Source organism: Halomonas sp. 1513, assembly GCA_001971685.1.
Classification (GTDB): Bacteria; Pseudomonadota; Gammaproteobacteria; order Pseudomonadales; family Halomonadaceae; genus Franzmannia.
Window position 1 is genome coordinate 1,197,403 of the sequence record CP019326.1, and the last position, 57,671, is coordinate 1,255,073.

Consider the following 57,671-nt stretch of genomic DNA (forward strand, 5'->3'; position numbering starts at 1 on the left):
CGCTGGGAAGAGACCATCAAGCGCGTCGGTAATACCCCTCACCACTCCGTGGGCCTGGCCTTCGTCGGCGATGCCGGCGTCGATGAGCTGGGCCATGAGCACTTTCCCGTGATCGGCACCGCGGTGCGCATGCACAAGGTGCAGGGCGAGGACGACCAGATCCAGTTCATCGCCCAGGGCATGCGGCGCTTCAAGATCCAGCGCTGGCTGTCGAAGACGCCGCCGTATCTGGTCGAGGTCAGCTACCCCAAGGAGCCCATCGACGCCGAGGAGGACGAGGCGCGGGCCTACGCCATGGCGCTGATCAACGGCATCAAGGAGCTGCTGCCGATCAACCCGCTGTATGGCGAGGAGCTCAAGCACTACCTCAACCGCTTCAGCCCCCATGAGCCGGGGCCGCTGTCGGACTTCGCCGCGGCCATCACCTCGGCCAAGGGGCCGGAGCTGCAGGAGATCCTCGAGACCCTGCCGGTGATGGCGCGTATGCAGAAGGTGCTGCCGCTGCTGCACAAGGAGATCGAGGTCGCCCAGCTGCAGAGCGAGATCAGCGAGCAGGTCAACGCCCAGATGCAGGAGCGTCAGCGCGAGTTCTTCCTGCGCGAGCAGCTCAAGGTGATCCAGCGCGAGCTGGGCATCTCCAAGGATGACCGCGAGAACGACGTCGACACCTTCCGCAAGCGGCTGGTCGAGCTGCACGTGCCGGAGCGGGTACAGTCGCGCATCGACGACGAGCTCGACAAGCTCTCGGTCCTCGAGACCGGCTCGCCGGAGTACGGCACCACCCGCAACTACCTCGACTGGTTGACCTCGCTGCCGTGGGGCATCACCAGCCAGGACCAGCTCGACCTGGGCCATGCTCGGCAGGTGCTCGACCGCGATCATGACGGCCTGGCCGACGTCAAGGAGCGCATCGTCGAGTTCCTCGCCGAAGGCACCTTCAAGGGCGACGTGGGCGGCTCGATCCTGCTGCTGGTCGGCCCGCCCGGGGTCGGCAAGACCTCGGTGGGCCGCTCCATCGCCGAGGCGCTGGGCCGCGAGTTCTACCGCTTCTCGGTGGGCGGCATGCGCGACGAGGCCGAGATCAAGGGCCACCGCCGCACTTACGTCGGCGCCATGCCCGGCAAGCTGGTGCAGGCGATCAAGGAGGTCGAGGTCGAGAACCCGGTGATCATGCTCGACGAGATCGACAAGATGGGACAGTCGTTCCAGGGCGACCCGGCGTCGGCGCTGCTCGAGGTGCTCGACCCGGAGCAGAACGTCGACTTCCTCGACCACTACCTCGACGTGCGCATGGACCTCTCCAAGGTGCTGTTCGTGTGCACCGCCAATACGCTGGACTCGATCCCGCCAGCGCTGCTCGACCGCATGGAGCAGATTCGCCTGTCCGGCTATATCGCCGAGGAGAAGCTGGCCATCGCCAAGCACCACCTGTGGCCCAAGCTGCTCAAGCGCGACAAGATCGCCAAGAAGCGCATCAACCTCACCGAGGCGGCGCTCAAGCAGGTGATCGAGGGCTATGCCCGCGAGGCGGGGGTGCGCCAGCTCGAGAAGCAGCTGCACCGCATCGTGCGCAAGGCGGCGGTCAAGCTGCTCGAGAACGGCCAGCAGTCGGTCAAGGTATCGGTGAACAACCTCGAGGAGTTCCTCGGCGCGCCGCTGTTCCGCAAGGAGAAGGTGCTCGAAGGCGAAGGGGTGGTCACCGGTCTGGCCTGGACCTCCATGGGCGGCGCCACGCTGCCCATCGAAGCCGGCAAGGTGCACGCTCTTGACCGCGGCTTCAAGCTCACCGGCCAGCTCGGCGAGGTGATGAAGGAGTCGGCCAATATCGCCTACAGCTACGTGCAGGGCCATCTTGCGCAGTACGGCGCCGACGGCGACTTCTTCAACGATGCCTTCATCCACCTGCATGTGCCGGAGGGCGCCACGCCCAAGGATGGCCCCTCGGCGGGGATCAGCATCGCCACGGCGCTGCTGTCGCTGGCGCGTCACCAGGCCATCGATCGTCAGCTGGCGATGACCGGCGAACTGACCCTCACCGGCCAGGTGCTGCCGGTGGGCGGCATCCGCGAGAAGATCATCGCCGCCCGGCGCAGCGATATCTTCGAGGTCATCCTGCCCGACGCCAACCGCCGCGATTACAATGAGCTGCCCGACTTTCTCAAGGCGGGCATGACGGTGCACTTCGCAAGCCGTTACCAGGACGTGGCCAAGGTGGTATTCGGCTGAACGGGCGCGCTGCGCCCATCCCCAGATGACGAGATCGCATGGCAAAATTCGCAGAAATCGGCCGGGCTGCCATTCCCGGCCAGGGCACGGAGCTCAGGCTGCTGCAGCGTAACGACGAGTTCTCGATTCGTATCGTCGGCCAGCCCGGCGACCTGATGAACAGTCGCCTGCACGGCTCCGAAGACGCGCTGGCCGAGCTGGCCTGTGCAGACGTCGCCACCCGACCGGGCGCGCGCGTGCTGGTCGGCGGCCTGGGCATGGGCTTTACCCTCGCCGCGGCACTGGCCACGCTGGGCAGTGACGCCGAGGTGGTGGTCGCCGAGCTGGTGCACGAGGTGGTCGACTGGAACCGAGGGCCGCTTGGCCAGGCGGCGGGGCGCCCCCTGGACGATCCGCGTACCCGGGTCCACGTCGGCGACGTGGCGGAACTGATGCGCGACTCCCCCGAGGGCTTCGATGCCATCATGCTGGATATCGACAACGGCCCCGAGGGCATGACCCGCAAGGATAACGACCTCGTCTACTCGCCGCGCGGCCTGGAGAGCGCCCAGCGCGCGCTGCGCCAGGACGGCGTGCTGGCGGTGTGGTCGGCGGGGCGCGATGCCGGTTTCAGCGAGCGCCTCAAGCGGGTCGGCTTCAGCGTCAGCGAGCATCAGGTGCGGGCGCATCGGCCGGGGAAGGGGGCGCGCCATGTCATCTGGCTTGGTAGCTAGTCCTCTGACCTTCGCTCGGCGATGTTTCAGATCATAGCCGTGGCTGCTAGGGAGTTTAAGCGGCAGTGGCGCGCCCCCGGCGCGCATGACAAAATTGCCGTACCACTTCCTATTAAGACCGCCGGTCGCCCGCACAGTGAGGGCGGCCGCAGGCGGCATCGACGCTAGAGGACAGCATGCCCGAGTATCGTTCGCGTACCACCACCGCCGGCCGCAACATGGCCGGCGCCCGCGCCCTGTGGCGCGCCACCGGCATGAAGGATGACGATTTCCACAAGCCGATCATCGCCGTGGCCAACTCCTTTACCCAGTTCGTGCCCGGTCACGTGCACCTCAAGGACATGGGTCAGCTGGTGGCTCGCGAGATCGAGAAGGCCGGCGGGGTGGCCAAGGAGTTCAACACCATCGCCGTGGACGACGGCATCGCCATGGGCCACGACGGCATGCTCTACTCGCTGCCCAGCCGCGACCTGATCGCCGACAGCGTCGAGTACATGGTCAACGCCCACTGCGCCGATGCGCTGGTGTGCATCTCCAACTGCGACAAGATCACCCCGGGGATGCTCAACGCCGCGATGCGCCTCAACATTCCGGTGATCTTCGTCTCCGGCGGCCCCATGGAGGCCGGCAAGACCAAGCTGCTCGACCACGGCATCGACCTGATCGACGCCATGATCTACGCCGCCGACGACAAGTACAGCGACGAGGAGATCGACGAGATCGAGCGCAGCGCCTGCCCCACCTGCGGCAGCTGCTCGGGCATGTTCACCGCCAACTCGATGAACTGCCTGATGGAGGCGCTGGGCCTGGCGCTGCCCGGCAACGGCACCGTGCTGGCCACCCATGCCGACCGCCGCCGGCTGTTCGAGGAGGCGGGCAGCCGCATCGTCGAACTCGCCAAGCGCGTCTACGAGGGTGACGAGGCGCACCTGCTACCGCGCGCCATCGCCTCCAAGGCGGCGTTCAAGAACGCCATGACCCTGGACATCGCCATGGGCGGCTCGACCAACACCATCCTGCACCTGCTGGCCGCCGCCCAGGAGGCCGAGGTCGACTTCACCATGACCGACATCGACCGCCTGTCGCGGGAGGTGCCGCAGCTCTGCAAGCTGGCGCCCAACACCCAGCAGTACCATATCGAGGACTGCCATCGCGCCGGCGGGATCATGGCGATCCTCGGTGAGCTGGATCGCGCCGGGGTGCTGGATACCCGCGTTCCCACCGTGTATGGCGACACCCTCAAGGCAGCGCTGGATGAGTGGGACATCATGCGCAATCCGAGCGCCGCGGTAGTGGAGTTCTTCAAGGCCGGCCCCGGCGGTGTGCCGACCCAGACCGCCTTCTCGCAAGCCGCGCGCTGGCCGAGCCTCGACGGCGACCGCGTCAGCGGCTGTATCCGCGATCTCGAGCACGCCTTCTCCCGCGAGGGCGGCCTGGCGGTGCTGTTCGGCAATATCGCCGTGGACGGCTGCGTGGTGAAGACCGCCGGCGTCGACGACTCGATCCTGGTGTTCGAGGGGCCGGCTCACGTGGTCGAGTCCCAGGACCAGGCGGTGGAGCACGTGCTGGGCGGGCTGGTGAAGCCCGGCGAGGTGGTGGTGGTGCGCTACGAGGGACCGCGCGGCGGCCCCGGCATGCAGGAGATGCTCTACCCGACCTCATACCTCAAGTCCAAGGGGCTCGGCAAGGAGTGTGCGCTGATGACCGATGGCCGCTTCTCCGGCGGCAGCTCGGGCCTGTCGATCGGCCACGTCTCGCCGGAAGCCGCAGCGGGTGGCGCCATCGGCCTGATCGAGAGCGGCGATATCATCCATATCGATATCCCCAAGCGGGCGATCAACGTCAAGCTCAGCGATGCCGAGCTGGCGGCCCGCCGCGAGGCCGAGGAGGCCCGTGGCAAGGACGCCTGGAAGCCGCGCATCCAGCGCGACCGCAAGGTCTCGGCGGCGCTCAAGGCGTATGCGCTGCTGGCCACCTCGGCGGACAAGGGCGCGGTGCGCGATCTTTCCAAGTTGGATTGAGTTAGCGGCAGGGCTATCGCAGATCAGCCAGCACCGCTCGAACTGATCCGTCGACAGGCCTGCGAGGAGGCGCTGTAAACCCGTCCCTGGGCGCTACCTTGCGCCCTGCTTCGCTCTCGCATCCTGCTTCGCTTGCAGGACCGGTGCTGGCCATCCATGGCCAGCCCGTTTGGAGCAGTGCTCCTCACCCATGGCGCAAACCTCCTCTTCGGCCTGTCCCCGGCGTCCTTCGCTCTGGGGCAACGAAGATCGCCCGGAGAGCCGGGGTTATCTAAGCGGAAACCGCGAGCCCCCGCCTGGAAGCGGGGGCTCGAATTGTAGGCAGTGGCGCATCACGCCGCTTCGTTCAGCCTAACCGGTGGCTCGGCCAGCGCTTGCAGCTGGCACTCCAACGCATACCATGTCTCCAGTAGCGCTAGACTCTCTTCTGAACAACACATGCGTTTGCCTCCTTGGGTGGGTGACGGGATTGCAAACAGCCCCCTGAGTATGGACCCCTACACCAAGGTCGAGATGACCTTTCTTTGACCGTTTTTTGATATGCATCACGCCATATCGTCATAAGCCACCGACAAGGAGTGCTCATGTCGCACGATGTCAACGTCGCCGTGGTCGGCTACGGTTTCGCCAGCCAGACCTTCCATGTGCCGCTGATTCTCGCTACCCCCGGCCTGCAGTTGACCGCGGTGTCGTCCAGCGATGCCGCCAAGGTCGCGGCGGCACTGCCCGAGGTGGCCGTGGCGGCCACGCCCCAGGCGCTGTTTGCCCGCGACGACGTCGATCTGGTGGTGATTCCGACCCCCAACGAGACCCATTTCACGCTGGCCAAGGCGGCCCTGGCGGCGGGCAAGCACGTGGTGCTCGATAAGCCGTTCACGGTGACCCTGGCCGAAGCCAAGCAGCTCAAGAGCCTGGCCGACGACGCCGGGCGGCGCCTGTCGGTATTCCACAATCGCCGCTGGGACAGCGATTTCATGACCCTCAAGGCGCTGCTGGCCAGCGGTGAGCTGGGCCGGGTGGTGAGCCTCGAGTCGCGCTTCGACCGCTTTCGCCCGGCGGTGCGCGACCGCTGGCGCGAGAAGCCGCGCCCCGGCGGTGGCATCTGGTACGACCTGGGCCCACACCTGCTCGACCAGGCCTGCGAGCTGTTCGGCATGCCCCGTGCCATCCAGCTCAACCTGGCCAGGCAGCGCGACGAGGCCAGCGTCGAGGACGACTTCCTGTGTCTGCTCGACTACCCGAGCTGTCGGGTCAGCCTGGCCGCCAGCGCCCTGGTCGCCGCCGAGACGCCGCGCTTTCGTGTTCACGGTACTCAGGGCAGCTACGTCAAGTACGGCCTCGATCCCCAGGAAGCGCGGCTCAAGGCCGGCGAGACGCCGGCACCGGCATGGGGCGTGGATCTTCGTGACGGCTCTCTCAGCCTCGCCGAAGGCAGCGAGGGGCAAGTCCGCGAAGCGTCTCATGCCACGCTGCCTGGCGACTACCTGGCCTACTACCGCGGCGTGGTCGCGGCCTTGAGCGGCAGCGGCGAGATGCCGGTCAGCGTCGAGGATGCGCTGCGCTCCATGCGCCTGCTAGAGGCGGGGCTCGACAGCCATCGCCAGGGCCGCTGGGTTAGCCTCTGAGGGACTACCACAGGTCCAGCCCCTCGCGTCGCTCGCGCAGCAGGTCGCGGGCGATGTATAGCGCGGCGATGGCGCGCGCTTCATGGAAGTCGTCGCGGGCCAGCAGCGCCGGCAGCTCGTCGATGGCGTGGGTCTCGACGATCAGCGGCTCCGGCTCGTCGCCGGGCAGGCGCTTGGGGTAGAGGTCGGTGGCCAGCATCACCTGCATGCGGTGGCGCATGTAGTTGGGCGCCAGCGACAGCTCGGCCAGCGGCTCGATGCTATTGGCGCCGAAGCCGCACTCCTCCATCAGCTCGCGGTTGGCGGCGCCGACGATGTCCTCGCCGGGGTCGACCAGCCCCTTGGGCAGGGTCAGCACATAGTCCTCGAAGCCCGCGGCGTATTCGCGGATCAGCAGCACATGCTCCGGGTCGGGCATGGCCACGATCATCACCGCGCCGTGGTCGCTGCCCATCAGCCGCTCGAAGGTGCGCTCTTCACCGTTGGAGAATCTGAGCTCCAGCTGCTCGACGTTGAACAGTCGGCTGCGCGCGACCTCCTGGCGCGACAGGATCTGGGGCTTTTGCAGATAGGGTGCTGGCATGGTGACTCCTGGCAGGCCGCGTGGCGGGCCGTGTCTCGGCCCATCGGTTCGCGTACAATACCACTCTCGATTCACCACTGCGGAGCCCTGAGCATGATCGACTGGCGGGCCATCGACACCGTGCTGCTGGACATGGACGGTACGCTGCTGGATTTACACTTCGACAGCCACTTCTGGCTCGAGCACCTGCCGCGGCGCTATGCCGAGCTGCATCGCCTCGACGCCGCCGCCCAGGACGCGCTCAAGGCGCGCATCATCGGCGAGCAGGGCACCCTCAACTGGTACAGCCTGAGCTACTGGAGTGACGAGCTGAACGTCGATATCGTCGCCCTCAAGCGCGAGGTGCAGCACCTGATCGGGCTGCGCAGCGACGCCCTGGACTTTCTCAAGTGGCTCAAGCGCGCCCACCCGCGGGTGGTGCTGGCGACCAACGCCGACCGCGCCAGCCTGGGGCTCAAGCTGCCGCTGACCGGGCTCGAGGCATACCTCGATGCGATCGTCTCCTCGGCGGACCTGGGGGTGGCCAAGGAGGCCCAGGAGTTCTGGTTCGAGCTGCAGGAGGTCGAACCCTTCGATCCCGCCCGCACCCTGTTCATCGACGACAACCCCCACGTGCTGGAGAGCGCCCGCGAGTACGGCATTCGCCACCTGCTGGGCATCAAGCAGCCCGACAGCAGCCGGCCAGAGAAGGCCCTCGAGGAGTTCATCGCCCTGGATCGCTTTGCCACCATACTGCCCGATGAGCGACCACCGCATTGAAGGATGGAGAGCGCCATGGATAACGTCCGACTCGACAAGTGGCTGTGGGCCGCGCGTTTCTTCAAGACCCGGCAGCTGGCCAAGAAGGCCATCGAGGGCGGCAAGGTGCACTACAACGGCGCCCGCGCCAAGACCAGCAAGAACGTCGAGACCGGCGCCCTGGTGCGGGTGCCCCAGGGCTGGGACATCCTCGAGGTCGAGGTGGTGGCGCTCTCCGGCCAGCGCCGCGGCGCCCCCGAGGCCCGCGAGCTGTATCGCGAGACCGCCGACAGCGTGGCGCGCCGCGAGCGCGAAGCCGAAGCGCGGCGGCTCACCAACCAGGCCATGCAGCATCCCCTCAAGCGCCCCGACAAGAAGCAGCGCCGCGAGATCACCCGTTTTCAGCGCCGTCAGGGCGACGACTGACCGTTCTACTGTTCAACCGAGAGTCCCATGACCGACCAGATTCAGCGTTTTCTCTTCGATGGTACCAATGTGCGCGGCGAGATCGTGCAGCTCGACCGCGTCTACCAGGAGGTGCTCGACCGTCACGCCTACCCGCTGGCGGTGAGCCGCCAGCTCGGCGAGCTGCTGGCCGCGGTGGCGCTGCTCACCGAGACTGTCAAGCTCGACGGTACCCTGAGCATCGAGGTGCGCGGCGACGGCCCCCTCGAACTGCTGATGGCCGAGTCCAACCCCGGCGGTGAAATGCGCGCCATTGCGCGCCTCGGCGAAGGCCAGGCGCTGCCCGCCGACGACGCAGCGTTCAAGGAGCTGCTGGGCGCCGGACGCATCGTGATCACCCTCGACCCCCGCGAGGGCAAGCGCTACCAGGGCATCGTCGAGCTCTCCGCCGACAGCCTGAGCGGCTGCCTCGAGGCCTATTTCAGCCAGTCGGAGCAGCTGCCGACCCGGCTATGGCTGGCCGCCGACGGCGCGCGGGCCGCCGGCCTGCTGCTCCAGCAACTGCCTGACGACGCCAACCATCACGACCCGGATGCCTGGGAGCGCAGCGTGCACCTCGCCGCGACCCTGCAGCACAGCGAGCTGCTCGAGCTCGACGCCGAGACGCTGCTGTTCAGGCTCTATCACGAGGAGCAGGCGCGGGTGTTTCCGCCCAAGCCGCTGCGCTTCGGCTGCAACTGCTCGCGGGAACGCATCGCCCAGGCGCTCTACAGCTTGGGTGCCGAGGAGCTGCGCCAGATCCTCGAGGAGCAGCAGGCCATCGACACCCAGTGCCACTTCTGCCATACCCGCTATCACTTCGGTGCTGCCGAGATCGAGGCCTTGATCGAGGCGCCGGATGCTCCCCCTCCCACGCTGCACTGACGGCCGCCACCCCGACGGTTGGCAAGGCGCCAAACGCGCGGCATGTAGTAGTAAAACTACAAGAAATGCCGCGAAATGCGCCGTTTGCTACAAGAATTGTTTTTGCCATAATGGCCGCCCCTTTGACGCGATCGCCCGCCGCCCCACCAGAAACGAGCCCACTCGTTCACCGGCGGGCCATCAGGCACTCAGTGCGTCGTCAGACGCCCGGCTAACGAGAGAGAATCGGCCGCAAGGCCCAGGACACCAACATGACCACGACCCAAGCCGCACCCGCCGCCGCGCACCAACCATCCGACACGCCCATGCGTTACACCAACCTCAGCCACGCTGAGCTAACCGAGCGAGCGGTCAAGCGCGGAGAAGGGCGGCTTGCCGCCAACGGCGCCCTGGTGGTGAACACCGGCAAGCGCACCGGGCGCTCCACCGCAGATCGCTTCATCGTCGACGAGCCCTCGACCCGCGGCCAGATCGAGTGGGGCAGCGTCAACCGGCCGTTCAACGCCGAGGCGTTCGAGGCGCTGTGGCAACGCGTCGATGCCTACCTCGCCGAGCGCGATCACTTCGTCTCCGAGCTGCACGTCGGCGCCGACCCCCAGCACTACCTGCCGATTCGCACCGTCACCGAGACCGCCTGGCACAACCTGTTCGGGCGTACCATGTTCGTGCGCCCGGCGGCCTACAACCCGGCCCGCAAGGACGAGTGGACGATTCTCAATGCCGCCGATTTCGTCTGCGATCCGGCCCGCGACGCCACCCATTCCGAGTCCACGGTAATCATCGACTTCGCCGGTCGGCGGGTGCTGATCGCCGGCATGCGCTACGCCGGCGAGATGAAGAAGGCGATGTTCTCGGTACAGAACTTCCTGCTGCCGGACTCCGACGTGCTGCCCATGCACTGCTCGGCCAACGTCGGTGAAGATGGCGAGACCACGCTGTTCTTCGGCCTCTCCGGCACCGGCAAGACCACGCTCTCCGCCGACCCGGGCCGCTACCTGATCGGCGACGACGAGCACGGCTGGGGCGAGGGCACGGTGTTCAACATGGAGGGCGGCTGCTACGCCAAGTGCATCGACCTCTCGGAGAAGAACGAGCCGGTGATCTGGCAGGCCATCAAGTTTGGCGCGGTGCTCGAGAACGTGGTCCTCGACGACCGCCGCGAGCCCAACTACGCCGACGATAGCCTGACCCAGAACTCGCGGGCCGCCTATCCGCTGGAGCACGTCGCCAAGCGGGTCGCCGAGAATCGCGCCGGCGAGCCCAGCGCGATCATCTTCCTTACCTGCGACATGTCCGGCGTGCTGCCGCCGGTGTCAGTGCTGTCCAAGGAGGCCGCCGCTTACCACTTCCTGTCGGGCTATACCGCCAAGGTGGGGTCCACCGAGATGGGCTCGTCCTCGGGCCTCGAGGCGACCTTCTCGACCTGCTTCGGTGCGCCGTTCTTCCCGCGCCCGGCCCGCGAGTACGCCGACCTGCTGATCAAGCGCGTCGAGGCCTACGACTCGCAGGTCTACCTGGTCAACACCGGCTGGACCGGCGGCGCCTACGGTCAGGGCGGCACGCGTTTCTCGATTCCCACCACCCGCGCCATCATCAGTGCGATCCAGTCCGGCGTGCTGCGCGAGGCCGAGACGCGCACCGTTGAAGGCCTCAACCTCGCCGTGCCGGTAGCGGTGCCCGGCGTCGACTCGAGCCTGCTCGATCCGCGCCAGACCTGGGCCGACCAGACCGCTTACCAGCGCCAGATGCAGGACCTGGTAGCCAAGTTCGTCGACAACTTCAAGAAGTTCGCCGGCGTCGATGCGGCCATCGTTGCTGCCGGGCCGCGTCTCGACTGACGGCTGCTGAACCCCTCGCAACGCCGAGGGTCTGAACGAGGGGAAGCGCCAAACGCTTCCCCTCGTTGCGTAGGGTAGGTGCCGACGAGGTCTCACCGCACGGGAGGGGAGGGTAGAATGAAGCGACGTCAGTTTATGGGACTGCTGGGGGTAGGCGGCCTGGCCGGACTGCTGCCCGGCGTGGCGCTGGGGCGCCCCAAGCTCGATCTCGAGCCGGCGCCCGGCCTTGAACCGCTGGAGCTCAGTGACGACGAGTGGCGCGAGCGGCTGACCCCCGAGCAGTACGAGATCCTGCGCGACCACGGTACCGAGCGGGCCTTCTCGAGCCCGCTGGACAAGGAGTGGGGCGACGGCGAGTATCGCTGCGCGGGCTGCGATCTGCTGCTCTTCACCAGCGACATGAAGTATGACTCCAAAACCGGCTGGCCGAGCTTCTTCGAGCACGTCGAGGGGCATCTGCTGACCCAGGTCGACTACTTCCTGTTCTTCCCGCGTACCGAGTACCACTGCGCGCGCTGCAAGGGCCATCAGGGCCATGTGTTCGACGACGGCCCCGATCCCACCGGGCTGCGCTGGTGCAACAACGGCCTGGCGCTGCGCTTCGTGCCGGCGTGATCAGACCCGCGGAAACCGCTCAGGACCAGCGCCGGGCATTGTCCGCCTCGGCGCGCTCGAAGGCCGGGCGCAGGCGTACCACGATAACCAGTACCGCCAGCAGCGCGGCCCCGGCCAGCAGGAAGGTCAGGGTGAAGCCGACCAGCTCGGCGATCACCCCGAGCACCAGCGGTGCCAGCACCTGGGCGCCGCGGTTGCCCATCAGGCGCATGCCCAGCGCGCTGGAGCGCTGCTCGGGGTGAACGTGCTCGGCGAGGATCACCATCGACAGCGGCTGCGAGATCCCCGAGCCCATGCCGACCAGGATCGCCAGCACGGCCAGTGCCGCCACGCTGCCGGTCATGCCGGTCCACATCAGCCCCATGGCCACCGCCGCCAGCGAGGCGATCATGGTCCTGGCGCGACCGCCCAGCGCCTGGATGACCTGCGGCATGACGGGGCGAATCACCATCGCCGCCAGCGCCCGCAGGCTGACCAGCACGCCGATCAGCGTCGCCGAGAAGGTCAGTTCCTCGAGGTAGACCGGCAGGAAGGCGGCATGCGCGCCGAGCGCGAAGAGTACCGCCACGGTCACTGCGATCGACATCTGTACGCCGATATTGTCGCGCAGCAGTGAGGCCTGGGCACGATAGCCGAGCAGCGAGCGCGGCGTGGCGTGTCCGCGGCGGGCGTTGCCGACGAAGAAGCAGGAACTCACCAGGCTGATCGCCGGGATGGCACCGATGGTGGCGAACACCCAGGCCATCGACAGGCTGTCGATCATGTAGCCGGCGAGCAGCGGGCCGATCAACTGGCCACCCGACAGACACATGGTGTACCAGCCGAAGTAGCGCTCCAGAGCACGCCCGCGGCCCAGCCCGGCGACCACCGACTGGGCAGCGATCACCATTACCACGTGGGCCAGGCCGATGGTGATCTGGGTGGCCACCAGCCCGCTGAAGGTGGGAGCGGCCAGGCTCAACCAGGGGCCGATCATCATGCCGATGGCGCCGATGAAGAACACCTTCTGCGGCCCGACCCGGGTGACGATGCCGCCCAGCGGAATCGCCAATACCAGCGGCAGCAGATACGGCGCCGAAAGGATCACCCCCACCAGCGACGGGCTGGCGCCCAGCTCTAGCGCCCGCAGCGGCACCGCCAGCAGCAGCATGGTCTGGGACACGAACACGCTGGTCAGGCCGATGCAGACCATCACCAGGTTGCGAATCGCGCTGCGGTCCGGCGGGCTATCGTCCATGACTCTCCTTGCGTGGCCTTTGGCGGCGGCTCAGGCCTTGAACAGCACCGGGGCCAGCTGCTGCTTGTCGATCATCACGTCGACCACCGCCGGGCCGTCGGCGGCGAAGGCGCGCTGCATGGCGGCTTCCAGGTCGCCGGGCCGGGTTACCTGCTCGCCGTGGGCGCCGAAGGCGCGGGCCAGGACGCCGAAATCGGGATTCTGGTAGTCGACGGCGAAATGCCGACCGTCGTAGTGGGCATCCTGGAAGGCGCGCTCGTTGCCGAGCCCCTGGTCGTTGATCACCACGGCGACCAGCTTGATCTTCTCGCGCACCGCGGTTTCGAGTTCGCCGATGTTGCACATGAAGCCCATGTCGCCCTGCACCGCCAGCACCGGTACCTCGGGACGGGCCAGCGCAGCACCCAGTGCGGTGGGGAAGCCGGCACCCACCGCCGCCCAGTTGTCGATGAACATGTAGGTGTCCGGGGCGTAGCTGACGAAGTGCTGGCGCACGTGCTTGCCGGCGTTACCGGCGTCGACCACCATGATACCGCCTTTGGGCAGGGTACGCCTGAGCACGTCGGCAACGAACGGCGGCTGGATCGGCTCGGCATGAGGGTCGATCAACGCCTGGCGCTCCTCTTCCCAGCGCGCCACTTCGGCGGCCACGTCGACCCAGTTCCACTGCTGGCCGTCGAGGCGTGCGCTAAGGCCGGCCAGAAAGCTCGGCGTGCTGCCTACCGCGGCGACATCCACCGGAAAGACCGTGCCGATGGGGTCGACGCTGGCCGCCTGATGGATGAGGGTAGCCTCCTCGCGAATCAGGCCATGCTTGAAGGTGGTCGAGAACAGATCCATACGCGCGCCCACCGCGATCACCACGTCGGCCTGCTTGACCACCCGATTGGCGCTGTTCCAGCCGTTGCGCCCCAGCGGTCCGGCCGCCAAGGGGTGCGAGGTGGGGAAGGCGTCGGGGCTGAACTGCAGCGGTGCGACCGGGATGCTGTGCTGCTCGGCAAAGGCGATCAGTGCGGCGCTGGCGCGCTCGCGAAGCACGCCGCTGCCGGCCAGGATCACCGGGCGCTCGGCCTTGGCCAACAGCGCTGCGGCCTGGTCGAGGCAGCTGCCGGCCACTTCGGGCAATACGCTGGCGCGGTACTGCTGCGGAGACTGCGCCTCGGCCTCGACCTCGGCGCGGTAGATGGCGGTTGAAGCCTCCAGATGAACCGGACCCGGTGGTTCGGCAAGCGCCGTGCGAAACGCCTTGCGCAGCGCTTCCTGGGCCTTGTTGGGGCCAGTAATGGAGTAAGCCCACTTGGTGATCGGCTTGAAGAAGGTGATCTGGTCCATTTCCTGGCTGGCGTCTTTTTCGCGCAGCCACTCCTCCTGCAGGCCGTTGATGCCGATCAGCGGCACGTTACCGCGATAGGCGGCACCAAAGGGCGTGGCCATGTTGGTGACGCCGGGCCCCTCGGTGGCGGTGACCACCGCCGGGCGCTGGCCGGCGCGAGCGTAACCGTAGGCCATGAAAGCCGCGCCCTGCTCGTGACGAGTGAGGATGAAGCGCATCTCGGGCGTTTCGCGGATCACGTCGAGTAGCGCCAGGTTCTGGGTGCCGGGAATACCGAATACGTGGGTGACGCCTTCGCGGCGTAGGCCGTCGATCAAGGTTTGTGCAACGCTGGGCATGGTGAATCTCCTAGTGCTTGTTGTTGGTTGGTGGGCTAGACGCTGGCGCTGCGGCCGCCGTCGACGTTGAGGCTGGCACCGGTGACGTAGCCGGCACGCGGTGAGGCCAGGAACACGATGGCATTGGCCACGTCCTTGGCGTCACCTAGCCGGCCCAGAGGAATGGCCTGGCCCTGGCGCGCCGAGTATGCCTCCCAACTGAGCTCCGGCGCCTCGCGCTGCCAGCGGCGTTCGACCTGGGCCGAGCGCACACGGCCCAGGCATACGGTATTGACGCGAATGCCCTGCTCGCCGAGCTCGTTGGCCAGCGACTTGGTCAGGGCAATGCCGGCGGCGCGGGTCGCCGAGGTGGGCAGGGTCTTGGCTGGCGCGGCTTTGCCCGACACCGTGGTGATGTTGATGATCGCCGCCGCGGGAGAGGTGGCTAGGTGGGGCACAGCGGCACGAATGCCGCGCACCGCGCCCATCAGCTTTAGCTCGATATCGGCCTGCCAGGTGGCATCGTCAGCCTCCAGGAAGGGGCCTGAAGCGCTGCTGCCGGCGTTGTTGACCAGGATGTCCAGGCCGCCGAAGGCCGCGACCGTCTTGGCGACCGCCTCCGACGGGCCACTGGCGCTGGCGATGTCGGCAACGATGGTCAGTGGCTGCTGCCCGGTGTGCGCGGCGATGCGGGCTGCGGCTTCCTGCAACGGCGCCTCGCGGCGTGCCACCAGCGCTACACGCGCACCCTCCTCGGCGAGCAGTAGCGCCGTTTCGAATCCGATGCCCTGGCTGGCGCCGGTCACTAGTGCCACCTTGTCCGTGAGTGCCATGTCCATGCGGTGTGCTCCTGTAATGGGAAGCCGCGCGTAGCGGCGGCGGGGTAAACAGATGTCGACGTTGGCGTATGCAAGTGTCTACTCTTTAATACACATAGGCGTGTGTTGCCTGCCAGCATAGCGCGCTTTTTCTGACTATTGCATATCACTGAGCCCAATTGCATACTCAGGTACACAATAACAGCAAGTGGCGGAGGCGGCAGCCTGATGGCCGTCCACCGTCGGTCGGAAACTCACACGGGAGTTCACAATATGAATAACGCCAGACACCATACCTCACGCTTTGCTCGCCATACCCTCAGCCTGGCAGTGGCTGCCGGCCTCACCGTTGGCGTCGCGGCCAACAGCCACGCCGAACTGAGCGGTTTCTACGAGGGTGAGACCCTCGAGATTCTGACTCCCTGGGCGCCGGGTGGCGGGGCTGACACCTGGGGACGCTATATTGCCGGCACTATTGGTCCCTTCCTTGGGGATGACGTCAGCGTTCAGGTGGTCAATCGGCCCGGCGCGGGTGGCGTCCAGGGCACCAACGAGTTCGAGTTGCGCACGGCAAGCGACGGTATGACCGTGATGTTGCAGAGCGCCGGCCAGGTGTTTCCGTTCATGTATGGCTCCAGTGCGGTGCGCTACGATTTTCGCGACTATGAGCCGATCGTTGCCATGGCCCAGGGTGGGGTGATCTATGCCAGTGCCGATCTGGGCATCGATGAACCGCTCGAGCTATGGGACGTCGACGAGCTGATCTATGGTGAGGTGTCGCCCCAGGCGATCGGCTCCATGGCGCTTGCCGCGTTCGCACTGCTCGATCTGCCCCACGATGCCATCTTCGGCTACGAGAGCCGCGGGCCGACCCGCTTGGCGCTGGAGCAGGGCGAGACCAACCTCGACTTCCAGACCACCAGTGCCTACACCTCCAACGTCGAGCCGCTGGTCGAGGAGGGTACCGCCGTGCCGCTGTTCAGCCTCGGCATCATCGACACCGACGGCGAGCTGGTGCGCGACCCGGCCTTCCCCGACATGCCGACGGTGGCCGAGGTATACGAGGAGCGTCACGGCGAGGCGCCTTCCGGCGTGGCCTGGGACGCCTATCGCGCGGTGCTTTCCGCGGGCAGCATCAAGATGCTGTGGGCCAAGGCCGACGCCCCGGAAGACTCCATCAACGACCTGCGCTACGCCTTCGAGCAGGCGCGCCAGGATGAGGACTTTATCGCCGATTCCGAAGCGGCCAATGGCCCCTACGAGTGGCTGGTGGGCGACGACGCCTACACCGCCATGAGCGCCACCCTGGAGATTTCCGATGAGGCGCTCGACTATCTGCGCGACACCTTCAAGGAGCGCTACGACGCCGACCTTTGAGGTGACTTGAGCAATGTCAGGGGAGGGCTGCAGGGCCCTCCCCGCGTCGTATCGGATTCGCTGCCACGCTTACTGCAGCGCTCTCCATCATCCTTTGCAGATAGATAGGAGCACGACGCCGTGTTAGCCGCCGCGTTCGATGCCCTGGCGCTGGTCCTCGATCCATCCCGTCTGGTGTTCATGCTGTTAGGCATCAGCGTGGGGTTGGTGGTAGGCATTCTCCCCGGACTGGGGGGCGTCGTGGGCATGTCTCTGTTGTTGCCATTCGTCTATGGCATGGATCCGCACGCTGCCACGGCGATGCTGATCGGCATGGCGGCGGTGATTGCCACTGCCGATACCTTCCCGAGTATCCTGATCGGGGTGCCCGGCTCGGCGGGGTCCCAGGCCACCATCCTCGATGGCTACCCCATGGCCCAGCAGGGCAAGGCAGGCCGCGCCCTGAGCGCGGCCTTCAGCGCCTCGCTGATTGGCGGCCTGGTCGGTGCGCTGGTGCTGTTTGCCATCTTGCCGATTGCCCGCCCTCTGGTGCTGGCCTTCCAATCCCCCCACCTGTTCATGCTCACCGTACTCGGCCTGTGCGTCGTCGGCCTGCTGGCCGGCAAGTATCCGTTCCGAGGTATTCTCGCCACCCTGATCGGCATCATGATCGCCATGCTCGGCTCGGCCCCCTCCACGGTGACCTTCCGCTTCGTTGGCGACAGCGTCTATCTGATGGACGGCATTCCGCTGGCGATCCTCGCCATGGGCCTGTTCGCGGTGCCGGAGATCATTGATCTGCTGGCCGACAACCGCGCTGTCTCCAAGGTCAAGGAGGTCTCCAGCGGTTGGAAGGACGGCGTGCGCGACACCTTCCGCAACCGCTGGCTGGTGCTGCGCTCGGCAGCGCTCGGGGTCGCCGTGGGGGCGATTCCCGGCCTGGGCGGTTCGGTGGTCGACTGGCTCTCCTATGGCCAGGCGGTGCAGAGCGCCAAGGACAAGAGCGGCTTCGGCAAGGGCGATGTGCGCGGGGTGATCGCGCCCGAGAGTTCCAACAATGCCAAGGAGGGGGGCTCGCTGATCCCCACCATGCTATTCGGCATACCCGGCAGCGGGACCACTGCAGTACTGCTGGGTGGCCTGATACTGCTGGGCATTCAGCCGGGCCCCTCGATGCTGACCTCGGATCTCTCGATCACTTTGACCATCGTCTGGACCCTGGCCCTGGCCAACGTGGTGGGTGCCTTCGCCTGCTTCCTGCTGTCGCGCCCCATCGCGCGCCTGAGCACCATTCCGGCTGCCAAGTTCGCGCCCTTCCTACTGATCGTGATGATGGTCGGCGCCTATCAGAACACCAACCAGTGGGGCGACCTGATCGCCTTCATCGTCATCGGCCTGTTCGGCTGGCTGCTCAAGACCTATGACTGGCCGCGTGCACCGGTGCTGATCGGTTTCGTGCTGGCACCGAGCATCGAGCGCTACCTGACCATTTCGGCCTCGCGCTATGGCTGGTCGTGGCTGACCGACCCCATCGTCATCATCATCGGCGTACTCGCGGTAGGCGTGGTGGTGGCGGGGGTGCGCGCCAAACGCAAGGGCCTGGGAGAGAACTGATGTCACAGCGACTACGTGAAGAGATGCTGTTTATCAGCATACTGGCCGGCGTGATGGTGGTGGCCCTCTACATGGCTGCAGGCTACCCCTTCAATGCGCGGCTGATGCCCCAGGTGGTGGCGATCGCCGTGCTGGCGCTGCTAAGCGTCGAAGCCGTGCTCACTGTGCGCCGCTTTCGTGGCGCGCAGGCCAGCGACACTGCTGCACCAGAGGGGCAGCATGTCGGCGATACCGGTAACGAACCGCTGTGGGGGGCCAAATTCCGCCGTACCGCTCCCTATCTGGCCTGGCTGGCAGCGCTCTACGTGGGTATCTACCTGATTGGCCTGATGGCCTCGGCGGCACTCTTTACCGTCGCCTTCTGCCGGCTGGTCGGCAAGATGAGCTGGCTGGCCTCCCTGATCGGCGTGGCGCTATTGATGGCGGCGCTCTTCGGCCTGACCGAGGCCTTCAATATGCGCTGGCCGGTAGGCTATTTCTTCGACCCATTTCGCTGAGAGCAACCCCCTCTTAGCACCCGAGAACCAGGAGGTCCCTGCGTGCCAACCACCTACCAACTGTATATCGGCGGCGCCTGGCGGGATGCCGCCGATGGCGCTACCTTCCCGGCCATCAACCCGGTCGACCAGCAACCCTGGGCGCACCTTCCCCAGGCCAGCAGCGCAGACGTCGACGCGGCGGTAGCGGCGGCCCGCGAAGCCTTCGACAGCGGCTGGAAACACACCAACGGCTTGACCCGCGCCACGCTGATGCAGCGCCTGGCCGAGCTGCTCGAGGCCGACGCCGAGCGCATGGCCCAGCTCGAGACCACCGACAACGGCAAGGTGATTCGCGAGACCCGCGTGCAGATGCGCTTCGCGGCGCGCAACTACCGCTACTTCGCCGGCTGGGCCGACAAGCTTCACGGCGAGAGCATCCCGCTGGACCGCCCCGAGCTGGTCGACTTCACCACCCGTGAGCCGCGCGGTGTCGCGGCCTTGATCACCTCCTGGAATTCGCCGATGGCGATACTCGCCAACAAGCTGGCACCGGCGCTGGCGGCGGGCTGCACGGTAGTGATCAAGCCGTCTGAAATGGCCAGCGTGACCACCCTGGCCTTCGCCGAGCTGTGCGAGCGGGCCGGCTTCCCCGCCGGGGTGGTCAACGTGGTGACCGGCGACGGCAGCGTCGGCGCGGCGCTCACCGGTCACCCCGGCATCGACCTGATCAGCTTCACGGGGGGCACCGCCACCGGCAAGGCGATCTCGCGGGTGGCGGCCGAGCACCTGACGCCGGTGACCCTGGAATTGGGCGGCAAGTCGGCCAATATCGTGTTCGCCGATGCCGACCTCGAACAGGCCGTGACCGGCGCTGTAGCGGGGATATTCGCCGCCGCCGGCCAGACCTGCATCGCCGGCTCGCGGCTGCTGGTGCAGCGCGAGATCTACGATCGGGTGGTGGCCCAGGTGTGCGAGCGCGCCCGGGCGATTCGCGTCGGTGATCCCCGCGACGAGGCCACCGAGATGGGGCCCGTGGCGACCCAGGCCCAGCATCAGCGGGTGCAAGCCTTTATCCAGCGAGCCCGCGACCAGGGCGCCAGCTTGGCGGTGGGCGGTGGTGTGCCGCAGGGCGAGGCCTATGCGCGCGGCTACTTCATCGAGCCCACGGTGTTCACCGAGGTGGCGCCGGACGCCGAGCTGGCTCAGGAGGAGGTGTTTGGGCCGGTGCTGGCGATCATTCCGTTCGACACCGAGGACGAGGCCATTGGCATCGCCAACGGCACCGCCTATGGCCTGGTCGCCGGCCTGTGGACCCAGAACCTGGCGCGGGCGCACCGTGTGGCAAGGCGTCTCGAGGTGGGCGGGGTGTGGGTCAATACCTATCGAACCAGCGCCGCCCAGGCGCCGTTCGGTGGCGTCAAGGCCAGCGGTATTGGCCGCGAGCGGGGCCTGCATGCGCTGGACGAATATCTCGAGATCAAGAACCTGATGATCGACCTGTCGAGCGAGGCCCGTGACCCCTTCGCGATCCGCACCTGACGGCTGCGTCTAGTCGTCGTAGCTCTCGAAGAGCGCCTCGAGGCGGACCTTGTAGGCCTCGCGGATGTGGGTGCGGGCGAGGCGCTCGGCGGCTTCCGGGTCGCGGGCCTCGAGCGCGTCGATGATCGCGCGATGCTCGCTGCGCGCGGTCTCGGCACGGCCTGGCTTGGCCAGGGTGCTGCGGCCGAGCAGCATCATCGACTCCTGTAGCGAATTCAGCATTTTCAGCAGGTAGCGGTTGTGACCGCAGCGATACAGGGTGCTGTGGAACAGCTTGTTGTTCTTTACCAGGTCAGCGGTGTCGCTCAAGCGTGCGTCGCGCTCGCTGATCTCGCGCAGGAAGGCGATTTCCACCTCTGAGGCGTGCTGCGCAGCGAGCCCCGCGGCGGTGCCTTCCAGCACCTCGCGCATGGCATACAGCTCGCTGATCATGCCGTGATCGAGCTCGGTGATGATGGTGCCACGGGCCGGGTCGTTGGCGACGAGACCCTCGAGCTGCAGACGGTTGAGTGCTTCGCGCACCGGCGTGCGGCTGAGGCCGATGCGTTCGGCCAGTTCCACTTCGCGAATGCGCGTGCCGGGTGGCAGGCTGCCGTCCTTGATGGCGTCGATGATATAGCGATACGCCTGTTCGCTGCGCGGCTCGCCGCGCTGGTTGGCCGCCGTCGTGGCGCTCTTGCGTGGCTTGCGCTCTGCCATGGCTTGGGAGCCTCGAATTGCATGAATGATGTCGGGTCATGGTATGCCAGAGAACACCACTTGTCATTTTGAACACTAGTGGATACATTTGTATTTATTAAGACGAGGGGATCAGGATGTTGTCATCGACCGGAGAGCGACTCAGCGAGGCCGACCTGACGCGGCATGACGTGCTGGTAATCGGCGGCGGCAACGCTGCGCTATGCGCCGCGCTGTCGGCTCGCGAGCAGGGCGCCAGCGTGTTGCTGTTGGAGAGTGCGCCGCACAAGTGGCGGGGCGGCAACAGCATTCATACCCGCAACCTGCGCTGCATGCATCGCGAGCCCACCGATGTGCTCAGCGATGCCTACCTCGAGGATGAGTTCTTCGACGACGTGTGGCGGGTCACCGGCGGCATCACCAACGAGGCCCTGGCGCGCCACGTGATTCGCGCCTCGGAAACCTGCACCGACTGGATGAAAAGCTACGGCGTGCGCTTCCAGCCGTCGCTGGGCGGCACCCTGCACCTGGGGCGCACCAACGCCTTCTTCCTGGGCGGCGGCAAGGCGCTGGTCAACACCTACTACCAGGCCGCCGAGCGCCTGGGGGTGACGATTCTCTACGAGGCCGAAGCCGAGCAGCTGGTGTTCGACGGCAAGCGTTTCGACCACGCGCTGGTCAACTACAACGGTTCGCCGCGCAAGGTCAGTGCCAAGGCGGTGGTGATCGCCTCGGGGGGCTTCGAGTCAAACCAGGCGTGGCTGGAAGAGGCCTGGGGGGAGGTGTCGCGCAACTTCCTGATCCGCGGCACCCGCTTCAACCAGGGCAAGATGCTGCGCGCGCTGATCGATAACGGCGCCAAGATCATCGGCGATCCGACCCAGGGCCATGCAGTGGCCATCGACGCCCGAGCACCCAAGTATGACGGCGGTATCGTCACCCGCGTCGACTGCGTATCGCTGGGCATCGTGGTCAACCGCGACGGCGAGCGCTTCTACGACGAGGGCGAGGACTTCTGGCCCAAGCGCTACGCCATCTGGGGGCGGCTGATCGCCAAGCAGCCGGGGCAGGTGGGCTACTCGATCACCGATGCCAAGGCCCAGGGGCGATTCATGCCCTCGGTGTTTCCCCCCGAGCAGGCCGATACCCTCGAGGAACTGGCAGCCAAACTCGAGCTGCCGGTCGACGCGGTGCGCAATACCGTGGATGAGTTCAATGCCGCGGTGCAGCCCGGCCACTTCGACCACAGCGTGCTCGACGACTGCCACACTCGGGGCATCACGCCCGAGAAGACCCACTGGGCGCAGCGTATCGACGAGCCGCCGTTCTACGGCTATCCGCTGCGCACCGGCATCACCTTCACCTACCTGGGCGCCGAGGTCGACGCCAAGGCGCGCATGTACATGGACAGCGGTGAGCTGGCCGACAACGTCTTCCTGGCCGGCGAGATCATGGCCGGCAACATTCTCGGGCAGGGCTACGTCGCCGGCTTCGGCATGACCATCGGCACCGTGTTCGGCCGCATCGCAGGCACAGAGGCAGGCAGCTATGCAAAAGATTGAGGCACTGATCGAGGAAACCCGCAACAACATGACGATCTGCAATGCCTGCCGGTATTGCGAGGGGTTCTGCCCGGTGTTCCCGGCCATGGAGCGGCGCCGCGCCTTCACCCCCGAGGATCTCAAGTACCTGGCCAACCTCTGTCACAACTGCGGCGAGTGCTACTACGCCTGCCAGTACGCGCCGCCCCATGAATTCGCCGTCAACGTACCGCAGTCGATGGCCAAGCTGCGCGCCGAATCCTACCGTGATTACGCCTGGCCGGGGCCGCTGGCGAAGCTGTTCGACCGCAACGGCCTGCTCGCCGCCCTGGCGCTGGCGGTGGGGGTGACCCTGCTGCTGCTGATTGCGGTCGGTCTCAACGGCGGGCTGGCGGCCCTGGTCACCACCCAGCACGGCGGTGATTTCTACGCGCTGATGCCGCACAACGTGATGGTGGTGACCTTCGGCTCGGTATCGCTCTTCGTGCTGCTGGCGCTGGTGATGGGGATGCTGCGCTTCTGGCGCGAGAGCGGCGAGGGCGTGGCCGGGCTGCGCGATGGCGAAAGCTGGCGGCAGGCGCTCAAGGAGACCTTCTCGCTCAAGCACCTGCACGGCCAGGGCGAGGTAGGCTGCACCTATCCCGACGCCTACCACTCTCACTGGCGGCGGCGCTTCCACCACTTCACGTTCTACGGTTTCATGCTCAGCTTCGCCGCCACCGTCACCGGCACCATCTATCACTACGTGTTCGGCTGGCAGGCACCCTACGACTTCACCAGCCTGCCCAAGCTGTTCGGCACCCTGGGCGGCATCGGCCTGCTGATCGGCCCGGCGGGGCTGCTGTACCTCAAGCTGGTCCGCGACCCGGACACCGCCGACGTCCGCCAGATGGGCATGGACGTGGCCTTCATCGCGCTGCTGTGGCTGACCGGCTTCACCGGCCTGGCGCTGATGCTACTGCGCGAGACGTCGGCCATGGGGGTGATGCTGGTGGTGCACCTGGGGGTGGTCATGGCGCTATTCATCACCATGCCCTACGGCAAGTTCGTGCACGGCTTCTATCGCCTGCTGGCGGTGTATCGTAACGCCCTGGAGCGCAACCGCGCCGGCCGCTGAGGCCCCGGCAGTGCGGCAGCACTCCCGGTTGCCGGTCAGTGAGGGGGCCAGGTACGAGCAGTGCGGCGTATCGGCGATAGCCCTGCAGCAACGCCGATACGGCTGCCGCGTGGCAGGCGCTTGTGATACCTTGGCGCGATCTTTTGTCGTTGCTACATCAAGGATGTCATGGACGCATACGCCGCTATTATCGCCCGCCTCGCCGACGAACTCGGCGTCCGCCCCCAGCAGGTTTCGGCCACGGTAGAGCTGCTCGACGGTGGGGCTACCGTGCCCTTCATCTCGCGCTACCGCAAGGAGGTCACCGGCGGCCTCGACGACACCCAGCTGCGTCAGCTCGACGAGCGCCTGGTCTATCTGCGCGAGCTCGAGGAGCGCCGCGCCGCGGTGCTCGCCGCCATCGACGAGCAGGGCAAGCTGGATGACGGCCTCAAGCGCCAGATCGAGGCAGCCGAGACCAAGCAGCGCCTCGAAGATCTCTACCTGCCCTACAAGAAGAAGCGCCGTACCAAGGCCCAGATCGCCCGCGAGGCGGGCCTCGAGCCGCTGGCCGACGCCCTGCTCGCCGACCCGAGCCTGGACCCGGAGTCCGAGGCCAGTCGCTACCTGCGTCCCGCCGAGGGCGAAACGCCGGCGGTCGAGGATGCCAAGGCGGCGCTGGACGGCGCCAAGCAGATCCTCATGGAGCGCTTCGCCGAAGAGGCCGAGCTGGTCGGCAAACTGCGCGAGCGGCTGTGGGCCGAGGGCCAGTTGAGTGCGCGGGTGATCGCCGGCCAGGAACAGCAGGGCGCCAAGTTCTCCGACTACTTCGAGCACGACGAAGCCCTGGCCAAGACCCCCTCGCACCGCGCCCTGGCGATGTTCCGCGGCCGCAACGAAGGCGTGCTGAGCCTGGCCATCAAGCTGCCCGGTGAAGACGAGGCGCCGCTGCATCCGGCCCAGGTGGCCATCGCCAAGCACCTGGGCATTCGCGATCAGGGGCGCGCCGCCGACAAGTGGCTCGCCGAGGTGGTGCGCTGGACCTGGCGGGTCAAGCTCTACACCCACCTAGAGACCGAGCTGATGGGGCGCCTGCGCGAGCGCGCCGAGCTCGAGGCGATCGAGGTCTTCGCCGCCAACCTCAAGGACCTGCTGCTGGCGGCGCCGGCCGGGCCCAAGGCGACCCTGGCCATCGACCCCGGCCTGCGTACCGGCTGCAAGGTCGCGGTGGTGGACGCCACCGGCCAGTTCCTCGAGCACGCCACCATCTATCCCCACGCGCCGCAGAAGCGCTGGGACGAGGCGCTGGCGGTGCTCGGCAAGCTGGTCGAGCGCCACGGCGTGGCGCTGATCGCGGTGGGCAACGGCACCGCCAGCCGCGAGACCGACAAGCTGGCCGGCGAGCTGATCAAGCGCCTGGCGCCGCGCCCGCTGGCCAAGGTCATGGTCAGCGAGGCCGGGGCCTCGGTCTATTCGGCCTCGGAGTACGCCGCCCGTGAATTTCCCGACCTCGACGTCACCATTCGCGGTGCGGTCTCCATCGCCCGGCGCCTGCAGGACCCGCTCGGCGAGCTGGTCAAGATCGAGCCCAAGTCGATCGGCGTCGGCCAGTATCAGCACGACGTCTCCCAGGTGCAGCTGTCGCGCAGCCTGGAGGCGGTGATCGAGGACTGCGTCAACGCCGTGGGCGTCGACCTCAACATGGCCTCCGTGGCGCTGCTGTCGCGGGTCTCCGGGCTCAACCTGGGGCTGGCCGAGAACATCGTCGCGCGGCGTAACAGCGAGGGCGCCTTCAGCAGCCGCCGCGCGCTGCTCGAGGTCAGCCGGCTGGGGCCCAAGACCTTCGAGCAGTGTGCCGGCTTCCTGCGCATCAGGGACGGCGACAACCCGTTGGATGCCAGCGCCGTGCACCCCGAGGCGTATCCGCTGGTCGAGCGCATTGCCGAGCGCAGCGGGCGGCCGCTGGCCGGCCTGATCGGCGACAGCGCCACGCTCACGTCGCTGAAGCCGGCGGACTTCGCCGATGAGCGCTTCGGCGTGCCCACCGTCAGCGACATCCTCAAGGAGCTCGACAAGCCGGGCCGCGATCCGCGTCCCGAGTTCAAGGCCGCCGAGTTCCGCGAGGGGGTCGAGACGCTCAAGGACCTCGAGGTCGGCATGCTGCTCGAGGGCACGGTGACCAACGTCACCCACTTTGGCGCCTTCGTCGATGTCGGCGTGCATCAGGATGGCCTGGTGCATATCTCGGCGCTGTCGAACAAATTCGTCGACGACCCGCGCTCGGTGGTCAAGGCCGGGGATATCGTCAAGGTCAAGGTGATGAGCGTCGATCTGGAGCGCGCGCGGATCGGCCTCTCGATGCGCCTCGACGACCGGCCGGAGGAGCAGCAGAACCGTGGTAGAGGGCGTCAGCCGGCCACCGACAAGCCTGCGCGCAAGCGCGAATCGCGCTCCCCCCAGCAGGGCAAGGGCCAGGCCGAGGGCGAGGTCGGCGCGCTGGGTGCCGCGCTGCTGCAGGCGCGTCGCAAGGGCAAGTAGTGCCCGACTGGCAAAACACCTTTCACGCCTCGCGCCTTGAAAGGTCTCGACCAGGCACCATAATGTGTCACTTATGCGAGCGTCGCGGGCTTCCCGACGCTCGCCCCGTTTCATCAGCGAAGAGGGGCCGGGCCCCATCCTTCCATGCCATGGGGTGTTTACCTTGTCCGAGCAACTCGCTTCCGTCATCGCCCGGCTCAAGGCGCCGGCCCGTGAGGGCCAGATCGGTCGCCTGCGCCGCGGCATCGAGAAAGAGGGACTGCGCGTCGATGCCGGTGGCCGCATTGCCGACACGCCGCACCCCCATGCGCTGGGCTCGAAGCTTACCCACCCGCATATCACCACCGACTACTCCGAGGCACTGCTCGAGTACATCACGCCGGTGTATTGCCGGCCGGTTGATGCGCTGGGCTTTCTCGGTGACCTGCATCGCTTCAGCTATCGCCACCTCGGCGATGAGCTGATCTGGCCGGCCAGCATGCCGGCGCGGCTTGACGGCAATGACAGCGTGCCGATCGCCGACTACGGCAGCTCCAACGTCGGCACCATGAAGCACGTCTACCGCAAGGGGCTCGATGTGCGCTACGGGCGCATCATGCAGGCCATCGCCGGGGTCCACTACAACGTGTCGCTGCCCGACGACCTGTGGCCGCTGCTGCGCGAGATCGATCCGCTGTCGTCGGACACCGCGGCCTCGTCGGACGCCGACTACCGTTCGAGCCGCTACTTCGGGCTGATACGCCACTTCCGCCGCAACAGCTGGCTGCTGATGTACCTGTTCGGCGCCTCGCCGGCCATCGACCGCAGCTTTCTGGACGGCAAGCCGGGCCCCGATTGGCTCGAGGCCCACGGCCGCGATACCCTGCTGGCGCCCTACGCCACCACCCTGCGCATGTCGGGACTCGGCTACCAGAACAAGGTCCAGGAGCAGCTCAAGATCTGCTTCAACTCGCTGTCGAACTATGTCGGCACCCTGCGCCATGCGATCTCCACGCCCTGGGCGCCGTACCAGTCGCTGGGCGTCAGGCAGGGCAATCAGTGGCAGCAGCTCAACGCCAACATCCTGCAGATCGAGAACGAGTACTACAGCGACATCCGCCCCAAGCGCGTGGCGCGTCATGACGAGACGCCCAGCCAGGCGCTGGAGGCGCGCGGGGTGGAGTACATCGAGGTGCGCTGCCTGGATCTCAACCCGTTCCTGCCACTCGGGGTCGATGCCGCCCAGATGCACTTCCTGGACACCTTCCTGATGTGGTGCCTGCTGGCGGACAGCCCGTGGATCCCCGACGACGAGTGCGACCACCTCGACGACAACCGCCGGCTGGTGGTGGAGCGTGGCCGCGACCCGGCGATGCGCTTGAGCATCGACGGCGAGCTGCGCTCGGTGGCCGAGCGCGGGGCCGAGATCTTCGCCGAGCTCGAGGCCGTCGCCGAGCTGCTCGACATCCACGAGGCCGGCAGCCCGCACGGCGAGGCGGTACGCGGGCTGGCGCCGCTGCTCGACGATCCTGACCTGACGCCTTCGGGGCGCGTCATGTCGCGTCTCCAGGCGCGCGGCGAAAGCTTCGCCGAGGTGATGCTGGCGCTGGCCCGGGAGCAGGCCGACCAGTTCCGCCAGGAGCCGATGGACGCCGCCCGCCGGGCGCTGTTCGATGAACTCATCGACACCTCGCACCGCCAGCAGGCGGAGATCGAGACCGCCGATCGCGAAAGCTTCAGTGCCTTCCTCGACGGTTATTTCACCCGTGCACGTGAACCTCGGGCGGCCCGCGCCGTCTGAGTTCGCCACCATGACACCATTCGGGGATCTCGTGTGACCTCAACTCTCAAGGCGCTGTCGGCGCGGCAATGGAGCCTTGTCGGGCTCGCGTTCTGTACCCTGATGATGGCCGTGGCGCTGCTGCTCGAGCACGGCGCTGGGCTCGAGCCCTGCCCGCTGTGCATCTTCCAGCGCGTTGCGGTCCTGGCGGCGGCGGCGGTACTGCTGGTGGCGGCGCTGCACAACCCGCGCGGCGCCGGCATGATCGTGTATGGCGGCCTGGGGCTGGTGGCGGTGGCCGGCGGCATCGGCGTGGCCTGGCGCCACCTGTGGCTGCAGTCGCTGCCGGCGGACCAGGTGCCGAGCTGCGGCCCGGGGCTCGACTACATGATGGACATCCTGCCGTGGCGCGACGTGCTGGCCAGGGTGCTGTCGGGCTCCGGCGAGTGCGCCGAGATCGACTTCCTGTTCCTCGGCATCTCGCTGCCGGGGTGGACGCTGATCGGCTTCGTGGTGCTGGCCAGCGTACCGCTGGCGCTGCTGGTGCGAGGCATTCAGACGCTGCGCCGGGGCTGAAATATGCTACCGTTCCGGCAACCCGGATACGCTTTTCGTCAACCCGATACAAGGAACCTGGCATGCGCCTTCTGACTCTTCCCCTGATGCTGATCATCGCCCTGCTGGTGGCGGCCTGCTCGACTACCGCCATGCAGCAGGAGCGTGCCACCGAGCTGCGCCCCGGCCAGACCTACCACGGCCAATTGGCCTCCGGTTCAAGGCTGTTCCGCTTTACCCTCGACCGTCCCACCAGCGTCGTGCTGAGTGCCACCACGCCGGTCATGCGCAGCCTGCCCGGTGGCTACAACGGCCGGCTGCTGGACGCCGATGGCCAGCTGATCGCGGAAGATCGCGAGAGCGGCGAGCGCTTCAACTTCCGCATCGCCGAGCAGCTCGAGGCGGGCACCTACTATCTGGAAATGCGCCAGCCCCAGGCCTGCAGCTCGCGCCTCTGCCCCAACGAGAACATGTCGTTCACGCTGTCGTTCCGCGTCGATCGCGGCTGAGGCAAATCCTACCCGATGGAGGATTGACACGACTCGCCAGTCGCGCGAGTCTGTCAGTCCGCCCTGTTGGCGGGTCAGGATGTGCAAGGGAGGCGCCCATGCTGGAAGATTGCAAGACGGCCCTGGAACGCTGGGGTGGCGTGCATCGCCTGATCGACCGTTGGCTCGATCAGCGCCGCGAACTGCTGGTCAGCTTCGTCGAGCTGCAGGAAGCCTGTGATATCGAGCTCGAGGCGGTGACCAAGGCGCAGATAGACACCTTCAGCGAACTGCTGATGGACTACATCAGCGCCGGGCACTTCGAGATCTACCCGCAGCTGCGCGAGGAGTCCTCGGCCTTCAATGACGACGAGGCGCTGATAATCGCCGACCGCCTGCTCGAGCGTCTCGACATGTCCACTGAGCTGGTGCTCTCCTTCGACAATGACTATTCGTCGCCGATCAAGTGTCAGCACAATCTGGGGCGCCTGCCGGCCTGGCTCGACCGCCTCGCCAAGGGCCTGACCGAGCGCTTCGCCCTCGAAGACCAGCTGATCGGTCGCCTGCATGCGGCCCATTCGCCGCCGCCCGGCGCCCAAGCCAGTCTGCGCGCCACCTCCTGACCCTGCCCGACTAACGCGGCGCCCCTCAGCGCCGCGATGACATTTTACCCCCCAATACCAGCATGCACGGCGTCAGCAGCAGCGTCAGTCCGGTGGCGAAGGTCAGGCCGCCGGCGATGGCGCTGGACAGCTGTGTCCACCATTGCGTCGAGGGCGCGCCAATGCCGAGGCTTGGCGCAAACAGATTGACGTTGATGCCGAGCACCATCGGCAGCAGCCCCAGCACCGTGGTGATCGCCGTCAGCAGCACCGGTCGCAGGCGCAGCCCGCCGGCCTCCAGCGCCGCTTCGGGACTGCTCAGGCCATCCCGGCGCAGCTGGTTGTAGGTGTCGATCAGCACGATGTTGTTGTTCACCACGATCCCCGCCAGGGCGATGATGCCCATGCCCACCATGACGATGCCGAACGGCTGGCCGTTGACCAGCAGGCCGATCAATACCCCGGCGGTGGAGAACACGATCGCCGAGAGCACCAGCGCCGCCTGGTAGAGGCTGTTGAACTGGGTCACCAGGATCAGCGTCATCAGGAAGATCGCAACCCCGAAGGCGGTGATCAGGAACTGCGCGGTCTCCTGCTGATCCTCCTGCTCGCCGGCGATATTCACCAGCACGCCGTCGGGCAGCGACTGCATGGCGTCACCCAGTGCGCGCAGCCGCTCCGCGGGCTGGGCGCCGGCCTCCACGTCGGCCTCGAGGGTGATGGCGCGGCGGCCGTCGATGCGCTGCAGGCTGCCGACCTTGGGCGCCGGCGTCAGCTCGACGAAGTGGCTCATCGGCACCTGGCCGCGTTCGGTGTTGATGGTCATGGCCTGGAGCTGGTCCAGCGAGCGATGCGCCTCGGGCAGGCGCACGCGGATGTCGACCTCGTCGGTGACCTCGGCTGGCCGGTAGCTGGCCACCTGCAGGCCGGTGGTAACCAGCTGGACCGCGCTGCCCACCGCCGCCACGTCGGCGCCGAAGCGGGCGGCCGCTTCGCGGTCGACCTCGATTCGCCACTCCACCCCGGGCAGGCTGCGGTTGTCCTCGATGTCGCGGAAGCCGCCCAGCTCGCCCATGGCAGCGCGCAGCTCGTCGACCGCGCGGTCGGTGAGCGCCGGATCCTGGGCGCTGATTTCGAGCACGATCGGCTTGCCGCCTGCCGGTCCTTGCTCCTGCTCGCGAAACTCGAAGATCACCCCGGGCAGGTCTGCGGTGCGCTCGCGCATCTCGGCAAGAATCTGGCTCGCCGGGCGACGCTGCTGCCAGTCGATGAACTGAAAGCTGAGCTGGCCGATCACGTCGGGACCTAGTTGGTCATTGGCGACGGCGAAGGAGCGCGCGTAGAGGGCCTGAACCTCACTCATGCCGGCCAGGCGCTGTTCGGCGCGGCGCACCACGGCATCCCTCTCGAGTGCCGAGAGGTCGCCGCGGGCGCGCACCAGCACCTGGGCGCTGTCGGGCTCGACGCTGGGGAAGAACTCGACGCCGTGATTGAAGCGCGCATAGCCGGTATACACCAGCGCCATGATGCCCAGCGCCGCGAGCAGCGTGGTGCCGGGCCTGGCCAGCAGCCAGCCCAGCGCGCGTCGATAGAGGCGTCCGCCACGGCTGATGCGCGGTTCGCGGCGTTCGTCGGCGGCCCGCGGCTGGCGGCGGCTGACCACGCTGCCCAGCGTCGGCAGGAAGATCAGCGCCATGGCCAGCGACGCCAGCAGGCACAGGATCACCGTGGCCGGCAGGTATTTCATGAATTCGCCGACCACGCCGGGCCAGAACAGTAGCGGCAAGAACACCGCCAGGGTGGTCGCGGTGGAGGCGATCACCGGCCAGGCCATGCGCGAGGCCGCCCCGGCCCATGACTCGCTGGGTGTCTGGCCGGCGCTGAGGTGACGATCGGCCAGCTCGCTGACCACGATGGCACCGTCGACCAGCATCCCGGCGACCAGAATCAGCGCGAACAGCACCACGATATTGAGGGTGTAGCCCACCGACCAGATCAGCAGGATGCCGGTCAGGAAGGCGCCGGGAATGGTCAGGCCCACCATCAGCGCGGCACGCAGTCCCATCACCGCGAGGATCACGATCAGCACCAGCACTACCGCGGTGAGCACGTTGTTGAGCAGCTCCGAGAGCATGTCGTCGACGGTCTCGGATTCGTCCATGATGGTGGTGACTTCGAGGCCATCGGGCAGCAGCGGACCCGCTTCGTCGAACAGCTCGCGCACGGCGTTGACGGTAGCGATGATATTGGCCCCGGCGCGCTTGGATATCTCCAGCACCAGCGCCGGCTGGTCGTTGATGCGTGCGAAGCCCTCGGGGTCCTTGAAGGTGGGGCGGATGTGCGCCACATCGCCGAAGGTGACCACCCGATCCTCCTCGACCTTGACCGGCATGCCCATCACGTCCTCGAGGCGCTCGATCACCCCGGGGACCTTGAGCGCCATGCGTCCGGCGCCGGTGTCCAGGCTGCCGGCGGCGACTAGGCGATTGTTGCGCGAGACCATGTTGAACAGGCTGTCGAAGTCGACGCCGTAGCTGTCGAGCACCAGCGGGTCGACGACGATCTCCAGCAGGTCCTCGCGCTCGCCGCCGATGTCCACCTCGAGTACCTCGGGAATGCCCTCGATCTGCTCCTTGAGCTGGCGCGCCACCGCCAGCCGCTGGGTCTCTTCCAGCGGCCCGGAGAGGCCGATCGAGAGCACCGGGAACAGCGCCACGTTGACCTCCATCACGCGCGGCTCGTCGGCCTCGTCGGGCAGCGAGCTGCGCGCGATGTCGACCCGCTCGCGAACGTCGGCCAGGGCCTGGTTGGCATCGAAGCCGGCGTCGAACTCCAGCGTCACCGAGGCGTGCCCCTCGCTGGACTGAGAGGTCATCTTGCGTACCCCGGCGATCGAGCGCAGCTCCTGCTCCATGGGCCTGACCAGCAGCCGCTCGCCGTCCTCGGGGCTGACCCCCTCCAGGCTCAGCGACACATAGATCATGGGAATCGCGACGTCGGGATTGGCCTCCTTGGGAATCGCCTGGTAGGCCGCGCTGCCGGCCAGCAGCAGAAATGCCAGCAACAACAGAGTGGTGCGCGACCGCTGCAGGGCCGCTTCGATCAGGGTTCGCATCTCAGTGCACCGCGCCGCCGCTGTTCGGCGTCTCAGGCAAATCGTCGCCGTCGAGCAGGGCATCGTCCTCGGCGGGGACAGGCTCGACCCGCTGTCCGGCCGAGACGAAGCCACCGCCCAGGGTGATCAGGGTGACGCTATCGGGCAGGCCGGTGACCCAGGCCTCGCGGCTGTCGGCGGCCAGCAGGCGCACCGCGTGGATCGTCACGCGCTCCTCGTCATCGATGGCGTAGACGCCGAGCTGCCCCGCGTCGTCGAGTACCAGCAGCGCCGGGGAGAGCCGGTGGGCAGGCTGTTCGGCGCGGGTGATGATCAGGCTGGCGCTGGCCCCGGCCAGGCGCCGGCGGTCGGGGTTGTCGAGACGCGCCTCGACCGCGAAACTGCGGGTGCCCTGGTCGGCGCGGCTGGCCACATAGCTGAGCTCGCCCTCGAGGGTGCTGCCGTCTAGCAGGCGCACGCTGACCGGCAGTCCGGGCTCGAGGTCGAGGGCGTCGCGCTGGGCGATATGGGCGCTGGCGCGCAGCCGGCTGTCGTCGACCAGCCGCGCGTAGACCTCACCCACCTGCAGGGTGGCGCCGGGATCGATATCGAGCTGGTCGAGGGTGCCGGCGAAGGGCGCCGTGGGGCGGGTGTGTGAGAGCATCTGGCGCAGCTGCTCGACCTCGGCCACCGCGCCGGCGACCGCACCGGCCAGGCGCAGCTGTTCGGTGCGCGAGACCAGGTCGCGCTGGCGCAGCTGGTCGGCGCCGTCGAGCTCGGCGCGGGCCAGCTCGAGATCGGCCTCGGCGCGGGCCAGCTGGGCAGGCAGGTCTTCGCGGTCGAGCTCGAGCAGCGTCTGGCCGGCCTCGACTCGCTCGCCCTGGGCCACCGGCAGCGCCTCGACCTGGCCCTCGCGGCGCGCGCGCAGCTCGATGTCCTGCCAGGCGGCAAGCTGGCCCTGGGCGGTCAGCCGGGGCGCGAAAGGCTGGGCCTCGCTGCGTTGTACTTCGACCCGAGACAGCGTGACATCGCTGGCCGGCTCGGCCTCCGGCGCCTGGGCGCTGAAGCGCTGCAGGTCGCCGAACAGCATCCACAGCAGCAGCGCCACGCCGCAGGCCAGTGCCAGCAGAAACGAGGGGGAGGGGCGACGCACGACCATGGGCCTTCCTTGGTGAGTCGAAGAGGGCGGAGACGCTAATCAAGCGCAGCCTAGCATAGCGCAAATTGACCGCGAGAAACGACATGCCCCGGCCGGGGCCGGGGCATGTAGAGCAGTGCGCAGCGCGGGCAGGCTTACATCAGCGAGCTGGCCGCCGGACGCTCGAGGTCGGTGAGCGGAATTTCGCCGCTCAGCAGGTCGCGCTCGAAGGCTTCCTTGTCGACGTTGAAGCCGAGGAATTCCTGGGCCAGGTACATGTCCTTCTCGGCGTTGCCCAGGCAGCTGGTGCCGCCGGGCGACGGCGTCATGTTGAACACGATGCCGGTACCCGGATTGATCTTGGCCTCGCCCATCACCAGCTTCTTCTGCTCCTTGTCGATCAGCTGCGGGCGCACGCCGCCGAAGCCCTTGGCGAAGCTGACCTCCTTGACGGTGAGGCTGGGCACGATCTTCTGCACGTCCTTGAGGAACAGCCGCTCGCGCAGCACCGGCACCTCGAACAGGAAGTTCTTGAAGATGTAGCGGCGAATGTCGCGCACCTTCATCAGGTCCCACAGCGCCTTGATCACGTTGCGGTCGAGGCGCAGCACCTTGACGAACTCGAAGAAGGTCTTGCCGTTGTAGCGCTCCAGCATCGGCAGCATCAGCGCGGTGGGGCCGAAGCGGGTCTTGTCCTCGACCAGCACGTCCGGGTCGCCGTGCACTGCGGCGAAGGGCAGGTTCTCGTTCTGCACGGTGTAGACCTTACCGTTGAGCACCTTGGGCGTGAAGTAGAAGGAGCCGGCCATAGGCAGGCACGACTTGTCCAGGCCGTAGCCCATCTTGTGGGCAAATAGCAGCGAGTGGCCGCCGGCGCTGACCACCACGTAGCGCGCTTTGAGGGTGCCCTTGTTGGGCGTCTTGACCTTGAACAGATCGCCGTCCTGCTGGATGTCCTCCACCGCGGTGGAAAGGTGGACATCGTAGGCCATGCCCTTGGCGTCGGCGCTCTTGCGACCCTCCTCGACGAACGCTTCGGAGAGGGTGGTGTAGTTCACCGCGCTGTATTCGTCGGTAGAGCCCATCGCCACGATCGGCTGCTCGGAGGGGCGTCCCTCGACCAGTTTGGGCTCCAGCTCGGCGATATCGTCGCGCTCGAGCAGGCGCATCTGCGGAAACAGCTCCTTGAACTTGGTGAAGCGGTTACGCAGGAAGTCGCACTCGGTATCGCCGACGCCGAGGACCATCTTGGGATACTTGTAGATGATCTTGTCGCGCATTTCCGGCGCCAGCTTGGTCGCGAAGTTGACCACCATGCCCGCGGTGCGCTTGGTCACCTTGGCCTTGTCGAGGGTGTAGTTGGTCTCGATGTCGCCGCAGTGGATAGTTTGGCTGTTGTTGCGGCCGTGTGAGTTGACGATCGCCACGTGATCGTACTTCTCGACCAGGCCGATGGCCTTGAGGTCGGTGTAGCGAGCCAGTTCATACATAAGGGCGGTGCCGGATACGCCGCCTCCCACGATCAGGACATCATAGGTCGGTGTGGACATGGGGGCTCTCGCTTGCATGGTGCGGAACGAATCCCTCGGCGGTGACCGAAGGCCCTGGCCGGCGGCAATGATCGATCACCGCAGGCTCGACGTCATTCAGATGGCTGCATTATAGACGCTTTGTCGACAAATTAAATCCATGCCAAAGCTCGACTTTATGCTCAGTCGATTGGCCATAAGGTATCTCTTTGGTCAGGGCGGCTTGGAAATAGGCTGATAAATCATTGGCTTACAAAGAAATGCGCCGCACCATGCAAATGGTGCGGCGCAATATCATACGTTGGTCGTAGTCTTGGCGGTGGCGTGCGGCTCTGTTCAGCGCAGGCTCATGATCCGCCAATTCCGCGCCTGCGCAACCTCGCGCAGGGTGTCGTCGGGATCGACGGCCACCGGATGATCGACCTGCTCCAGCAGCGGCAGATCATTGTGCGAATCGCTGTAGAACCAGGCGCCGTCCAGTGTCAGCTCCTTGTCGGCGAGCCATGCCTCGAGGCGCTCGACCTTGCCTTCCCGGTAGCTGGGGGTGCCCGAGACGCGGCCGGTATAGCGGCCGTCGACGATTTCCGGCTCCACGGCGATCAGGTGGTCGACGCCGAGGCGCTCGGCGATCGGGCCGGTGATGAAACGATTGGTGGCGGTGATGATCAGCAGGGTGTCGCCGCGGGTGCGGTGGCGCGCCAATAGCTCTTCGCCCTTGGCGAGGATGTTCGGCTCGATCTTGCTGGCCATGAACTGCTGGTGCCAGGCGGCAAGCTGCTCCGGGGTGTTGTCGGCCAAAGGCTTCAGGGCGACCTCGAGGAAGGCGTGGATATCCAGGGTGCCGGCATCGTAGTCGCGCATGAAGCGCTCATTAGCCTCGCGGTAGCTCACCGGGTCGACGGCGCCTTGCTCGAGCAGAAATTCGCCCCAGGCGTGATCGCTGTCGATGCCAAGCAGGGTATTGTCGAGATCGAAGATAGCCAGACTCAAGGCGCGCTCCTAGGGTGTGGGAGAAAAACAGCCGCCGATTATTGCAGAGTTGGCTGCCTGGCAACAATGCCGAGGCCGCAAGCGTATTGATGGGGTTTCCGGCTTTGTGGAAGAATGGCTGCAATAGTGGATTGATAAGGTGACGTCCGTGATCGACGCTGACGGCTTCCGCCCCAACGTTGGCATCATCATTGCCAACCGCGAGGGCCAGCTGCTTTGGGCGCGTCGGGTAGGACAGAATGCGTGGCAGTTTCCCCAGGGAGGCATCAAGTCTGACGAGACACCACAGCAGGCGCTGTATCGCGAGCTGGAAGAAGAGATCGGCTTGACGTCTGCCGATGTCGACGTGCTGGCCTGTACCCGGGGGTGGCTGCGCTATCGTCTGCCACGACGCATGATAAGAACGCATTCGCGGCCGGTATGCATCGGCCAAAAGCAGAAGTGGTTTTTGCTGCAGATACGCTGTCAGGATAGCCAGATCTGTGTGGATACGACCCCCAAGCCGGAGTTCGATGGCTGGCGCTGGGTTAGCTACTGGTATCCACTGGGGCAGGTGGTGCCCTTCAAGCGGGAGGTCTATCGCCGCGCGCTGCGCGAGCTGGCTCCTCGCGCGCAGCGGCTGGCGCTGGGTGACGACTGACCCCGCCAGCGGCACGACATTCAGGCCCCGCGGGGCCCCATAAGAAGAATGCTTATGCTCGATGTCCTTCGCCGCATCGTTCAGGAGGTCAATAGCGCACGCACCCTGGAGGCTGCGCTGTCGACCATGGTGCGGCGTATCCGCAAGGCGATGCGCACCGACGTGTGCTCGTTCTATCTGTTCGATGCCGACCAGCAGCGACTGGTACTCAATGACACCATCGGGTTGCACAGCCGCGCCGTGGGGCAGGTCTCACTGCGCTTGGGGGAGGGCCTGGTGGGGCTGGTCGGCCAGCGCGAGGAGCCCCTCAACCTCGAGGATGCCCCTGGCCATCCGCTGTTCCGCTATTTCGAGGAGACCGGCGAGGAGCGCTACTCGAGCTTTCTCGGCGTGCCGATCATCCATCAGCGGCGCATGCTCGGCGTGCTGGTGGTGCAGCAGCAGGACAAGCGCCGTTTCGATGAGGGCGACGAAGCCTTTCTGGTGACCATGGCCGCACAGCTGGCCGGGGTGCTGGCTCATGCGCTGGCCACCGGCGGGCTGTCTCGCTCCAGTCGCGGTGACGGCCAGGCCATGTTCACCGGGGTGGCGACCTCGCCGGGCATGGTCATCGGCGAGGCGCTGGTGATTGCGCCGCCGGCCGATCTCGACAATGTTCCCGACCTGATTCCCACCGACGTCGACTACGAGATCAAGCGCCTCAAGGACGCCATCTACCGGGTGCGCGATGAGATTCGCGCCGCCGGTGAGCGGCTGGCCAGTCGCATCAGCGCCCAGGAGCTGGCGCTGTTCGAGGTCTATCAGGAGATGCTCAGCGAAGCGGCGCTGGGCCACGAGGTCGAAAAGCGCATCCGCGAGGGCCAGTGGGCACCCGGTGCCCTGGCCGATGTGGTGCGCCGCCACGTGCAGTATCTCGAGCGGGTCGACGACAACTACCTGCGCGAGCGCGCCGCGGATATCCGTGACCTGGGGCGCCGGGTGCTGGCTCACCTTCAGGAGGAGACGCCGCAGACTCCGGACACCTTCGCCGAGCGTACCGTGCTGGTGGGCGACGAGATCAGCGTGGCGACCCTGGGCGAAGTGCCCCGTGACAAGCTGGCCGGCCTGGTCTCGGTGCGCGGCTCGAGCACCTCCCACGTGGCGATCATCGCCCGGGCGATGGGGATTCCCGCCGTGCTGGGCATGGTCGACCTGCCGCTGCCGCGCCTGAATGGCGCCAAGGTGGTGCTCGACGGCCACCGCGGCCGGCTGTTCGTGCGCCCCGGTGCCGACATCGAGACCCACTACCGGGCGCTGATCGCCGAGGAGGATGCGCTCTCGGCGGTGCTCGAGCACGAGCAGGACCTGCCCAGCGAAACGCCCGACGGCCATGTCATGCCGCTGATGGTCAATACCGGCCTGGCGGTGGACGCGGTGGCGTCACTCAAGCCGCGCATCAGCGGGGTGGGCCTGTACCGCACCGAAGTGCCGTTCATGATTACCGAGCGCTTCCCCGGTGAGCAGGAGCAGATCCGCCTCTACCGCGACCAGCTCGAGAGCTTCGCGCCGCTGCCAGTGGTGATGCGTACCCTGGATATCGGTGGCGACAAGGACCTGCCGTACTTTCCCATCGACGAGGCCAATCCCTTCCTCGGCTGGCGCGGTATCCGCGTGACGCTGGACCATCCCGAGGTGTTGATGGTGCAGCTGCGCGCCATGCTCAAGGCCTCCCAGGGGCTAGATAACCTCCAGGTGCTGCTGCCCATGGTCACCAACGTCGACGAGGTCGATGATGCGCTGCGCCTGCTCGACCGCGCCCTGGAGGAGATCGCCGAGGAGGGCGTCAGCGTGCCCAGGCCCCAGGTCGGAGTGATGCTCGAAGTGCCGGCCACGCTCTACCAGCTCGCCGCGCTGGCGGAGCGGGTCGATTTCTTCTCGGTGGGCAGCAACGACCTGACCCAGTACCTGCTGGCCGTGGATCGCAACAATCCGCGTGTCGCCGAGCTCTACGACGCCTGCCACCCGGCAGTGCTGGTCGCGCTGGATCGCCTCGCCAAGGAGTCGGCGGCGCTGGAGGTGCCGGTGTCGCTGTGCGGCGAGCTGGCAGGGGACCCGGCCGGCGCGCTGCTGCTGATGGGCATGGGCTTCGATGCGCTGTCGATGAATGCACCCAGCCTGCCACGAGTGCGTGCGGCGATCCGCCGCGTGCCGCTGGCTGCCGCCCAGTCGCTGGTCAGCGAAACCTTGCAGCTGGAGTCGCCGGCCAAGGTGCGTGCCCATCTCGCTGCCAGGCTGGGTGAGTGGCAGTTGGCGCATCTGCTCCCGCCGCGAGACTAGGCTTGTTGAGCGCCCAGCGCCCGGCATCAGGTGCCGAGGAGCAGGTGTTCGGTGGTTTCGCCGGCGGGGAGGCCGCCGGGGCCGAAGCGACGCTCGGTGATCTCGATATGCCCGTCGGCGTGCCAGCTCAGCCAGCTGGTGGCGCGGGTGCCGTACTCCTCGCCGACGATAAATGGCGGCGACAGGAAGCGCTCCAGCGCCTCGCCGACGCCGGTGTCCGGCAGTTGGGTCGGATCGCTGACCTGGCGCTGGTCGGCCATGGCGGCGAGGGCATCCTCGGGCCAGCGGCCGCTATCAAGGCTGGCAGCGAGCCCGCGCTTGGCGAGCGTTAGCTTGGGCCAGGGCGTCTCCAGGTCGGCATTGGAGAGCCCGTAGCAGCCCGGAGCGAGCGGCTGTAGCGCCAGGCGGGCATGGCCGCGATGCAGGTGCCACAGCCGTTGCGCGTCCCCGACCAGCAGGTTGAAGCCACCATAGTGCCACGCGTCGCCCTCGGCTAGCCGCGCCAGCCAGCCCGGCAGGTCGTCGCTGAGCAGCGCCTGGCGCACCAGTTCGCCGCGGCTGGGGGCAGTGTCGGCGACGCCGATGCGCGGGTCGCGGACGTTGGTGATGGCCGCCATGCGCCCGTCGCGATGCAGCGCTAGCCAGCTGCCGCCGGCCAGCAGGTCGCGCCCGCCGAGAATGGCCGGCGTATCGTGCCAGCGAGCCAGCGGCGCGGTCGGTCGGGCGTGGCGTTCATCGCGGTTGGCGATGAGTCGCAACGGCAGCGAAGCGTGGGGATGAAAGGCGAAGGCGATCAGGCACATCGCACTACCATACCGCGCGGCGAGGCCGTCACAAAGCGCGCGCTGTCGGCGTCATGACAGGCGCCGCGCATTTTCGTACACTCAAATGCCTTCGACGATTCACAGGGATGAGAATGCGGGTCGATAAGTCCACCGATAGCCTCTGGCAGCGGGTCATCTGGCCGCTGCTATGGCCGCTGATCGCCGCGCAGGCCGGGGTGATGCTGCTGTGCCTGCTGGCCTGGCTGCTGATTTGGCAAATGGATGTCAGGAGTGGCGCCAGCTGGCAACACCTGGGCTGGCCGCTGCTGGCACTGGCGGTGGGCACCAGCCTCAGCGTCGCCACCTTCCTGCTGATGCTGCGCCAACGCCTGCAGCAGTGGGAGAGCGCCCTGGGCGTGCCTTACGAGCGCCTCGAGCGGCTGCTGGGCATCATCCATGGCGATTTACCCTCGTGGCTCAAGACCGAGCGCGTGCTGCCCTTTGCCGAAGCCGCCGACGGGCCGGTGCATCGTCTCGAGTGCCTGCTCGATGCCCTCGAAACCCTGATGGAACGCGTCGCCGAGCGGCCGCGATTCGCGACCATGCTGAACCGACTGCCGGTGCCGACCTTTATCGCCCGAGACGGCAGGCTGGTCGAGGCCAACGGGGTGTTCGAGCAGTTGGTAGGGCGCAGCCTCGACCAACTGCGCGGCCTCGAGCTGGGCTACCTGATCCGTGTCGACAGCGCCACCGAGGTCGGTGGTCAGATCGCCGAGGTGGTGCGCATCAACGACAGCCAGGGCGGCTATCGTACCTTCCGCCTGCTGACGCTCGACGACGGTCACGGCCACCGCATGGGCCTGCTCGAGGATATCCTCGATCAGCAGCAGCAGTTGGCCCAGCTGATGCTGACACGAGACCGTGCCCGCGAGGAGTCGCGTCTCAAGACCCGCTATCTGCTGCTGCTGCAGAAGGAGCTGGGGGAACTGGTGGAGATGCTGCAGCTCCCCGAGCGGCCGACCCCGCAGCTGCTGGAGCGACTCGCCGACCTGGAGTCGTTGATCACCAATCTGGTGGAGGCGCCGCAAGCCCTGGCCGCCGAGGCGCCGCCACCGCTCGACGCCGGGCGTGACGCCGCCGAAGCCGAGACGTCCCAGGCCTCGACCTCGCGCGTGCTGATCGTCGATGACGGGCCGGTCAACACCATGCTGGCCCGCCAGGTGCTGGAGGCCGAAGGCATCTGCGTGGATACCGCGCGAGACGGCGACGAGGCACTGAGCCTGCGCGAGCAGCAGTGCTACGACCTGGTCTTCATGGATATCTACATGCACGGCCTGGACGGGGTCGAGACCAGCCGTCGCTGGCGCGCCGCCGAGCGCGAGCATCGCAGTGTGCTCGTCGCGCTGACCGCCAACGCCAACGACACCGATCGTCAGCGCTTCTTTGCCGCTGGCATGGACGATTACCTCGCCAAGCCGTATCGTCCCCAGGCCTTGGTCGACATGGCCCGACGCTGGCTGGCCAAGCATGCCTGATCGCCTTTTTTCTTACCGAGCAGAGCCTAGATGAACTATCCCGATATCGACCCGGTGGCCATTTCCCTGGGGCCGCTAAGCATTCACTGGTACGGCCTGATGTACGTGATCGGCTTCGTGGCCGCTTGGTGGCTGGGCTGCCGGCGCGCCGCACGACTCGGCCTGACCCGCGACGACATCGGCGACCTGCTGTTCTACTGCGCCATCGGCGTGGTGGCCGGTGGCCGCCTGGGCTATGCGCTGTTCTACGGCATGGGGCGCCTGATCGACAATCCGCTATGGCTGTTCCAGATCTGGGACGGCGGCATGAGCTTCCACGGCGGCCTGATCGGGGTGCTGCTGGCGGCGCTCTACTTCGCGCGCAAGAAACAGCTGGCATTTTTCACCCTGACCGACTTCATCGCGCCGCTGGTGCCGATTGGCCTGGGCACCGGGCGTATCGGCAACTTCATCAATCGTGAGCTGCCGGGGCGTGTCACCGAGCTGCCCTGGGGCATGCCGTTTCCGGGGATGGGGCCGGAGCCGCGCCATCCCTCGGCGCTCTACGAGGCGATTCTCGAGGGGTTGGTGCTGTTCGTGGTGCTGTGGGTGGTGTCGGCCAGCCCGCGCCAGCGCGGCTTGATCTCCGGGCTGTTCCTGGTGTTGTATGGCGTGTTCCGCTTCGCGGTGGAGTTCGTGCGCCTGCCCGATGCCCATATCGGCTTTGTCGCCTTCGGCTGGGTGACCATGGGCATGCTGCTGACGCTGCCGATGATCCTGGCCGGTGCGGCACTGATCGCCTGGTCGCGGCGCCAGCCAGTTGACCAGCGTATCCCGGGCTGAACCAGCGGTTTACTGTTCAACGCCGGGCTCATCGGCTCGGCATTTTCTCAAGATGGTTAACGCGTGACACAAGCTCCCGAATACTCTGCCCTCGAACAGCCCTACCTCGATCTGATGCGCCAGGTATTGAACCAGGGCGTGGCCAAGCACGACCGCACCGGGGTCGGCACGCGCAGCGTGTTCGGCCACCAGATGCGCTTCGACCTGGCGCGGGGTTTTCCGCTGGTGACTACCAAGAAGCTGCACCTGCGCTCGATCATCCACGAGCTGCTGTGGTTTCTCTCCGGCGACACCAATATCCGCTACCTCAGGGAGAATGGGGTGCGCATCTGGGACGAGTGGGCCGATGACAACGGCGACCTGGGGCCGGTGTACGGCTACCAGTGGCGCAGCTGGCCGCGCCCCGACGGCGGCCACGTCGACCAGATCCGTCAGGTGGTCGAGCAGATAAAGTGCAACCCGGACTCGCGGCGGCTGATCGTCTCGGCCTGGAACCCGGCGCTGGTCGACGAGATGGCGCTGCCGCCGTGCCATGCGCTATTCCAGTTCTACGTTGCCGAGGGGCGGCTCTCCTGCCAGCTCTATCAGCGCAGCGCCGATATCTTCCTCGGCGTGCCGTTCAATATTGCCAGCTACGCGCTGCTGACCTGCATGGTGGCGCAGGTGAGCGGCCTCGAGCCCGGCGAGTTCGTCCACACCCTGGGCGACGCCCACCTGTATGCCAACCACCTCGAGCAGGCCGAGCTGCAGCTGTCGCGCGCGCCGCGCCCGGCGCCGCACCTGGTGCTCGATTCGCAGGTGCGCGACCTGTTCGCCTTCCGCTTCGAGGATATCGCCATCGAGGGCTACGACCCGCACCCGCATATCAAGGCCGAGGTGGCGGTATGAGCGACCAGCGCTTGTCAGCCCCGTTTGACACCATGGTCCCGGTGGCGATGATCGCCGCCATGTCGCGCAACCGGGTGATCGGCGTCGACAACCAGCTGCCCTGGTACCTGCCGGAGGACCTCAAGTTCTTCAAGGCCATGACCCAGGGCAAGCCGTTGGTGATGGGGCGCAAGACCTTTGCCTCCATCGGCAAGCCGCTGCCGGGGCGACTCAATATCGTGGTGACGCGCGACAGCGCCTTCGAGCACCCCGGCGTGCGGGTCTGCCACGACCTCGAAAGCGCCCTCGACCTCGCCGACCAGCAGGCGATCATCGACGGGGTGGAGGAGATTATGGTGATGGGCGGCGGGCAGATCTACGCCCAGGCCATGCCCTACGCCGCGCGGCTCTATCTCACCGAGGTGGCGCTCGAGGTGGAAGGCGACGCGCGTTTCCCCGAGCTCGACCCGGGCGAGTGGCGGGAGTGCCAGCGGGTGCCCGGCTCGCCGCACGAGGGCCAGCCGGCCTATGCGTTCGTCGAGTATCGGCGTCGGGATGCCAGCCCCGGCCAGGACTGATCCGTCGGCGGTGTCGCTCGGGGCTACCCCGGCGGCAGCGTGGGCATTCGCCTCAAGCGAGGGGCGCCGGGGGCAGGGCGAAGAGGAGGTTTGCGCCATGGATGGCGCAAGATAGCGCCCAGGGACGGGTTTATAGCGCCTCCTCGTAGGCCTGTCGACGGATCAGCCCCGAGCGGGTATAGGCCCTCGGCGTATCAGGTAAAAGCGGTATCACGTCATTGGCTTGGACTGAGTGATGCCATCCTGGCGCGGTGCATTGTCAGAATGGTAAAGCTGGCACACACTTGAGGTCATGATCACGTGAGATGCGCATGGAGGGCGACGCCTTGAACGACGATCACACTGCGGCACTGCTCAGCGCCCTGGAGCAGCGCGCCGAGCACGGCATGACGGCGCTGCGCGAGGCGCGGGCCACCATTGCCGACCTCGAGCGACGCCTCGCCGAGCTCGAAACCGACAACCAGCGCCTGCAGCAGGAGGTCGAGGCCCGCGAGCCTGCCACCAGTCCGCGTAGCCAGGGGCTGGCCGCGCTGATGTCGCGCCGCCCGCGCTTCGCCGCTCGGCATCATGAGTCGGCCGCTGACACGCCCGCGGCCCTATCACCGTCACCTGCGGCGGCAGAACCGCCTGCCAAGCCGCCAGAGCCGGTCGCCAAGACGCCGGCCGCTGCGCCGGCGCCCTCCAGTGAGCCCCCGGCGGACCAGCAGGAGCCCCAGAGCCGCCTGCCGATCGGCGAGGCGCCGTCGCCCCAGGCGCTGCTCGACGAGTGGTACCAGCGCTACCCGCAGACCTTCTTCAAGGGCCACACCCGGCCGCTCAAGGTCGGCATCCACGAAGATCTGGTGGCCCGCGAGCCCTGGCCCGACAAGCTGGTGCGGCGAGCGCTGGCATGCTACGTGCACCTGCCGCGCTACCTTAAAGCGGTGCGCACCGGTGCCGAGCGGGTCGACCTCGACGGCGCCAGCGCCGGTGACGTCACCGACGGCGAGGCGCGTTACGCCCGCCGCCAGCTCGACGAGCTGCGCGCCCAGAACCGCACCCGCAAGGCCCAGCAGGCCGAGCGCCAGGCCCAGCGCGAGAAGGACCAGCGCCTCGAGCAGAAACTCGGCCAGCTGCTGGCCAAGCACGAGCAGCATTAACCCCCCTTGATCCACGACAAGCCGTTGACGCCTCGCCAGCAGCGAGGCTTGCATGTCGCCTGGGACCCGGCCAATATAGCCGACGCTGGTCATGACAAGCCGCCGTGAGGCGCCGCGTGACCCGGCGTCATGGGCTTCAAGGTGGTGGCATGACGCTTGCGCAGGGCAAAAGTTCCATGGATTCCGTGCATCGAGATTGGAAACAGTGTTTTTTCTTGTTGCGTTCCCGGAAATCCCGGTATAAGGTTTGACCTGCGAGCATTGGAATATAACAAGGCTTCGCTCAGGTGGCAGCCCCGGCCATCATGCCTCGGCAGATTGGCCAGGCGCACCGGGAAAGCCGACTGCATATGCAGATACGATCGAAACAGTAAGCTAGTTTAAAGGACATATCGCGATGAAAAAGACACTGTTAGCGACTGCTATCGCCGGCGCCCTGGGCGTCTCCGCTGCTGCTCAGGCAGCTACCGTTTACAGCCAAGACGGCACCGAAGTTGACGTTTACGGCCGTGTGGTTATGGCTGTGACCTCCGGTGGTGAGCAACGTTCCGGCGAACAGCAAGATCGTACGTACTCCGAAGTTGGCGTAAAAGAAGATGGTTCTCAGTTCCGTGATCTTGGTTCGCGGGTTGGCTTTCGTGCCCGTCATGAGGTGAACACCGATCTGTCCGTGTTCGCCAACATGGAGTTCCGATTCGACGCTGCTCAGCGCGATGGTGGCATTGGCGATACTCGTCAGAGCTTCCTCGGCGTTGAAAGCCAGCAGTTTGGTCGCGTTTGGGCCGGTAACTTCAACAGCATCTACTACAATGCCGTTGGCTCCGTGTTCGATGTGCCGGAAAATGCCGGTTGGCAGACTCTGGGTAGCGTTACCAACAGCTCCCACGGCACTTCCATTGCCTATTCCACCCCGGTGCTGGAAGGCTTCCAGGCTCACGTTCAGGCCAAGCACTACTCTGGCAACAACGTAGAGATCGGTAACGAAGACGCGTCTTCTACTACCAGCCCGTCTGCTGCCGTTAGTTACACCTTCCAGGATCTGTACGTCGCTGCCGGTTATGATCGTAACCGTGACTTCGGCGATCGTGGTCGTGTAACTGCTTTTGACGATCTCCCCCTGACTACTACTGAGTCTGAGGGTACTGTCACAGAAGCCGCCAACAACGATCAGGCGATCTGGGGTATCGCAGCAGCCTACCAGTTCACTCCTGAGTTCAGCGGCCGTCTCGGTTACGAGCGCAACGGTTCTGACGATGAGATGGGCGTTGCTAGCCAGAGTATCACCAGCGTTGGCGCTACCTTCGACTACGGTCTGGGCGAAGTTTACGGCCAGTATTCACGTCGTAGCTTCGGCGGCGAAGCCGGTGCTGACACCGATTCACGTAATCAGTGGATGCTGGGCGCCAACTATCGCTTCAGCCAGCCGATGTACGTCTTCGCAGAAGTCTATGATAACGACTTCTCCGCTGACCAGACCTTCCGTGAGTCTAACGACGGTCTGCTGTACACCGTGGGCGCGCGCTACGACTTCTAAGTCTAGCCTAAGCCCTCGAGCCGCCTAGCGGCTCGCCAGAAGCCGGCCCCTTTGTGGGCCGGCTTTTTAGTATCTGGCGTTTGGACGCCGGCCCCTCGTAAAATCCGTACTTCTCCTATCGCGCATGTAGCGTTGAATCCCGCCGATCGGCGAGTCTCGCCTTTCGCCTGCCCGCTGCTATGCTGAGTTCAGCTCGTTGAACCGTCATTCAATTGTCATGCCCCGGTCATCGAGTCGAGCAGACAATCACAGCAACAATCACTGCGTTCAGGAGAATCTCCATGTCGATGTCACGGCGTCGTTTTCTGCAGGGAACGGCTGCGGCCGGGGCGGTGGCGGCCGCGCCATCCTTCTATATCAACAAGGCCCTGGCGCAGGGCGAGCCGCTGCGCATCTATGCCTGGGCCGGCTACTTCAGCGACGAGATGCTCGCCGACTTTACCGACAAGACCGGCATCCGCGCCACCTTCACGCCATACGGCACCAACGACGAGCTGATGAACTCGCTGCGCGCCACCGACGGCTCCGGCTTCGACGTGATCATGCCCACCGTAGACCGGGTGCCCGGCTACCTCGACTACGACCTGATCCAGCCGCTGGACGAGTCGCGGATCAACTGGGACGGCGCGCTGCAAAGCGCCATCGAGGGCTCCGAAGTGGGCGGCGTGGTCGACGGGCGGCGCTACTTCGCGCCCAGCGACTGGGGCACCGAGGCGATCGCCTATCACCGTCGCTTCGTCGATATCGACCGCGAGACCCTGAGCTACGCCGACCTGTGGAACCCCGACAACGGCCAGGGTGTGACCGTGCGCGGTCACTCTGCGCTGGTCGGCATCGGCCTGTGGCTGGAGCGCGAGGGGCGGCTGCCGTTCCCGATGCTCGAGTCCTACCGCAGCGAAGAGGCGATGCGCGCCAACTTCGACGTGATCGTCGAGGAGGCGGTCAAGCACAAGAATCTGCTGGTGCAGTTCTGGGACACCGAGAACGAGGCCCAGGCGGCATTCAGGACCAACGGCGCCATCATCGGCCAGACCTGGGACAGCACCGCCTTCCGTCTCAGGCAGGAGGGCGAGGACATCGCCTATGCAGCCCCCCGCGAAGGTGCGCTGGCGTGGATGGAGGGCTTCGTGATTCCCAAGAATGCCCGGAATCCGGACGCCGTCTACGAGCTGATCAACTGGTACTACACCCCTGAAGCCGGCGCGATGTTCGTCGAGGCCACCGGCTACAACTCCACCTCGGTGGGCGCCGAGGAATTGCTGCCGGAGGAGACCCGCCAGTTCTTCCGCGACTCCTACACCGACGCCGACCTCGAGAACCTGTGGTGGTGGCCGATCCAGGAGCCGTGGTACGTGACCCTGCGCAACGAGTACCAGGATCGCTATCTCAGCGCGTGAGAGTAAGGCACAACGCGCAATAAGCTGGCTTCGCGAAGGCGCTGGCACTGAATGAAGCGGCGCGCGGCGATCGACAGGGATGTCGATCGAGGATAGGCAACAGGGACGTTGTTCCTATCCGACGCGCAGGCCGCAATTGAAGTGCCAGGGAACGCCTTTGTGGTCAGCGCCTGCGCGACGTGCCGACCTGCAGTGTTGAGAGTCGAGAGGCAGTCGCGCTGCGATTAACGCTAACAAGGCAAGTATTGATGGACGGTTCCGTTTCGCTCGACAAGGTGGTGATGCGCTTCGGCGACTTCACCGCCATCGAACGCTCTTCGCTGGAGATTCACTCCGGCGAGTTCTTCAGTTTTCTCGGCCCCTCGGGCTGCGGCAAGACCACGCTGCTGAACATGGTCAGCGGTTTTCTCACCCCCAGTGAAGGCCAGATTTTCATCGGCGGTGAGCCGATGGGCGGGGTGCCGGTCAACCGCCGGCCCACGGCGATGATCTTCCAGAATCTGGCGCTGTTCCCGCTGATGAGCGTGTACGAGAACATCGAGTTCGGGCTCGAGGTGCGCGGCGTCAGCAAGCGCGCCCGGCGCGAGGTCTCCGAGCGCCTGCTGGCGTTGGTGGCGCTGGAGGGCAGCGGCGACAAGCAGGTCGCAGAACTCTCCGGTGGCCAGAAGCAGCGCATCGCCATCGCCCGGGCGCTGGCCGTGGAGCCCCGGGTGCTGCTGCTCGACGAGCCGCTCTCGGCGCTGGACCTCAAGCTGCGCCAGCATATGCGCGCCGAGCTCAAGGCGATCCAGCGCAAGACCGGCATTACCTTCATCTACATCACCCACGACCAGGGCGAGGCGCTGACCATGTCCGACCGGGTGGCGGTGATGTCGGCGGGGCGTATCCAGCAGGTCGCCGATCCGATGACGCTCTACCGCGCCCCGCAGACCGGCTTCGTGGCGGCCTTTGTCGGTGAGAACAACCGCCTCGAGGTAAGCGTCGCCGAGCGCGACGGCGAACGCCTGACCCTCGACGCCGGCCTGCTCGGGCGCCTACAGGGCAGTGCGGTGCCCGGGGCCAGCGATGGTCTTCAAGTAGGCGACAGCGCCGCGCTGTTTGTGCGCCCCGAGCAGCTGCGGCTTCTGGGGCCGGGCAACTCGGGCCCGGCGCTGGAAGCCGAGGTCGAAGCGGTGCATTTCGAAGGCGCCTGGCTGATGCTCGAGACGCGGCTCGTGGCCACTGCCGAGCGGCTGAGGGTGCAGCTCAGCGGCGAACAGGCCCGCGGCGCGGCCAGCCGGCTCGCTCAGGGCCAGCAGGTACGGCTGGGCTATGACCCAGCGGAGGCGGTGGTGCTGCCCAACGACGGCAGCCCGGTGGTCGACGAGGAGACCGGCGAGGTCAAGGAGGTGGCCAATGTTCCGGCAGCTTAACGCGCGCTTCGGCTCGCCGGTGGCGATGGCCATCGTCACCCTGCTCGGCATGTGGCTGATCATCATGGTCACTCTACCGCAGCTGCAGATGATCGAGTACTCGCTGCGGCCCAACCTGCTGCCGGCGCAGATCGGCGGGCCCGACGATCGGCTGACCGTGGCCAACTACGTGACGCTGTTCAACAACGATATCCACCGCGCGATCTTCCTCAAGACGATCTGGTCGAGCGTGCTGGTCACCATGCTGACCCTGGCGGTGAGCTACCCGCTGGCCTGGTACCTGGCCAAGGTCGCGACCCCGCGCCAGGCGGCACTGTGTATCCTGCTGTTGATCGTGCCGTTCTGGATCAACGAGATCCTGCGCACCTACTCCTGGTTCATCCTGCTGGCGTTTCGCGGCCCGCTCAACGAGGTGCTGCTGGCGCTGGGGCTGATCGACCGCCCGATCCGTTTTCTCAGCGGCGACGGCGGGGTCATGGTGGGCATGGTCTACGCCTATATCCTGTTCATGGTGTTTCCACTCTACAACGCTATCGAGAGCCTCGACGGCAATCAGGTGCGCGCGGCCCGCGACCTCGGTGCCGGCACCCTGCGCACCCACCGGCGCATCGTCATTCCCCACGCCAAGCCGGGCATCGCCACCGGCTGCATCATGGTCTTCATGCTCGCCGCCGGCAGCTATGCGGTGCCGGCGCTGCTCGGCTCGCCGGGCAGCCGCTGGTTCACCCAGATCATCTACAACTGGTTCTTCGAGGGCGGCAACTGGAACCAGGGTGCGGCCTACGCCTTCCTGCTGCTGGTGCTGTGCATCGGCTTCATGTCGCTGGTAATGAAGCTGTTTAAAGTGGGCCTGGGGGATATCGCTAAATGAGAGACATCAAAGCGATTGCTTGTTTATGCGAGCGCATCTGTCTGAAGGTGGTGGTATGACGTCTCAGCGCCTGCTGGCCTTCGGCCTCAAGTTCTATATCGTGGTGTTCTTCGCCTACCTGTTCCTGCCGCTGATCATCATGTCGCTGGCGACCTTCAACGACAGCCGCTTTCCCACCGTGACGCCCTGGGGCGGAACCACGCTGCGCTGGTTCGGCGAGCTGTGGCGCGATGGCGGCATGTGGCAGGCGCTCTCCAACAGCCTGATGGTGGCGGCGGGAGTGCTGGTGCTGGCGGTGCCGATCGGCATCTCCAGCGCGCTGTTCCTCAACACGGTGTCGAGCCGCGCCAAGCCGTTCATCTACGCGCTGATCCTCTCGCCGCTGCTGACGCCGGGGGTGATCATCGGCATCTCGACGCTGATCTTCTGGCGTCAGTTCGGCGTCAGCGGCGGGATCTTTCTCACCGTGCTGGGCCAGACCACCTTCATCGCCGCCTATGTGATGCTGATGGTGATGGCGCGCCTGCAGCGCTTCGACCGCACCATGGAGCGCGCCGCCCTGGACCTGGGCGCCAGCCAGTGGCAGATGTTCCGGCGCATTCTGCTGCCCTACCTCAAGCCGGCGATCCTGTCGGCAGGGGTCATCGCCTTCCTGCAGTCGTTCGAGAACTACAACACCACGCTGTTCGTGGCCGGCTATGACACCACCCTGACGGTATATATCGCCTCCCAGGTGCGCACCGGGTTGACCCCGGCGGTCAATGCCCTGGGGCTGATCCTGATTCTTATCACGGTGGTGCTGGCGGTGGCCTATGAGCTCAAGCGGCGCCGTGAGGTAGCGGCGATGGCGCGGCTCAAGGGAGGGTAGCGGGGCTAACGCTGCTGGCGGTCGGTGTACCAGGCGCTGAGCTTGCCTGCCGGCATCGGCGCGGCAAGATGGTTGCCCTGGGCGAGTTGGATGCCTTGCTGGCGCACGGCGCTGGCGCTTTCCTCGCTTTCCACGCCCACCGCGATGCACTCGACGCCCAGGGTATCGAGGAGTCGCTGGATGCCGCCGAGCAGTGCCTGGCTGCGCCGGTCCCGTGCGATGCCCTTGATCAGCACGCCGTTGATCTTGGCCTGATGAATCGGCAGGCGCGACAGGTAGGCGAAGTTGACGTGACCGTCGCCCAGCTCATCCAATGCCAGGCTGACGCCCAGGCGCTGCAGGCGGCGGAACAGGTGCTGGGTGCTTTCCGGCTCGTCGACCAGGCTGTCACAGGCGATCTCCAGCGTCAGCCAGGAGGCGTCGTCGGTGTGCTGGCGCAGGAAGTGATCCAGCGGCAGGCGGTCGGCGGCCTCGGCGCGCAGGTGATCATCCACGATATTGACGGCGATCGGCAGCTCGGCCAGGGGCGAGCCGATGTCGCGCCAGGCCCGTTGCTGAGCGATGACTTCGCCGATCACCCAGCGGTCGAGGCGCACTGCCAGGCCCAGCTTGCGGGCCAGCACGATGCAGTCGCGGGGGGAGGGTTGGCCAGGCTGACCGGCATGCCAGCGCAGCAGCGCCTCGAGCCCGATCACCCGTCCGCTGGCCAGGTCACACTGGGGCTGGTAGACCAGATGGAAGGCGCTGTCGGGGTCGGCGATGGCCTCGCGCAGCGCCAGTTCGGTGGCCAGTTGGCGCTGCAGCTGTTCGCTGAGCAGCGGGTCGACGAAGGCGTGGCAGCCGCCGCCGGCGTGTTTGGCCGAGTACATGGCGCCGTCGGCACTGCGCAGCAGCTCCTCGGCGCTGTCGCCGTCGCGCGGGAAGAGGGCGATGCCGATACTTGCCGACACCGGCAGGCGACGGTCGCCGATCTTGAACGGCGCCTCCAGGGCTTCCTGCAATCGCAGCGCCACCGTTTGGGCGCCTTCGACCTCGGCGTCGTGCTGCAACAGCACCAGAAACTCATCGCCGCCAAAGCGGGCCAGCAGATCGTCGCCGCGCAGTGCCTGGCTCAAGCGCCTGGCGACCTGCTTGAGTAGGGTGTCGCCGGCGCTATGGCCAAGCGAGTCGTTGATCGGCTTGAAGCGGTCGAGGTCAATGAACAGAAGGGCGACCTCTCCCTCGTGGCGCTGCGCGTGATGCAGGGCGCGCTGCAGGTGGTCGTCGAACAGGGCGCGATTGGCCAGGCCGGTCAGCGGGTCTTGATTGGCCTTGAACTGCAGGTGGCTCTCGTAGGCCTTGAGCGAGGAGATGTCGATAAAGACGCGTACGTAGCCGCACGGCTGCTGATGCTCGTCATACAGGGTGTCGATGGTCAGCAGTTCGGGATAGTGATCGCCATTGCGCCGCCGGCACAGTACCTCGCCCTGCCAGTGACCAAACTCGGCGAGGGCCTCGCGCTGGCGGTGGTAGTCGTCGTCCTGGTGAGGATGGTGGAAGCGATGCACGTCCCAGCCGACGACCGCATGGCGAGAATGCCCGGTGATGCTTTCGAACGCGGGGTTGGCCAGCAGGATGCGCTGTTCGCGATCGGTGATGACAATGCCGGCATGGCTATGCTCGAAGCCCGCTAGCGCCCATGCCGAGTGCGTCGACGATACCTCGGGTGGCAACGTGACGAGTGTAAGCGGCGGGCGCGTGGGGCTGCCTGGGCCATCGTCCTGCATATGACATTGCACCTGTCAGTGAGTGGGGCTTATCTCACTATTGTGGGTGGCGGCGGTCGCGTCAATTACATACGTCATCCATAGGGCGAAAAAGACGCCATATCCCACCGCGACTGCTCATGGGATGCCAACTACGTACGGTATACGCCCTAAAATGGCCGTTGATCGCCATATTGGCGGCGCGGCCTCGCCGAGCCGGCATGATAGAATCGTGGCAATGACAAGACTACTCTCACGGGTGCTGCATCGTGTGGCACTGCTCTCCCTGCATGCGCGCCTGGTCATCGGTATCAGCCTTGGCTGGCTGTTGCTGGTGGCGGCCATCATCCTGGTGGCGTTGCGCTCCGGCGACGAACTGGCCGAGCAGGCCAACCGTACCCACCTGGAGTATGAAGCAGAGCTGATTGCCCGGCATATCGAAGAGGCGGTGGAGGTGCGCATCAATGCCCTGCAGCGTCTCGCCGGCCGCGCGTCAGAGGCGCTCGATCAGTCTCCGGAGCAGGCCGGCGCGCTGCTCGATGAGAATATCGGGCTGATGGCACTGTTCGATGCCCTGGTGGTGATCTCTGCCGAGGGCGAAGTGCTGGCCGATGTCCCCGAGCTGTCTGGTCGCCGGGGCCTGGACGTCACCCAGCGTGAGTATTTTCGCCATCTCCAGAATGTGCGACGCCCCTATGTGTCCGAGCCCTTTACCGGTGCCGCCAGCGACGTGCCGCTGGTGATGGTGGGCGTGCCGATCCTAGCCGAGGGGCGTTTCCGGGGCATGCTAGGCGGTGTGGTGAGCGTCGAGGAGGGCAGTTTCTTCGCCGGCCTGCGGCGCATTCGCATTGGCCATGCCGGCTTTGCTGCCCTGGCCACGGCGTCGGGACTGGTGCTGTCGCATCCCAACAGGGACCTTATCATGCGGCCGGTGCCGAGCGCCGCCACCCATCCCGAGCTCGACCTGGCGCTGTCCGGCTGGGAAGGTGCGGCAGAGGGGCATCTGGTGGATGGCACTCGCGCGGTGCAGGCCTATCGCCAGGTGTGGACGGCCAACTGGGTGGTCGGCGTCTATCTGCCGCGCGAGCAGATGATGGGGCCGGTGCAGGCGTTTCTGCGTCAGCAGCAGTGGGTGGGGTTGCTTACGGTGCTGCTGATGCTGCCGCTGCTGTGGCTAGGACTGAAGCTGCTGCTGCGGCCACTGCATCGTCTCGAGCGGCATATCGCCAAGGTGGCGCGCGGCGAGGCCAGGCGCGTCGACCCCCGCACCGGCATGCGTGAGCTGCAGCAGGTGGCGGATACCTTCAACTATCTCGAGCGCCAGCGTGAGCAAGCCAAGGCGCTGCTGCAAGACCGTCAGGCGTTTCTCGACGCGGTGCTCGACTCGTCGCCTACCGGGTTGTTCATCTGCGACCTGCACGGTCAACTGGTCTATCTCAACCCCGCCCTGCAGCAGCTGACCGGCTATGACCTCGAGGCCTACCGCGACGGTGAGATCGCCGAGCATCTGCACGTCGACGAGGTCGACGACGTCAGCGACCTGTGGCGCCACACCCTGGAGAGCGGACGGCCCTTTTCCAGGCAGATGCGCTACCACGCCGCCAATGGCCAGACGCTGTGGCTGGAGGTGAATGTCAGTCGCGTCGCCGATGGCGATACGCCGCTGGGCTATGTGGGCAGCGTCAAGGACATCACCGATAGTCGCCAGCGCGAGGCGCTGCAGCGCTGGGAGGCCGAGCACGATCCGCTCACCGGACTGCTCAATCGACGCGGCTTCGAGCGCCGGCTCGAGGAGGCGCTGGTGGAGTGGAAGAAGGCCGGCACGCCGTCGGCGCTGCTGATGTTCGACCTCGATCATTTCAAGCCAATCAACGACCGTGGTGGTCACGCCCTGGGTGACGAGATGCTGCGCCGCATCGCCCAGGTGCTGGCCTGGGAAGTCCGCAGCAGCGACCACGTGGCGCGCCAGGGCGGCGACGAGTTTGCCGTGCTACTGCCCAGCTGCAGCCTCAACCAGGCCCAGCGCCTGGCCGAGACGCTGCGCCAGGCGATCAGCGAGATCTACGTGGAGCACCAGGGCAATCTCTACCGTGTCACCCTGAGCATGGGGCTTACCGGCCTGCTCGAGAGCGACGAGGACATCGAGACGGTGCTGGCGCGTGCCGATGCAGCGAGCTATCGGGCCAAGGCCGCCGGGCGCAATCGCATCGTCGATGCCGCCGAGCCATCGGACTGATCATTAGCGTATACTTATGTTTCTTGCTGCTACCTAAAGTAACTCGGCGCCGGGCCGATACTTCTTTTGCTGAATGCGATCGTTATATTAGTTGCCCTTTATTATATTAGCTATTGGTTGAAATGGTGCCGCGCCTTCAGGCGGTCTTGGCGCCTGCAAAAGAGGAATCGATCATGTCACCACATCCCGCCGCTAGCGGTCGAAGCGCTCTTGGGGCCCACCGCCGTGGGGTAGACCGGTTGATGTGGTTGCCGGCGCTGGTGCACTGGCTGCTATGCGCCGGGGTGGGGCTATGGAGCGGCAGCTTAGCGATGGCAGTGGGGTTTGCCGTTGCCGTGATGCTGCCGGTGGCGCTGCTGCACCGGCTGCGGCCCGGTACCCTCGCCAGCGGCATTGGCACCGCGGCGATGTTCATGGGGCTGTCGGCGCTGCTGATCGAGCAGAGCGGCGGGCTCATCGAAGCCCACTTCAGCATCTTCATCATGCTCTCGGTGCTGATCTTGTATAGCGACTGGCGGGTGATCGTCGCAGGCGCGGGCATCATCGCCCTGCACCATGCTGGGCTGACCTATCTGCAGCACCAGGGGATCGCCGTTATATACGACGGCATGGGCACTGGGCATGAGCATGCTGGCGGTGAGCTGCTGGCCTACCTGGCCATGCACGGCGGTGCGGTAGTCGCGCAAGCGGTGGTGCTCGGCTGCCTTGCCCATGTGCTGCGTAAGATGCTGGAAGATGGGGTGCTGATTGCCGGGTTTGCCCAGCGTGCCCAGCAGGGGCATCTCGATCAGACCTTCTCACCCGTGCAGCAGCGACGCCCGGCCATCCAGGCGGTAGCGGCGATGCAGGCGCGCTTTGTCGCCACCCTTGGCGAGGCCCAGCAGACCAGTGCCAGCGTCGAAGCCTTGAGCGAGTCACTGTTCGATGCCCATGGTTCCTTGCAGGATCAGGCCACGGCCAACGAGCAGCAGGTCGAGCGCATCGCCGCCAGTGCCGCCGAACTCTCGGCCTCTACGCGCCAGGGAGCCGCCGAGGTACAGGCCACGCGCGAGCTGGCCGAAGAGGCGTCGAATTCCGTCATCAGTGGGCGTGATCAGGTCGGCGTGCTGGATGCCGCGATTGGCGAGATCGACACCGCGGCCAAGGGCATCGCCGCGCTGCTGGCGGAAATCGACGACATCACCTTCCAGACCAACCTGCTGGCCTTGAATGCCTCGGTAGAGGCCGCCCGCGCCGGTCAGGAGGGGCGTGGCTTCGCCGTGGTGGCAAGCGAGGTGCGTAAGCTCTCGCAGCGAACCGATGGCACGGCAAGAGAGATTCGTGCGCGGGTCGATGCCGCTCAGGTCAGCGTTGCCGCGGGGCGCCGCGCCGCCGGCTCTGCCGGTGAGGTGATCGCTGGCGTTGTCGAATCCTTCCAGGGGGTCGTGACGCGGATGAGCGAGCTGGATGTGGGGATTCAGCAGCAGCGTGCGGGAATCGACGAACTCGACAGCAGCATTCATGCCATTCAGCGCGCCCTGGCGGCAAGCAACTCAGGGCTGCTGCGCTGCCACCAACTGGGCGAGGAGCAACAAAAGGCAGCCCAGCGCTTGCAGCGGGCTATCAGTCAATTCAGGCTGGCGCCCTCATCTGCGAGCCCACTTGAGGACTTATCTCTGGTTGCGCCTCGCTGACAGCCCGAGGAGAGAGGTATTCCCTATCTCCTGCACGCCTTTCGCTGCTGGTGAAACCCGGTGCGGCTCGTCATTGGCGGGATGAGATATCCTCAAGATAGCGCTCTAGGTCGCCAGCCGGCAATGGCCGGCTGAAGAGATAGCCCTGGAAGACAGCGCAGTGCTCCTGCATCAGAAAATCCTGGATTTCCACGGTCTCGACGCCCTCGGCCAGCACCTCGAGCCCCAGGCTGTGAGCCAGCGCGATGATGGTCTGGACGATGGCGACGTCGTCGCTGTCGTTAGGGAGGTTGTGTACAAAGCTCTGGTCGATCTTGAGCACGTCGAGCGGTAGCTGCTTGAGATAGGCAAGCGACGAGTAGCCAGTACCGAAGTCATCCAGGGCAAAGCTGATGTCCAAGCGGCGCAGGATGTTCATTTTCGCCACGGTCTGTTCGATATCCTCGAGAAGAAGCGTCTCGGTCACTTCCAGTTGCAACCTGGCGGGATCGATACCGGTCTCGTTGATGATGGCGATGACGTCATCGACGAAGCAGCGCTCATGGAACTGTCTTGCACTGACGTTGACTGAGATCACCATGTCACCCAGGATGCCGCGCGCGGCCCAATCGGCCATCTGCTCGCACACCTTTCTCAAGACCGTCCGGCCAAGTGCGCCGATCAGTCCGGTTTCCTCAGCGATGGGAATGAATTCACCGGGTGAGATGATGCCTTGCTCATGGTGGAGCCAGCGCACCAGCGCCTCGGCGCCCACACAGCGTCCTGCACGATCCATCTTGGGCTGAAAATAGGGGATGAACTCCTGAGTCTCGATGCCCGCCAGGATGTTACTTTCAAGCCATGCCCTTGCATTTGCCTGTGCCTGAAGCTGGGGGTTGAACATAC

The 57,671-nt window shown here is 66.3% G+C and carries 46 protein-coding genes (2 of these 46 only partly in view); 34 read left to right on the forward strand and 12 right to left on the reverse strand.

Annotation, left to right across the window (positions count from 1 at the left end; translation table 11 throughout):
• From BWR19_05530 to BWR19_05545, 4 genes are all read left to right on the forward strand, one after another.
• Positions 1-2,226, forward strand: the 3' portion of a protein-coding gene (locus BWR19_05530) for an endopeptidase La (protein APX92443.1). It extends 201 nt beyond the left edge of the window; 2,226 of the gene's 2,427 nt are visible here — the last part of the coding sequence; its start codon lies beyond the left edge, outside the window; the stop codon is at positions 2,224-2,226.
• Positions 2,227-2,264: 38 nt separating this feature from the next.
• Positions 2,265-2,939: a hypothetical protein gene (locus BWR19_05535; GenBank protein ID APX92444.1), complete on the forward strand. Its 675-nt coding sequence runs from the start codon at positions 2,265-2,267 to the stop codon at positions 2,937-2,939.
• Positions 2,940-3,115: 176 nt separating this feature from the next.
• The gene (locus BWR19_05540) at positions 3,116-4,960 is read left to right on the forward strand and encodes a dihydroxy-acid dehydratase (GenBank protein APX92445.1); all 1,845 of its coding nucleotides are present in this window, start codon (positions 3,116-3,118) and stop codon (positions 4,958-4,960) included.
• Between the two features lie 584 nt (positions 4,961-5,544).
• On the forward strand, positions 5,545-6,585 hold the full coding sequence (locus tag BWR19_05545) for an oxidoreductase (GenBank protein APX92446.1): 1,041 nt from the start codon (positions 5,545-5,547) through the stop codon (positions 6,583-6,585).
• A 4-nt stretch (positions 6,586-6,589) separates the two neighbouring features.
• Here BWR19_05545 and BWR19_05550 read toward each other — a convergent pair whose 3' ends face one another.
• A complete protein-coding gene (locus BWR19_05550; GenBank protein APX92447.1) occupies positions 6,590-7,168 on the reverse strand; it encodes an ADP compounds hydrolase NudE in 579 nt (192 codons plus the stop codon).
• Positions 7,169-7,261: 93 nt separating this feature from the next.
• Here BWR19_05550 and BWR19_05555 point away from each other — a divergent pair, with 93 nt between their 5' ends.
• From BWR19_05555 to BWR19_05575, 5 genes are all read left to right on the forward strand, one after another.
• Positions 7,262-7,927 (forward strand): haloacid dehalogenase, encoded by a 666-nt coding sequence (locus BWR19_05555; protein ID APX92448.1) that lies wholly within the window; start codon positions 7,262-7,264, stop codon positions 7,925-7,927.
• 15 nt (positions 7,928-7,942) lie between these two features.
• Positions 7,943-8,332 (forward strand): RNA-binding protein, encoded by a 390-nt coding sequence (locus tag BWR19_05560; protein ID APX92449.1) that lies wholly within the window; start codon positions 7,943-7,945, stop codon positions 8,330-8,332.
• 27 nt (positions 8,333-8,359) lie between these two features.
• Positions 8,360-9,235 carry an Hsp33 family molecular chaperone gene (locus BWR19_05565; GenBank protein ID APX92450.1) on the forward strand — a complete coding sequence of 292 codons (876 nt, stop codon included), beginning with the start codon at positions 8,360-8,362 and terminating at the stop codon, positions 9,233-9,235.
• 251 nt (positions 9,236-9,486) lie between these two features.
• Complete coding sequence (locus BWR19_05570) at positions 9,487-11,073, forward strand: phosphoenolpyruvate carboxykinase (ATP) (protein APX92451.1); 1,587 nt, start codon at positions 9,487-9,489, stop codon at positions 11,071-11,073.
• 117 nt (positions 11,074-11,190) lie between these two features.
• Entirely contained in the window at positions 11,191-11,688 is a 498-nt protein-coding gene (locus BWR19_05575; GenBank protein ID APX92452.1) for a peptide-methionine (R)-S-oxide reductase, read from the forward strand.
• Positions 11,689-11,707: 19 nt separating this feature from the next.
• Here the strand turns inward: BWR19_05575 and BWR19_05580 are convergent, their stop codons facing one another.
• From BWR19_05580 to BWR19_05590, 3 genes are read right to left on the reverse strand one after another with little or no spacing between them, the layout of a single operon-like run.
• The gene (locus tag BWR19_05580) at positions 11,708-12,925 is read right to left on the reverse strand and encodes a hypothetical protein (protein APX92453.1); all 1,218 of its coding nucleotides are present in this window, start codon (positions 12,923-12,925) and stop codon (positions 11,708-11,710) included.
• A 30-nt stretch (positions 12,926-12,955) separates the two neighbouring features.
• Complete coding sequence (locus BWR19_05585) at positions 12,956-14,596, reverse strand: hypothetical protein (protein ID APX92454.1); 1,641 nt, start codon at positions 14,594-14,596, stop codon at positions 12,956-12,958.
• 35 nt (positions 14,597-14,631) lie between these two features.
• The gene (locus tag BWR19_05590; protein ID APX92455.1) at positions 14,632-15,414 is read right to left on the reverse strand and encodes a short-chain dehydrogenase; all 783 of its coding nucleotides are present in this window, start codon (positions 15,412-15,414) and stop codon (positions 14,632-14,634) included.
• Positions 15,415-15,666: 252 nt separating this feature from the next.
• Here BWR19_05590 and BWR19_05595 point away from each other — a divergent pair, with 252 nt between their 5' ends.
• From BWR19_05595 to BWR19_05610, 4 genes are all read left to right on the forward strand, one after another.
• Positions 15,667-16,770: a hypothetical protein gene (locus BWR19_05595; protein ID APX92456.1), complete on the forward strand. Its 1,104-nt coding sequence runs from the start codon at positions 15,667-15,669 to the stop codon at positions 16,768-16,770.
• Positions 16,771-16,950: 180 nt separating this feature from the next.
• Positions 16,951-18,363 carry a hypothetical protein gene (locus BWR19_05600; GenBank protein APX94913.1) on the forward strand — a complete coding sequence of 471 codons (1,413 nt, stop codon included), beginning with the start codon at positions 16,951-16,953 and terminating at the stop codon, positions 18,361-18,363.
• Positions 18,363-18,860: a hypothetical protein gene (locus tag BWR19_05605; GenBank protein ID APX92457.1), complete on the forward strand. Its 498-nt coding sequence runs from the start codon at positions 18,363-18,365 to the stop codon at positions 18,858-18,860. Before BWR19_05600 ends, BWR19_05605 begins: the two co-directional genes overlap by 1 nt.
• Positions 18,861-18,902: 42 nt before the next feature.
• Positions 18,903-20,381, forward strand: coding sequence for a carnitine dehydratase (locus tag BWR19_05610; protein APX92458.1), 1,479 nt, complete (start codon positions 18,903-18,905; stop codon positions 20,379-20,381).
• A gap of 9 nt (positions 20,382-20,390) precedes the next feature.
• Here the strand turns inward: BWR19_05610 and BWR19_05615 are convergent, their stop codons facing one another.
• The gene (locus tag BWR19_05615) at positions 20,391-21,080 is read right to left on the reverse strand and encodes a GntR family transcriptional regulator (protein ID APX92459.1); all 690 of its coding nucleotides are present in this window, start codon (positions 21,078-21,080) and stop codon (positions 20,391-20,393) included.
• A gap of 116 nt (positions 21,081-21,196) precedes the next feature.
• Here BWR19_05615 and BWR19_05620 point away from each other — a divergent pair, with 116 nt between their 5' ends.
• From BWR19_05620 to BWR19_05650, 7 genes are all read left to right on the forward strand, one after another.
• Positions 21,197-22,621 (forward strand): FAD-binding dehydrogenase, encoded by a 1,425-nt coding sequence (locus BWR19_05620; GenBank protein ID APX92460.1) that lies wholly within the window; start codon positions 21,197-21,199, stop codon positions 22,619-22,621.
• On the forward strand, positions 22,608-23,717 hold the full coding sequence (locus BWR19_05625) for a hypothetical protein (GenBank protein APX92461.1): 1,110 nt from the start codon (positions 22,608-22,610) through the stop codon (positions 23,715-23,717). Before BWR19_05620 ends, BWR19_05625 begins: the two co-directional genes overlap by 14 nt.
• A 168-nt stretch (positions 23,718-23,885) precedes the next feature.
• Positions 23,886-26,234 (forward strand): RNA-binding transcriptional accessory protein, encoded by a 2,349-nt coding sequence (locus BWR19_05630; protein ID APX92462.1) that lies wholly within the window; start codon positions 23,886-23,888, stop codon positions 26,232-26,234.
• Positions 26,235-26,388: 154 nt separating this feature from the next.
• Positions 26,389-28,014, forward strand: coding sequence for a glutamate--cysteine ligase (locus BWR19_05635; protein APX92463.1), 1,626 nt, complete (start codon positions 26,389-26,391; stop codon positions 28,012-28,014).
• 33 nt (positions 28,015-28,047) lie between these two features.
• Positions 28,048-28,569: a disulfide bond formation protein B gene (locus BWR19_05640; GenBank protein ID APX92464.1), complete on the forward strand. Its 522-nt coding sequence runs from the start codon at positions 28,048-28,050 to the stop codon at positions 28,567-28,569.
• 62 nt (positions 28,570-28,631) lie between these two features.
• A complete protein-coding gene (locus tag BWR19_05645; GenBank protein ID APX92465.1) occupies positions 28,632-29,057 on the forward strand; it encodes a hypothetical protein in 426 nt (141 codons plus the stop codon).
• Between the two features lie 98 nt (positions 29,058-29,155).
• Positions 29,156-29,659 (forward strand): anti-RNA polymerase sigma 70 factor, encoded by a 504-nt coding sequence (locus BWR19_05650; protein APX92466.1) that lies wholly within the window; start codon positions 29,156-29,158, stop codon positions 29,657-29,659.
• A 25-nt stretch (positions 29,660-29,684) separates the two neighbouring features.
• Here BWR19_05650 and BWR19_05655 read toward each other — a convergent pair whose 3' ends face one another.
• The 4 genes from BWR19_05655 to BWR19_05670 form a co-directional block, all read right to left on the reverse strand.
• Complete coding sequence (locus BWR19_05655; GenBank protein ID APX92467.1) at positions 29,685-32,753, reverse strand: MFS transporter; 3,069 nt, start codon at positions 32,751-32,753, stop codon at positions 29,685-29,687.
• 1 nt (position 32,754) lies between these two features.
• Entirely contained in the window at positions 32,755-33,891 is a 1,137-nt protein-coding gene (locus BWR19_05660; protein APX92468.1) for an efflux transporter periplasmic adaptor subunit, read from the reverse strand.
• Between the two features lie 134 nt (positions 33,892-34,025).
• Positions 34,026-35,420: a malate:quinone oxidoreductase gene (locus tag BWR19_05665; GenBank protein APX92469.1), complete on the reverse strand. Its 1,395-nt coding sequence runs from the start codon at positions 35,418-35,420 to the stop codon at positions 34,026-34,028.
• A 315-nt stretch (positions 35,421-35,735) separates the two neighbouring features.
• The gene (locus BWR19_05670; protein APX92470.1) at positions 35,736-36,389 is read right to left on the reverse strand and encodes a phosphoserine phosphatase; all 654 of its coding nucleotides are present in this window, start codon (positions 36,387-36,389) and stop codon (positions 35,736-35,738) included.
• Between the two features lie 148 nt (positions 36,390-36,537).
• Here BWR19_05670 and BWR19_05675 point away from each other — a divergent pair, with 148 nt between their 5' ends.
• Both BWR19_05675 and BWR19_05680 read left to right on the forward strand, forming a co-directional pair.
• Complete coding sequence (locus tag BWR19_05675) at positions 36,538-37,029, forward strand: RNA pyrophosphohydrolase (protein ID APX92471.1); 492 nt, start codon at positions 36,538-36,540, stop codon at positions 37,027-37,029.
• 54 nt (positions 37,030-37,083) lie between these two features.
• The gene (locus tag BWR19_05680; protein APX92472.1) at positions 37,084-39,345 is read left to right on the forward strand and encodes a phosphoenolpyruvate--protein phosphotransferase; all 2,262 of its coding nucleotides are present in this window, start codon (positions 37,084-37,086) and stop codon (positions 39,343-39,345) included.
• 26 nt (positions 39,346-39,371) lie between these two features.
• Here the strand turns inward: BWR19_05680 and BWR19_05685 are convergent, their stop codons facing one another.
• Entirely contained in the window at positions 39,372-40,148 is a 777-nt protein-coding gene (locus BWR19_05685) for a hypothetical protein (protein ID APX92473.1), read from the reverse strand.
• Positions 40,149-40,261: 113 nt separating this feature from the next.
• On the opposite strand from BWR19_05685, the gene BWR19_05690 reads away from it, so the two are divergent.
• From BWR19_05690 to BWR19_05735, 10 genes are all read left to right on the forward strand, one after another.
• Positions 40,262-41,644, forward strand: a complete 1,383-nt coding sequence (locus tag BWR19_05690) for a hypothetical protein (GenBank protein ID APX92474.1) — start codon at positions 40,262-40,264, stop codon at positions 41,642-41,644.
• A 30-nt stretch (positions 41,645-41,674) separates the two neighbouring features.
• Positions 41,675-42,466: a prolipoprotein diacylglyceryl transferase gene (locus BWR19_05695; GenBank protein APX92475.1), complete on the forward strand. Its 792-nt coding sequence runs from the start codon at positions 41,675-41,677 to the stop codon at positions 42,464-42,466.
• A gap of 63 nt (positions 42,467-42,529) precedes the next feature.
• Positions 42,530-43,354, forward strand: coding sequence for a thymidylate synthase (locus BWR19_05700; GenBank protein APX92476.1), 825 nt, complete (start codon positions 42,530-42,532; stop codon positions 43,352-43,354).
• The gene (locus tag BWR19_05705; protein ID APX92477.1) at positions 43,351-43,911 is read left to right on the forward strand and encodes a diacylglycerol kinase; all 561 of its coding nucleotides are present in this window, start codon (positions 43,351-43,353) and stop codon (positions 43,909-43,911) included. The genes BWR19_05700 and BWR19_05705 overlap by 4 nt, the downstream gene beginning before the upstream one ends.
• 305 nt (positions 43,912-44,216) lie before the next feature.
• Positions 44,217-45,050, forward strand: a complete 834-nt coding sequence (locus BWR19_05710; protein APX92478.1) for a hypothetical protein — start codon at positions 44,217-44,219, stop codon at positions 45,048-45,050.
• Between the two features lie 397 nt (positions 45,051-45,447).
• Complete coding sequence (locus BWR19_05715) at positions 45,448-46,584, forward strand: hypothetical protein (GenBank protein APX92479.1); 1,137 nt, start codon at positions 45,448-45,450, stop codon at positions 46,582-46,584.
• Positions 46,585-46,865: 281 nt separating this feature from the next.
• Positions 46,866-47,981: a spermidine/putrescine ABC transporter substrate-binding protein gene (locus tag BWR19_05720; protein APX92480.1), complete on the forward strand. Its 1,116-nt coding sequence runs from the start codon at positions 46,866-46,868 to the stop codon at positions 47,979-47,981.
• A gap of 248 nt (positions 47,982-48,229) precedes the next feature.
• Complete coding sequence (locus BWR19_05725) at positions 48,230-49,393, forward strand: ABC transporter ATP-binding protein (protein APX92481.1); 1,164 nt, start codon at positions 48,230-48,232, stop codon at positions 49,391-49,393.
• Positions 49,377-50,264, forward strand: coding sequence for an ABC transporter permease (locus BWR19_05730; protein ID APX92482.1), 888 nt, complete (start codon positions 49,377-49,379; stop codon positions 50,262-50,264). Before BWR19_05725 ends, BWR19_05730 begins: the two co-directional genes overlap by 17 nt.
• 55 nt (positions 50,265-50,319) lie before the next feature.
• The gene (locus BWR19_05735) at positions 50,320-51,132 is read left to right on the forward strand and encodes a spermidine/putrescine ABC transporter permease (protein ID APX92483.1); all 813 of its coding nucleotides are present in this window, start codon (positions 50,320-50,322) and stop codon (positions 51,130-51,132) included.
• Between the two features lie 5 nt (positions 51,133-51,137).
• On the opposite strand, the gene BWR19_05740 is transcribed toward BWR19_05735, so the two are convergent.
• Positions 51,138-52,898 (reverse strand): hypothetical protein, encoded by a 1,761-nt coding sequence (locus BWR19_05740; GenBank protein APX92484.1) that lies wholly within the window; start codon positions 52,896-52,898, stop codon positions 51,138-51,140.
• Positions 52,899-53,115: 217 nt separating this feature from the next.
• Between BWR19_05740 and BWR19_05745 the strand changes: the two genes are divergently transcribed.
• Together BWR19_05745 and BWR19_05750 are read left to right on the forward strand one after the other, a co-directional pair.
• Positions 53,116-55,113 (forward strand): hypothetical protein, encoded by a 1,998-nt coding sequence (locus tag BWR19_05745; protein APX92485.1) that lies wholly within the window; start codon positions 53,116-53,118, stop codon positions 55,111-55,113.
• Between the two features lie 173 nt (positions 55,114-55,286).
• Positions 55,287-56,786 (forward strand): hypothetical protein, encoded by a 1,500-nt coding sequence (locus BWR19_05750; GenBank protein ID APX92486.1) that lies wholly within the window; start codon positions 55,287-55,289, stop codon positions 56,784-56,786.
• 70 nt (positions 56,787-56,856) lie between these two features.
• Here BWR19_05750 and BWR19_05755 read toward each other — a convergent pair whose 3' ends face one another.
• Positions 56,857-57,671, reverse strand: the end of a protein-coding gene (locus BWR19_05755; protein APX94914.1) for a hypothetical protein. 835 nt of this gene lie beyond the right edge of the window; the window shows 815 of its 1,650 coding nt (coding positions 836-1,650); its start codon lies off the right edge, out of view; the stop codon is at positions 56,857-56,859.

Bases quoted from the DNA above. Each gene is read 5' to 3' on its own strand.
- BWR19_05535 (APX92444.1), top strand. From the start codon at position 2,265: ATGGCAAAATTCGCAGAAATCGGCCGGGCTGCCATTCCCGGCCAGGGC.
- BWR19_05540 (APX92445.1), top strand. From the start codon at position 3,116: ATGCCCGAGTATCGTTCGCGTACCACCACCGCCGGCCGCAACATGGCC.
- BWR19_05545 (APX92446.1), top strand. From the start codon at position 5,545: ATGTCGCACGATGTCAACGTCGCCGTGGTCGGCTACGGTTTCGCCAGC.
- BWR19_05550 (APX92447.1), bottom strand. From the start codon at position 7,168: ATGCCAGCACCCTATCTGCAAAAGCCCCAGATCCTGTCGCGCCAGGAG.
- BWR19_05555 (APX92448.1), top strand. From the start codon at position 7,262: ATGATCGACTGGCGGGCCATCGACACCGTGCTGCTGGACATGGACGGT.
- BWR19_05560 (APX92449.1), top strand. From the start codon at position 7,943: ATGGATAACGTCCGACTCGACAAGTGGCTGTGGGCCGCGCGTTTCTTC.
- BWR19_05565 (APX92450.1), top strand. From the start codon at position 8,360: ATGACCGACCAGATTCAGCGTTTTCTCTTCGATGGTACCAATGTGCGC.
- BWR19_05570 (APX92451.1), top strand. From the start codon at position 9,487: ATGACCACGACCCAAGCCGCACCCGCCGCCGCGCACCAACCATCCGAC.
- BWR19_05575 (APX92452.1), top strand. From the start codon at position 11,191: ATGAAGCGACGTCAGTTTATGGGACTGCTGGGGGTAGGCGGCCTGGCC.
- BWR19_05580 (APX92453.1), bottom strand. From the start codon at position 12,925: ATGGACGATAGCCCGCCGGACCGCAGCGCGATTCGCAACCTGGTGATG.
- BWR19_05585 (APX92454.1), bottom strand. From the start codon at position 14,596: ATGCCCAGCGTTGCACAAACCTTGATCGACGGCCTACGCCGCGAAGGC.
- BWR19_05590 (APX92455.1), bottom strand. From the start codon at position 15,414: ATGGACATGGCACTCACGGACAAGGTGGCACTAGTGACCGGCGCCAGC.
- BWR19_05595 (APX92456.1), top strand. From the start codon at position 15,667: ATGAATAACGCCAGACACCATACCTCACGCTTTGCTCGCCATACCCTC.
- BWR19_05600 (APX94913.1), top strand. From the start codon at position 16,951: ATGCTGTTAGGCATCAGCGTGGGGTTGGTGGTAGGCATTCTCCCCGGA.
- BWR19_05605 (APX92457.1), top strand. From the start codon at position 18,363: ATGTCACAGCGACTACGTGAAGAGATGCTGTTTATCAGCATACTGGCC.
- BWR19_05615 (APX92459.1), bottom strand. From the start codon at position 21,080: ATGGCAGAGCGCAAGCCACGCAAGAGCGCCACGACGGCGGCCAACCAG.
- BWR19_05620 (APX92460.1), top strand. From the start codon at position 21,197: ATGTTGTCATCGACCGGAGAGCGACTCAGCGAGGCCGACCTGACGCGG.
- BWR19_05625 (APX92461.1), top strand. From the start codon at position 22,608: ATGCAAAAGATTGAGGCACTGATCGAGGAAACCCGCAACAACATGACG.
- BWR19_05630 (APX92462.1), top strand. From the start codon at position 23,886: ATGGACGCATACGCCGCTATTATCGCCCGCCTCGCCGACGAACTCGGC.
- BWR19_05645 (APX92465.1), top strand. From the start codon at position 28,632: ATGCGCCTTCTGACTCTTCCCCTGATGCTGATCATCGCCCTGCTGGTG.
- BWR19_05650 (APX92466.1), top strand. From the start codon at position 29,156: ATGCTGGAAGATTGCAAGACGGCCCTGGAACGCTGGGGTGGCGTGCAT.
- BWR19_05655 (APX92467.1), bottom strand. From the start codon at position 32,753: ATGCGAACCCTGATCGAAGCGGCCCTGCAGCGGTCGCGCACCACTCTG.
- BWR19_05660 (APX92468.1), bottom strand. From the start codon at position 33,891: ATGGTCGTGCGTCGCCCCTCCCCCTCGTTTCTGCTGGCACTGGCCTGC.
- BWR19_05665 (APX92469.1), bottom strand. From the start codon at position 35,420: ATGTCCACACCGACCTATGATGTCCTGATCGTGGGAGGCGGCGTATCC.
- BWR19_05680 (APX92472.1), top strand. From the start codon at position 37,084: ATGCTCGATGTCCTTCGCCGCATCGTTCAGGAGGTCAATAGCGCACGC.
- BWR19_05685 (APX92473.1), bottom strand. From the start codon at position 40,148: ATGTGCCTGATCGCCTTCGCCTTTCATCCCCACGCTTCGCTGCCGTTG.
- BWR19_05690 (APX92474.1), top strand. From the start codon at position 40,262: ATGCGGGTCGATAAGTCCACCGATAGCCTCTGGCAGCGGGTCATCTGG.
- BWR19_05695 (APX92475.1), top strand. From the start codon at position 41,675: ATGAACTATCCCGATATCGACCCGGTGGCCATTTCCCTGGGGCCGCTA.
- BWR19_05705 (APX92477.1), top strand. From the start codon at position 43,351: ATGAGCGACCAGCGCTTGTCAGCCCCGTTTGACACCATGGTCCCGGTG.
- BWR19_05710 (APX92478.1), top strand. From the start codon at position 44,217: ATGCGCATGGAGGGCGACGCCTTGAACGACGATCACACTGCGGCACTG.
- BWR19_05715 (APX92479.1), top strand. From the start codon at position 45,448: ATGAAAAAGACACTGTTAGCGACTGCTATCGCCGGCGCCCTGGGCGTC.
- BWR19_05720 (APX92480.1), top strand. From the start codon at position 46,866: ATGTCGATGTCACGGCGTCGTTTTCTGCAGGGAACGGCTGCGGCCGGG.
- BWR19_05725 (APX92481.1), top strand. From the start codon at position 48,230: ATGGACGGTTCCGTTTCGCTCGACAAGGTGGTGATGCGCTTCGGCGAC.
- BWR19_05730 (APX92482.1), top strand. From the start codon at position 49,377: ATGTTCCGGCAGCTTAACGCGCGCTTCGGCTCGCCGGTGGCGATGGCC.
- BWR19_05735 (APX92483.1), top strand. From the start codon at position 50,320: ATGACGTCTCAGCGCCTGCTGGCCTTCGGCCTCAAGTTCTATATCGTG.
- BWR19_05740 (APX92484.1), bottom strand. From the start codon at position 52,898: ATGCAGGACGATGGCCCAGGCAGCCCCACGCGCCCGCCGCTTACACTC.
- BWR19_05745 (APX92485.1), top strand. From the start codon at position 53,116: ATGACAAGACTACTCTCACGGGTGCTGCATCGTGTGGCACTGCTCTCC.
- BWR19_05750 (APX92486.1), top strand. From the start codon at position 55,287: ATGTCACCACATCCCGCCGCTAGCGGTCGAAGCGCTCTTGGGGCCCAC.